Annotated in this window: 52 protein-coding genes and 1 pseudogene (2 of these 53 running past the window's edge); 18 read left to right on the top strand and 35 right to left on the bottom strand. The window is 58.3% G+C overall.

Annotation, left to right across the window (positions count from 1 at the left end; translation table 11 throughout):
* Window positions 1-473, bottom strand: the start of a protein-coding gene (aroC, locus tag F8N82_RS04780) for a chorismate synthase (RefSeq protein ID WP_038994078.1). It extends 619 nt beyond the left edge of the window; the window shows 473 of its 1,092 coding nt (coding positions 1-473); its start codon is at window positions 471-473; the stop codon falls past the left edge of the window.
* 133 nt (window positions 474-606) lie between these two features.
* Here aroC and F8N82_RS04775 point away from each other — a divergent pair, with 133 nt between their 5' ends.
* Both F8N82_RS04775 and F8N82_RS04770 read left to right on the top strand, forming a co-directional pair.
* The gene (locus F8N82_RS04775; protein ID WP_038994077.1) at window positions 607-1,569 is read left to right on the top strand and encodes an alpha/beta hydrolase; all 963 of its coding nucleotides are present in this window, start codon (window positions 607-609) and stop codon (window positions 1,567-1,569) included.
* 106 nt (window positions 1,570-1,675) lie between these two features.
* Window positions 1,676-2,473, top strand: coding sequence for a hypothetical protein (locus F8N82_RS04770; RefSeq protein WP_038994076.1), 798 nt, complete (start codon window positions 1,676-1,678; stop codon window positions 2,471-2,473).
* 110 nt (window positions 2,474-2,583) lie between these two features.
* Here the strand turns inward: F8N82_RS04770 and prmB are convergent, their stop codons facing one another.
* Window positions 2,584-3,492: a 50S ribosomal protein L3 N(5)-glutamine methyltransferase gene (gene prmB, locus F8N82_RS04765; RefSeq protein ID WP_038994075.1), complete on the bottom strand. Its 909-nt coding sequence runs from the start codon at window positions 3,490-3,492 to the stop codon at window positions 2,584-2,586.
* 189 nt (window positions 3,493-3,681) lie between these two features.
* On the opposite strand from prmB, the gene F8N82_RS04760 reads away from it, so the two are divergent.
* From F8N82_RS04760 to F8N82_RS04740, 5 genes are all read left to right on the top strand, one after another.
* Window positions 3,682-4,272: a cysteine hydrolase family protein gene (locus tag F8N82_RS04760; protein WP_038994074.1), complete on the top strand. Its 591-nt coding sequence runs from the start codon at window positions 3,682-3,684 to the stop codon at window positions 4,270-4,272.
* Window positions 4,273-4,348: 76 nt separating this feature from the next.
* Window positions 4,349-4,669, top strand: a complete 321-nt coding sequence (locus F8N82_RS04755; RefSeq protein WP_038994073.1) for a hypothetical protein — start codon at window positions 4,349-4,351, stop codon at window positions 4,667-4,669.
* A gap of 52 nt (window positions 4,670-4,721) precedes the next feature.
* Complete coding sequence (locus F8N82_RS04750) at window positions 4,722-5,279, top strand: Smr/MutS family protein (protein WP_038994072.1); 558 nt, start codon at window positions 4,722-4,724, stop codon at window positions 5,277-5,279.
* A 69-nt stretch (window positions 5,280-5,348) separates the two neighbouring features.
* A complete protein-coding gene (gene folE, locus F8N82_RS04745) occupies window positions 5,349-5,894 on the top strand; it encodes a GTP cyclohydrolase I FolE (RefSeq protein ID WP_038994069.1) in 546 nt (181 codons plus the stop codon).
* 59 nt (window positions 5,895-5,953) lie between these two features.
* Entirely contained in the window at window positions 5,954-6,322 is a 369-nt protein-coding gene (locus F8N82_RS04740) for a glutathione S-transferase N-terminal domain-containing protein (protein ID WP_038994068.1), read from the top strand.
* A 4-nt stretch (window positions 6,323-6,326) separates the two neighbouring features.
* Here F8N82_RS04740 and F8N82_RS04735 read toward each other — a convergent pair whose 3' ends face one another.
* Window positions 6,327-6,929: a glutathione S-transferase family protein gene (locus F8N82_RS04735; protein ID WP_038994067.1), complete on the bottom strand. Its 603-nt coding sequence runs from the start codon at window positions 6,927-6,929 to the stop codon at window positions 6,327-6,329.
* A 147-nt stretch (window positions 6,930-7,076) separates the two neighbouring features.
* Between F8N82_RS04735 and F8N82_RS04730 the strand changes: the two genes are divergently transcribed.
* On the top strand, window positions 7,077-8,270 hold the full coding sequence (locus tag F8N82_RS04730; protein WP_038994065.1) for a benzoate/H(+) symporter BenE family transporter: 1,194 nt from the start codon (window positions 7,077-7,079) through the stop codon (window positions 8,268-8,270).
* A 32-nt stretch (window positions 8,271-8,302) separates the two neighbouring features.
* Here F8N82_RS04730 and F8N82_RS27505 read toward each other — a convergent pair whose 3' ends face one another.
* The 3 genes and pseudogenes from F8N82_RS27505 to F8N82_RS04720 all read right to left on the bottom strand — a co-directional run bounded on the left by F8N82_RS27505 (window position 8,303) and on the right by F8N82_RS04720 (window position 11,756).
* On the bottom strand, window positions 8,303-9,166 hold the full coding sequence (locus tag F8N82_RS27505; RefSeq protein ID WP_371857231.1) for a methyl-accepting chemotaxis protein: 864 nt from the start codon (window positions 9,164-9,166) through the stop codon (window positions 8,303-8,305).
* Window positions 9,164-9,388: pseudogene (locus F8N82_RS27500) on the bottom strand (HAMP domain-containing protein); the annotation flags it as partial. The gene F8N82_RS27505 and the pseudogene F8N82_RS27500, both read right to left, overlap by 3 nt.
* A gap of 970 nt (window positions 9,389-10,358) precedes the next feature.
* On the bottom strand, window positions 10,359-11,756 hold the full coding sequence (locus F8N82_RS04720; RefSeq protein WP_038999220.1) for a PLP-dependent aminotransferase family protein: 1,398 nt from the start codon (window positions 11,754-11,756) through the stop codon (window positions 10,359-10,361).
* 113 nt (window positions 11,757-11,869) lie between these two features.
* On the opposite strand from F8N82_RS04720, the gene F8N82_RS04715 reads away from it, so the two are divergent.
* On the top strand, window positions 11,870-13,039 hold the full coding sequence (locus F8N82_RS04715; RefSeq protein ID WP_038994063.1) for an MFS transporter: 1,170 nt from the start codon (window positions 11,870-11,872) through the stop codon (window positions 13,037-13,039).
* Here the strand turns inward: F8N82_RS04715 and F8N82_RS04710 are convergent.
* A complete protein-coding gene (locus tag F8N82_RS04710; protein WP_038994062.1) occupies window positions 13,032-13,793 on the bottom strand; it encodes an SDR family oxidoreductase in 762 nt (253 codons plus the stop codon). The genes F8N82_RS04715 and F8N82_RS04710 overlap by 8 nt on opposite strands.
* Window positions 13,794-14,023: 230 nt before the next feature.
* Here F8N82_RS04710 and F8N82_RS04705 point away from each other — a divergent pair, with 230 nt between their 5' ends.
* Window positions 14,024-15,028, top strand: a complete 1,005-nt coding sequence (locus F8N82_RS04705) for an NADP-dependent oxidoreductase (protein WP_038994060.1) — start codon at window positions 14,024-14,026, stop codon at window positions 15,026-15,028.
* Here the strand turns inward: F8N82_RS04705 and pyrF are convergent.
* Entirely contained in the window at window positions 15,018-15,719 is a 702-nt protein-coding gene (pyrF, locus tag F8N82_RS04700; protein WP_038994059.1) for an orotidine-5'-phosphate decarboxylase, read from the bottom strand. The two genes, F8N82_RS04705 and pyrF, sit on opposite strands and share 11 nt — an antisense overlap.
* 179 nt (window positions 15,720-15,898) lie before the next feature.
* Here pyrF and F8N82_RS04695 point away from each other — a divergent pair, with 179 nt between their 5' ends.
* On the top strand, window positions 15,899-16,066 hold the full coding sequence (locus F8N82_RS04695) for a DUF2897 family protein (RefSeq protein WP_010224101.1): 168 nt from the start codon (window positions 15,899-15,901) through the stop codon (window positions 16,064-16,066).
* Between the two features lie 207 nt (window positions 16,067-16,273).
* Here F8N82_RS04695 and F8N82_RS04690 read toward each other — a convergent pair whose 3' ends face one another.
* Window positions 16,274-16,594: a ComEA family DNA-binding protein gene (locus F8N82_RS04690; RefSeq protein ID WP_038994058.1), complete on the bottom strand. Its 321-nt coding sequence runs from the start codon at window positions 16,592-16,594 to the stop codon at window positions 16,274-16,276.
* Between the two features lie 414 nt (window positions 16,595-17,008).
* Between F8N82_RS04690 and F8N82_RS04685 the strand changes: the two genes are divergently transcribed.
* Window positions 17,009-17,602, top strand: a complete 594-nt coding sequence (locus tag F8N82_RS04685) for a hypothetical protein (protein ID WP_150776952.1) — start codon at window positions 17,009-17,011, stop codon at window positions 17,600-17,602.
* A gap of 144 nt (window positions 17,603-17,746) precedes the next feature.
* On the top strand, window positions 17,747-19,441 hold the full coding sequence (locus tag F8N82_RS04680; protein WP_150776951.1) for an LTA synthase family protein: 1,695 nt from the start codon (window positions 17,747-17,749) through the stop codon (window positions 19,439-19,441).
* Window positions 19,442-19,493: 52 nt separating this feature from the next.
* Here F8N82_RS04680 and F8N82_RS04675 read toward each other — a convergent pair whose 3' ends face one another.
* The 19 genes from F8N82_RS04675 to mtnA all read right to left on the bottom strand — a co-directional run bounded on the left by F8N82_RS04675 (window position 19,494) and on the right by mtnA (window position 44,983).
* Entirely contained in the window at window positions 19,494-20,759 is a 1,266-nt protein-coding gene (locus F8N82_RS04675) for an O-antigen ligase family protein (protein ID WP_038994056.1), read from the bottom strand.
* 26 nt (window positions 20,760-20,785) lie between these two features.
* Complete coding sequence (locus F8N82_RS04670; RefSeq protein WP_038994055.1) at window positions 20,786-22,165, bottom strand: undecaprenyl-phosphate glucose phosphotransferase; 1,380 nt, start codon at window positions 22,163-22,165, stop codon at window positions 20,786-20,788.
* Between the two features lie 605 nt (window positions 22,166-22,770).
* Window positions 22,771-23,688, bottom strand: a complete 918-nt coding sequence (locus F8N82_RS04665) for a glycosyltransferase family 2 protein (RefSeq protein WP_038999219.1) — start codon at window positions 23,686-23,688, stop codon at window positions 22,771-22,773.
* A gap of 86 nt (window positions 23,689-23,774) precedes the next feature.
* The gene (locus F8N82_RS04660) at window positions 23,775-24,869 is read right to left on the bottom strand and encodes an acyltransferase family protein (RefSeq protein WP_038994054.1); all 1,095 of its coding nucleotides are present in this window, start codon (window positions 24,867-24,869) and stop codon (window positions 23,775-23,777) included.
* A 61-nt stretch (window positions 24,870-24,930) separates the two neighbouring features.
* Entirely contained in the window at window positions 24,931-26,118 is a 1,188-nt protein-coding gene (locus F8N82_RS04655) for an O-antigen ligase family protein (RefSeq protein WP_038994053.1), read from the bottom strand.
* Entirely contained in the window at window positions 26,115-27,269 is a 1,155-nt protein-coding gene (locus tag F8N82_RS04650) for a glycosyltransferase (RefSeq protein WP_150776949.1), read from the bottom strand. Before F8N82_RS04650 ends, F8N82_RS04655 begins: the two co-directional genes overlap by 4 nt.
* 102 nt (window positions 27,270-27,371) lie before the next feature.
* Entirely contained in the window at window positions 27,372-28,601 is a 1,230-nt protein-coding gene (locus F8N82_RS04645; RefSeq protein WP_038994051.1) for an oligosaccharide flippase family protein, read from the bottom strand.
* A 17-nt stretch (window positions 28,602-28,618) separates the two neighbouring features.
* Complete coding sequence (wecB, locus tag F8N82_RS04640) at window positions 28,619-29,692, bottom strand: non-hydrolyzing UDP-N-acetylglucosamine 2-epimerase (protein ID WP_038994050.1); 1,074 nt, start codon at window positions 29,690-29,692, stop codon at window positions 28,619-28,621.
* Window positions 29,693-29,965: 273 nt separating this feature from the next.
* Window positions 29,966-31,324, bottom strand: coding sequence for a Wzz/FepE/Etk N-terminal domain-containing protein (locus F8N82_RS04635; protein ID WP_224793795.1), 1,359 nt, complete (start codon window positions 31,322-31,324; stop codon window positions 29,966-29,968).
* A 184-nt stretch (window positions 31,325-31,508) separates the two neighbouring features.
* On the bottom strand, window positions 31,509-32,567 hold the full coding sequence (locus tag F8N82_RS04630) for a Wzz/FepE/Etk N-terminal domain-containing protein (protein WP_038994048.1): 1,059 nt from the start codon (window positions 32,565-32,567) through the stop codon (window positions 31,509-31,511).
* A gap of 559 nt (window positions 32,568-33,126) precedes the next feature.
* Window positions 33,127-33,375, bottom strand: a complete 249-nt coding sequence (locus F8N82_RS04625; protein ID WP_052251393.1) for a DUF1049 domain-containing protein — start codon at window positions 33,373-33,375, stop codon at window positions 33,127-33,129.
* On the bottom strand, window positions 33,368-33,685 hold the full coding sequence (ihfB, locus tag F8N82_RS04620) for an integration host factor subunit beta (protein WP_038994046.1): 318 nt from the start codon (window positions 33,683-33,685) through the stop codon (window positions 33,368-33,370). Before ihfB ends, F8N82_RS04625 begins: the two co-directional genes overlap by 8 nt.
* A gap of 246 nt (window positions 33,686-33,931) precedes the next feature.
* Window positions 33,932-35,611 carry a 30S ribosomal protein S1 gene (rpsA, locus tag F8N82_RS04615; RefSeq protein WP_038994045.1) on the bottom strand — a complete coding sequence of 560 codons (1,680 nt, stop codon included), beginning with the start codon at window positions 35,609-35,611 and terminating at the stop codon, window positions 33,932-33,934.
* 125 nt (window positions 35,612-35,736) lie between these two features.
* Complete coding sequence (gene cmk, locus F8N82_RS04610) at window positions 35,737-36,423, bottom strand: (d)CMP kinase (RefSeq protein WP_038994044.1); 687 nt, start codon at window positions 36,421-36,423, stop codon at window positions 35,737-35,739.
* Window positions 36,420-38,660, bottom strand: a complete 2,241-nt coding sequence (locus F8N82_RS04605; protein ID WP_038994043.1) for a bifunctional prephenate dehydrogenase/3-phosphoshikimate 1-carboxyvinyltransferase — start codon at window positions 38,658-38,660, stop codon at window positions 36,420-36,422. The genes cmk and F8N82_RS04605 overlap by 4 nt, the downstream gene beginning before the upstream one ends.
* Window positions 38,661-38,704: 44 nt before the next feature.
* Window positions 38,705-39,799 (bottom strand): prephenate dehydratase, encoded by a 1,095-nt coding sequence (gene pheA / locus F8N82_RS04600; RefSeq protein WP_038994041.1) that lies wholly within the window; start codon window positions 39,797-39,799, stop codon window positions 38,705-38,707.
* On the bottom strand, window positions 39,799-40,884 hold the full coding sequence (gene serC, locus F8N82_RS04595; RefSeq protein ID WP_162195908.1) for a 3-phosphoserine/phosphohydroxythreonine transaminase: 1,086 nt from the start codon (window positions 40,882-40,884) through the stop codon (window positions 39,799-39,801). Before serC ends, pheA begins: the two co-directional genes overlap by 1 nt.
* Window positions 40,885-40,985: 101 nt before the next feature.
* Entirely contained in the window at window positions 40,986-43,628 is a 2,643-nt protein-coding gene (gene gyrA / locus F8N82_RS04590; protein ID WP_038994036.1) for a DNA gyrase subunit A, read from the bottom strand.
* 278 nt (window positions 43,629-43,906) lie between these two features.
* A complete protein-coding gene (gene mtnA / locus F8N82_RS04585; RefSeq protein WP_038994035.1) occupies window positions 43,907-44,983 on the bottom strand; it encodes an S-methyl-5-thioribose-1-phosphate isomerase in 1,077 nt (358 codons plus the stop codon).
* A gap of 108 nt (window positions 44,984-45,091) precedes the next feature.
* Between mtnA and F8N82_RS04580 the strand changes: the two genes are divergently transcribed.
* The 4 genes from F8N82_RS04580 to F8N82_RS04565 all read left to right on the top strand — a co-directional run bounded on the left by F8N82_RS04580 (window position 45,092) and on the right by F8N82_RS04565 (window position 48,676).
* On the top strand, window positions 45,092-46,423 hold the full coding sequence (locus F8N82_RS04580) for a TRZ/ATZ family hydrolase (RefSeq protein WP_038994033.1): 1,332 nt from the start codon (window positions 45,092-45,094) through the stop codon (window positions 46,421-46,423).
* A gap of 61 nt (window positions 46,424-46,484) precedes the next feature.
* A complete protein-coding gene (ubiG, locus tag F8N82_RS04575; RefSeq protein ID WP_036996554.1) occupies window positions 46,485-47,183 on the top strand; it encodes a bifunctional 2-polyprenyl-6-hydroxyphenol methylase/3-demethylubiquinol 3-O-methyltransferase UbiG in 699 nt (232 codons plus the stop codon).
* A 2-nt stretch (window positions 47,184-47,185) separates the two neighbouring features.
* Window positions 47,186-47,857, top strand: coding sequence for an N-acetylmuramic acid 6-phosphate phosphatase MupP (gene mupP, locus F8N82_RS04570; protein ID WP_038994032.1), 672 nt, complete (start codon window positions 47,186-47,188; stop codon window positions 47,855-47,857).
* Between the two features lie 78 nt (window positions 47,858-47,935).
* Window positions 47,936-48,676 (top strand): YciK family oxidoreductase, encoded by a 741-nt coding sequence (locus F8N82_RS04565; RefSeq protein WP_038994031.1) that lies wholly within the window; start codon window positions 47,936-47,938, stop codon window positions 48,674-48,676.
* A 2-nt stretch (window positions 48,677-48,678) separates the two neighbouring features.
* Here the strand turns inward: F8N82_RS04565 and F8N82_RS04560 are convergent, their stop codons facing one another.
* The 7 genes from F8N82_RS04560 to F8N82_RS04530 all read right to left on the bottom strand — a co-directional run bounded on the left by F8N82_RS04560 (window position 48,679) and on the right by F8N82_RS04530 (window position 56,417).
* Window positions 48,679-49,440, bottom strand: a complete 762-nt coding sequence (locus tag F8N82_RS04560; RefSeq protein WP_371857230.1) for a TenA family transcriptional regulator — start codon at window positions 49,438-49,440, stop codon at window positions 48,679-48,681.
* Window positions 49,441-49,509: 69 nt separating this feature from the next.
* Window positions 49,510-51,966 (bottom strand): EAL domain-containing protein, encoded by a 2,457-nt coding sequence (locus F8N82_RS04555; RefSeq protein WP_038994028.1) that lies wholly within the window; start codon window positions 51,964-51,966, stop codon window positions 49,510-49,512.
* Window positions 51,967-52,071: 105 nt separating this feature from the next.
* Window positions 52,072-53,904: an ABC transporter ATP-binding protein gene (locus F8N82_RS04550; RefSeq protein WP_038994027.1), complete on the bottom strand. Its 1,833-nt coding sequence runs from the start codon at window positions 53,902-53,904 to the stop codon at window positions 52,072-52,074.
* Window positions 53,897-54,529 carry a DsbA family protein gene (locus F8N82_RS04545; RefSeq protein ID WP_038994026.1) on the bottom strand — a complete coding sequence of 211 codons (633 nt, stop codon included), beginning with the start codon at window positions 54,527-54,529 and terminating at the stop codon, window positions 53,897-53,899. Before F8N82_RS04545 ends, F8N82_RS04550 begins: the two co-directional genes overlap by 8 nt.
* A 3-nt stretch (window positions 54,530-54,532) precedes the next feature.
* Window positions 54,533-55,471, bottom strand: a complete 939-nt coding sequence (locus F8N82_RS04540) for a rhodanese-related sulfurtransferase (protein WP_038994025.1) — start codon at window positions 55,469-55,471, stop codon at window positions 54,533-54,535.
* A 109-nt stretch (window positions 55,472-55,580) separates the two neighbouring features.
* Window positions 55,581-55,880, bottom strand: a complete 300-nt coding sequence (locus F8N82_RS04535; RefSeq protein WP_038994024.1) for a BolA family protein — start codon at window positions 55,878-55,880, stop codon at window positions 55,581-55,583.
* Window positions 55,881-55,895: 15 nt separating this feature from the next.
* A complete protein-coding gene (locus tag F8N82_RS04530; protein ID WP_038994023.1) occupies window positions 55,896-56,417 on the bottom strand; it encodes a DUF2059 domain-containing protein in 522 nt (173 codons plus the stop codon).
* Window positions 56,418-56,573: 156 nt separating this feature from the next.
* Between F8N82_RS04530 and F8N82_RS04525 the strand changes: the two genes are divergently transcribed.
* On the top strand, window positions 56,574-57,671 hold the 5' portion of the coding sequence (locus F8N82_RS04525; protein WP_038994022.1) for a class II fumarate hydratase. 297 nt of this gene lie beyond the right edge of the window; only the first 1,098 of its 1,395 coding nucleotides appear in the window; the start codon lies at window positions 56,574-56,576; its stop codon lies beyond the right edge, outside the window.

Raw genomic sequence — 57,671 nt, 5'->3', positions numbered from 1 at the left:
TGGCTCATGTAGCCGCGGATGCGGATGCCCTGGCTGGCCAGGTACTTCTTGGCGATGGCTCCGGCGGCCACGCGCATGGCGGTTTCGCGCGCCGAGCTGCGGCCACCGCCACGGTAGTCACGCTCACCGTACTTGTGGTGGTAGGTGTAGTCGGCGTGGGCCGGGCGGAACAGGTCCTTGATCGCCGAGTAGTCCTTGGACTTCTGGTCGGTGTTGCGAATCAGCAGCCCGATGGAGCAGCCGGTGGTGCGGCCTTCGAATACACCCGAGAGGATTTCGACTTCGTCGGCTTCCTGGCGCTGGGTAGTGTGGCGGCTGGTGCCCGGCTTGCGCCGGTCCAGGTCGTGCTGCAGGTCAGCCAGGGAAATTTCCAGGCCCGGCGGGCAGCCATCGACAATGGCGACCAACGCCGGGCCATGGCTTTCGCCAGCGGTGGTGACAGTGAACAGCTTGCCGTAGGTATTGCCGGACATGCAGGACGCTCCGCGATTCAGCCAGATTTGAACAAGGCCGCCAGTATACGCAGGCTAACCATTCAGTTCATCCCTGACGGCGAACCTTCTGCGCCCGCCTCGGTCCAAACCGCACTCTCTCGATAGTGGCCTGATGATGTTGCGTATTGTTGCGGTAATTGCCCTGCTGTTCAGTGGCCTGCTCCAGGCTGCTGCCCCGACCGTGTTTCAGCGCCCGCTCAGCCTCGACACCGGCAGCGGCGTGCTGCACGGCAGCCTGCTGTTGCCGCGCACCGAGCAGCCGCCCCCGGTGGTGCTGATCATTGCCGGCTCCGGCCCCACCGACCGCAATGGCAACAACCCCTACGGCGGCAACACCGACAACCTCAAGCAACTGGCCCTGACCCTGGCGAAGAACAATATCGCCAGTGTGCGCTATGACAAGCGCGGCGTTGCTGCAAGCCTTGCGGCCACCCCGGACGAGCGCGACCTGACAGTGGAGCGCTACGTCGCCGATGCAGTGGCCTGGAGCCAGAAGATCAAGGCTGACCCGCGCTTCGGCCGCCTGGTCCTGCTCGGCCACAGTGAAGGTGCGCTGATCGCCAGCCTTGCCGCCGAGCAAAGCGGCGCCAGTGCCATGATCAGCATCGCCGGCAGTGGCTGGACGATCGACAAGGCGTTTCGTGCGCAGATATTCGACCGGGTCCCCGGGCGCTACATGGCCAGTGCCAACGACATCCTCGATCGCCTTAAAAACGGCAAGACTTCCTCCCGCGTACCCCTGCCCCTGCAGGACGTACTGCGCCCGAGCGTGCAGCCCTACCTGATTTCGCTGTTCCGCCAGGATCCGGCCGAGGCCTTTGCCAAGGTCAAGGTACCGGCGCTGATCATCCAGGGTACCCATGACTTTCAGGTCAATGTCGACAACGCCGAGATTCTCAAGGCCGCCAAGCCGGATGCGCAACTGGTGCTGATCAAGGGCATGAACCACATGCTGCGCATCGCACCGGAGGAAATCAGCCAGCAACGCGACAGCTATCTTGACCCGCAACTGCCGCAAGCGGCCGAAGTTGGCCAGCGCGTTGTCGACTTCATTCAGCGGTTGCCCGCCAGCTGAGGCCAAATCGCAGAAATTACACCTCCAGTCCAGGCCAATCCTGCCGATACAGCGGTGCTGGCATCGTCAATGCGACCAGCCCGCTGCGCACATGAGGATTGCCGTGATGACCGAAGCCGCCCCCCAGGACACTGCCGAGACGACTGCCGAACAGGCAGCACCGGAAGTTGCCCCCCTGCCCTGGGCCGATGTTGCCCCCGAACACTTCCAGATGCTGCGCCTGGCGCCGTTGCCGACCGATCGCAACAGCGGTGCGCGGCCGCTGCGTTTTGTCCAGTACGGCTATGCCGAACGTCACAACAAGCAGACCAGCCTGCTGCGCATGGCGATCCAGTTGCCGGCGCAGAAGGTGCGCAAGGAACAGAACCACCTCGATGTGTGGGTCGACCATGAAGAAAAACGGGTCACCTTCACCCCGGACACCGGCTTGCAGATCGAACCGCTGAACCGTGGCCTTGGACGCTTTCTGCTGAACCAGGCAGTGCAATGGGCGCAGCGCAAGTGGCCGCACTACCGGGTCGAAGGTGCGGCCCTGCCCAGCAAGGACGCCCTCAACGAAGATACTCGCCTGCGCCGCGACCATGTGCTGCGCAGCCATGGCCTGGAGGTCGAGTACGCCGACGCCCAGCACCTGAAGGGGCGCTTCGTCGATGTACAGGTCGGTGAGCTCAAGGGCGGCTGGAACAGTGACAAGGTGCAGCGGATCGAGATTCTCGATGCCGCGCAGATGCTGCAACAAGCCGAGCAGAATCTGCAGGAGAAAGAGGCGCAGTTGCGCGAGCGTGACGAGCGGGTCAGCAAGTACCGCCGTGAAGACAGCGGGCTGCGTTTTACCATCACCTGCCTGGTGGCTTTTGCGGTGTTTCAGGCGGGGTTGTTGATCTGGATTGCCACTCACCGCTAACAACATCGCCGGTCAAGCCCACTCCTACTGGATTAGTGGTGCACTCAGGGGTGACACCAATCCTGTGGGAGCGGGCTTGCCAGCGATAGATTCACTGCAGAGCTGCAGCCTTACACCTTCGACGCAAACAACCCTTGATGCTGGCGGCACTGCTCAGCCGTGAGCATGAACACCCCGTGCCCGCCGCGCTCGAACTCCAGCCAGGCGAAATCCACCTCGGGGTATAGCGCCTCGACATGCACCTGGCTGTTACCCACCTCGACAATCAGCAAGCCTTTTTCGGTCAGGTGGTCTGCCGCTTCGGCCAGCATCCGCCGCACCAGGTCCAGGCCATCGTTGCCGCAGGCCAGGCCCAGTTCCGGTTCGTGGTGATACTCCTCGGGCATGTCGGCAAAGTCTTCGGCATCGACGTACGGCGGGTTGGACAGGATCAGGTCGAAACGCTGCCCCGGCAAACCGGCGAAACCATCGCCCTGCACGGTATAGACGCGCTCTTCCAGGCCATGACGCTCGATGTTCTGGTTGGCGACTTCCAGCGCCTCGAAGGACAGGTCGGCCAGGACCACTTCAGCCTCGGGGAACACCTCGGCGCTGACGATGCCGATGCAGCCGGAGCCGGTGCACAGGTCGAGGATGCGCGCAGGCTCGCTGGCCAGCCACGGCTCGAAGCGTTTTTCGATCAGCTCGCCAATCGGTGAGCGCGGGATCAGCACGCGCTCATCGACAATGAACGCCAGGCCGCAGAACCAGGCCTCACCCAGCAGGTAGGCGGTCGGCACGCGGTCTTCGATGCGGCGTTTGAGCATACGCTGCAGGTTGACCAACTCGTCGTCTTCCAGCTGGCAGTCCAGGTAGGCGTCGGCGACTTCCCAGGGCAGGTGCACCGAGCCCAGTACCAGCAGCCGCGCTTCATCCCAGGCGTTGTCGGCGCCATGACCGAAAAACAGGCCATGCTCGTGGAAACGGCTGACGGCCCAACGGATATGATCGCGCAGGGTGCGCAAGCGAGAAGTGATCACAACAGACTCCTTGAAAGACGACCTGCGATTCTAACAGCCCGGCAAAAGAAATGATCGGCAAAAACACCCTGTAAGGATATCGCCAAGGTGGCTGCAGGCCACTAACGACGCCGGTTGTACGCGAAGCGATTCACATAAGTGCTCAGGCAGGGGACAATAGGGTAAAAGCCCTATCCAAAGGAGCCCTTGATGTCTGTTCCAATGACGATGTTCCACCTCAGCGGTCGCGGCTATCCGCCGGCCAAGCTGAACAACGCCAGCCTGGTGATTATCGATGCGCAAAAGGAGTACCTCAGCGGTCCCCTGGCGCTCTCGGGCATGGACGCGGCCGTCGCCAACATCGCTAAAATGCTTGAGGCGGCCCGCAAGGCCGGGCGCCCGATCATCCACGTGCGTCACCTGGGTACCGTCGGCGGCATGTTCGACCCGCAGGGCCCACGCGGTGAATTCATCCCGGGCCTGGAGCCTGTGGGCGATGAAGTGATCATCGAAAAGCGCATGCCCAATGCTTTCAAGAACACCACCCTGCACGAGACCCTGCAGAAGTATGGCCACCTGGACCTGATCGTCTGCGGCTTCATGAGCCACTCCAGCGTCAGCACCACCGTGCGCCGGGCCAAGGACTACGGCTACCGCTGCACCCTGATCGAAGACGCTTGCGCCACCCGCGACCTGCCGTTCAAGGATGGCGTGATTCCAGCAGCGCAGATCCAGCAGAGCGAGATGGCGATCATGGCCGACAACTTTGCCTGCGTGGCGCCCACCACCAGCCTGATCTGAGCGACCGCCCGGCAGCCGGGCGGAACCACCTCAAGGCTTTTCGGTCCAACGCCGGATATCCATAGAGGAAATCGGAATGAAAATATCCGATGGTTTTGATGCCAAACGCTTGCGCCCACGCACGCCCCGTAACTGGGGCATGCGCCTGGCTGCGGCGTTTTCGGCGTTGCTAGCAACCGCCGGCGTGCTCCTGGCCATGGCCGGTGCCGCCAGCCTGCTGGGCCGCCCCGCGGCCCTGGGCGAACTCAATGCCAACCCGGCCGGCGCCAGTGTCTTGCTTGGCCTTGGCCTGCTGTTGCTGTACCTGGGCGTGTGGTTCTGGCGCCGCAGCCGCTTGCGCCTGCGCCGTAGCCGCGAGCTCAACCTGTCACCGCACCTGATGAAAAAACACGATTGACTGCACGCTTTGGGGGAGTCGCGTAAACTACGCCGCCCAGGCGGAGGCTTACATGCAAGACGACGATTTTTCCCTGTTCAAAAGCGAGATGCGCGGCGTCAAGCCGATCACGCATGATCGCGCCGAAGTCGGCAAACCCAAGGCCGACCGCAAGAAGCTGGCGAGCCTGCGCCAGGCTGCAACGGTACGCAGCGACCAGACCGTGGTCGATGGCCTGTCGGACCAGTTTGTCATTGATGTCGGCCCCGAAGACGACCTGCACTGGAGCCGTGACGGCGTCCAGGAAAGCCAGATGCGCAAGCTCAAGCTGGGCCAGATCGGTTTTGAAGGCAGCCTCGACCTGCACGGCATGACCGTCGAAAAGGCCCGGGAAACCCTGTGGGCCTTCCTCGCCGAAGCGACCCGCTTTGAAGTGCGCTGCGTTCGCGTCACCCACGGCAAGGCGGTACGCCTGGATGGCAAGCGGCCAATGATCAAGAGCCACGTCAACACCTGGCTGCGCCAGCACCCGCAAGTGCTCGGTTTTACCTCATGCCAGGCCCGCCATGGCGGTACTGGCGCGGTGTATGTCATGCTCAAGCGAACTATGCTCGAAGGCCGTGACGAGTAACGCCGTACTTGCAGCGCCGCCGCCGCCGCCGTACCCTTCGCGTTTGCGATAAATCCCACAGGTAGATCCATGTCCCTGGAACAGAACTACACCGCGATCCTTGGCCAGCTTGGCGAGGATGTCTCCCGCGAGGGCCTGCTCGACACGCCCAAGCGGGCTGCGAAGGCCATGCAGTACCTTTGCCGCGGTTATGAGCAAACCCTGGAAGAAGTGACCAACGGCGCCCTGTTCAGCTCCGATAACAGCGAAATGGTCCTGGTCAAGGACATCGAGCTGTACTCGCTGTGCGAGCACCACATGCTGCCGTTCATCGGCAAGGCCCACGTTGCCTACATCCCTGACGGCAAGGTCCTGGGGCTGTCGAAGGTGGCGCGGATCGTCGACATGTACGCACGTCGCCTGCAGATCCAGGAAAACCTCAGCCGCCAGATCGCCGAAGCGATCCAGCAGGTCACCGGCGCCCTGGGCGTTGCCGTGGTCATCGAGGCCAAGCACATGTGCATGATGATGCGCGGTGTGGAAAAACAGAACTCGACCATGATCACGTCGGTGATGCTCGGCGAATTCCGTGAAAACGCCGCGACCCGCAGCGAGTTTCTCAGCCTGATCAAGTAATCGGGCCAGACTGCAAGCCGACCTTTCGTGGTCGGCTTTTTTTATCCTGAGGAGTTGCCATGATCGTCAAAGCACTGCGTGTGGGCCTCGGCCAGTTGATTGTGTTCGGTGACTGGATCAGCCGCCCGGCCAAGCTCAAGCGCGACCCGGCCGCCCAGGCCCTGGTCGAGCAGCAAGCCAAGGGCCTGAGCCTGTACCAGTTTCACGCCTGCCCGTTCTGCGTGAAGACCCGCCGCACCCTGCACCGTCTGAACGTGCCGGTGGCGCTGCGCGATGCCAAGAACAATGAACAGGACCGCCAGGCCTTGCTCGCTGAAGGCGGCAAGATCAAAGTGCCGTGCCTGCGTATCGAGGAAGACGGCAAGACCACCTGGATGTATGAATCCAAGGTGATCATCGACTACCTCAACAAGCGTTTTGCCGCCTGATCGCTCAGCCGAGCATGGTCACGTGACAGGGATGGCTGGCCACACGTTCCAGCCATGCCTGGATACCCGGGTAACCGTCGAGGTCGAAGCCACCTTGATTAGCAACATGGGTGTAGGCGTACAACGCCACGTCGGCGATCGAGTAGGTCTCGCCCACCAGGTACGGCGTTAGCTGCAGCTGTTTCTCCATCACCCGCAGGGCCTTGTAGCCGCCCTTGTGCAAGGTCTTGTACTCCTCCAGCCGGTCTTGTGGCAGCCCCAGGTAGAACTGGATGAAGCGCGCCACGGCAATGTACGGCTCATGGCTGTATTGCTCGAAGAACTGCCATTGCAGCACCTGGGTGCGCAAACGCGGCTCGGTGGGCAGGAACTCGCTGCCATCGGCGAGGAAGTTGAGAATCGCGTTGGACTCCCACAGGTAAGTGCCATCCTCGAGCTCCAGCACCGGCACCTTGCCGTTGGGGTTCATGGTCAGGAACGCCGGGGTTTCCGTCTCGCCCTTGAGGATATCAACCGAATGCCACTCATAAGGCAGGTCGAGCAGGTGCAGCATGAGCTTGATCTTGTAGCAGTTGCCCGACTGGTAGTCGCCGTAAACCTTGTACATCGCTCCCCCTCTTCGTAATGCTCAATCGTACCCGCGCACATAGTTGGCGACTGTACGGCTAATTGCAATGCCTGCTGTATGGCAAAGATCAACAGTGTGCGCGGTAGTCTGAAAAAACTGCTTACATCCAGAACAAGGAATGCCCCCATGCCCGACGCCACATCCGCGCAATTGCGCCCTTTGGCCGACTCCTCCCCTTCCGCGGTTGTGGCCGGTTTCATTGCCATGCTCACCGGCTACACCAGCTCCCTGGTGCTGATGTTCCAGGCCGGCCAGGCAGCCGGGTTGACCACCGGGCAGATCTCTTCGTGGATCTGGGCGCTGTCGATCGGCATGGCCGTGTGCAGCATCGGCCTGTCGCTACGCTACCGCACGCCGATTACCGTTGCCTGGTCGACGCCGGGCGCGGCGCTGCTGATCACCAGCCTGGGCGGGGTCAGCTATGGCGAAGCGATCGGTGCCTACATCACCTGCGCGCTGCTGGTGGTGATCTGCGGGATGACCGGCAGCTTCGAACGCCTGGTCAAACGCATTCCGGCATCACTGGCGGCGGCATTGCTGGCCGGAATCCTGTTCAAGATCGGTAGCGAGATCTTCATTGCCGCCCAGCATCGAACCGTCTTGGTGCTGGGCATGTTCTTCAGCTACCTGGTGATCAAGCGCGTATCGCCGCGCTACTCGGTGCTGGCCGCGCTGGTGGTGGGCACTGCCCTGTCAGGCGCCTTGGGGCTGCTGGACTTCAGCGGCTTCAGCCTGGAAGTGGCGACCCCGGTATGGACTACGCCGAGCTTCTCTCTGGCGGCGACCATCAGCATCGGCATCCCCTTGTTCGTGGTGGCCATGACCTCGCAGAACATGCCCGGTGTCGCCGTGCTGCGTGCCGATGGCTACCAGGTACCCGCCTCGCCGCTAATCACCGTTACCGGCCTGGCTTCGCTGCTGCTGGCACCGTTCGGCTCCCATGGCGTCAACCTGGCGGCCATCAGTGCGGCAATCTGCACCGGGCCACATGCCCATGAGGACCCGAAAAAGCGCTACACCGCTGCAGTCTGGTGCGGGATTTTCTACGGCATCGCTGGCGTCTTCGGCGCCACCCTGGCGGCGCTGTTCGCCGCCCTGCCCAAGGAGCTGGTGCTGTCGATTGCCGCCCTGGCGCTGTTCGGCTCGATCATGAACGGCCTGACCGTAGCGATGACCGAGGCCAAGGAGCGCGAAGCGGCGCTGATCACCTTCATGGTCACCGCGTCTGGCTTTACCCTGTGCTCGATCGGCTCGGCGTTCTGGGGGATTGTTGCCGGGGTACTCACCTTGATGATTCTTAACTGGCGTAAATCGGCCTGAGAACCAAGGGGCTGCTTTACAGCCCCAGAGCGTTACAGTCGAAAATGCCCGACCATCCCCTTCAAGTCATTACCCAACTGCGCCAGCTCGATACTTGAGCTGGCGTTGCCCTGCATAGCCAGTGCCGACTGATCGGCGCTGCTGCGGATCTGGGTGACGCTGCGATTGATCTCCTCAGCCACCGAGCTCTGCTGCTGGGCGGCAGCGGCGATCTGCTGATTCATCTGCTGGATCAACGACACCGCCGCAGCAATGCTGCCCAGTGCGCTTTCAGTGTGCAGCGCATCACTGACGGCCAACTTGACCAACTCGGCACTGCCCTGGATCTGCGCTACCGACGCCTGGGCACCGCTGCGCAAGCTGCTGACCAGGCGTTCGATTTCTTCAGTCGATTGCTGGGTGCGCCGTGCCAGCGCCCGTACCTCGTCGGCAACCACGGCAAAACCACGGCCCTGCTCCCCCGCCCGCGCAGCCTCGATGGCGGCGTTGAGCGCCAGCAGGTTGGTCTGCTCGGCAACGCTCTTGATCACCTCCAGCACCTGGCCAATGTTCTGCACCTCGCTGCTGAGGTTGTCGATGCTCTGGCTGGCCGACTCGGCAGAGCTTGCCAGTTGCTCGATACGCTGCATGCTCCGGCGCACCACCTGCTGACCGCTCTCGACCTTGTCATCCGCCGTTTGCGCCGCCTGGGCGGCCTCTTCGGCGTTGCGCGCAACATCATGCACGGTGGCGGTCATCTGCTGCATGGCGGTGGCTACCTGCTCGGTCTCATCCTTCTGGCTGTTGACCTCGCGATTGGTCTGCTCGGTGACTGCCGACAGCGACTGGGCGTTGCTGGCCAGTTGTTCGATACCGTTCTGCAGGCCACTGACGATAGTGCTCAAGCCTGTGCCCATCTGCTGCATGGCCAGCAGCAACTGGCCGACCTCGTCACGCCGATCGACGCTGATTTCACCGCGCAGATCACCAGCGGCAATCCGCTGGGCGCGGCCCATTACCTGGCGCAGCGGCCCGACCACGGCGCGGGTGATCAACCAGGCCGCCAGCACGCCCACCAGCAGCGCCAGCAGTGACGCGGCAAGAATCAGTACGGCATTGTGTTTCAACTCGTCTTGCATGGCCCGGTCTTCAGCAAGATAGGCTTGGTCGACCTGGCCGGTGACCTGTTCGGCACGCGCCTGCAATTGCTCCTTGAGTTGCTGCTCGCGGCCGAGCAGGTCGGTGTACTCGCCGAGCTTTTCACTGAAACTGGCAATATGCGTGCTGACTTCACCCAGCACGGTTTGATAACCGGCATCGGTCACCGCCGCCTTCAATTGCTCGACCAGGGCCGCGGCTTGTTCGGTCTGTTCGATGCGGCCCTGACGTGCATCCTCGGCGCCCTTGCGGTTCTGCTCCAGGCGCACCCGCGCTTCGTCCATGGCCTGCAGCATCAGGCGGGCGACCTGGGCCACCTGCCCGGCTTGCTCGACGAACTCGGCGCCCTGCTGGCCCTGGGTATCCTTGAGCGTGTAGGTGCCGTCGTCAGCCAGCCCGGACTGCAGCACATCGAGGTTGTTGGCAACACTTGAGACCGACCAACTGGCCATGTCCAGCGCCAGCTCCTTGGCCTGAGTCAGCTCGACGAACTGGTCAAAGGCCTGGCGGTAGTCATTCAGCGCCTGCTCGACGCCGCTCAGTTGTGGCAGTGCCCGCGCTTGCTCCTGCAAGGCTTCGACGCGCTGATGCACGGCCTCTACCGCCTTGGGGTCGGAGCGCAGGGCGAATACCTGTTCCTGCAAGCGGGTGTCGAGCAGTGCAGTATTGAGCGCCGCCATCTGCTTCAAACCCTCGAATCGCTGCCCGACGCCAAGCAGCGCGGCAATTGCCGCCGCCGCCACCACGGCAGTCAGCAGCAACACCAGGGCAAACCCCAGCCCGAGCTTGCGGGCCATGCCCAGGTTGGCGAAAAAACCACGCTTGGCCGAACTCATCGCACTTCCCCCTGCTGCCCGCAAATGCATCAAGGGTGAAGAGTGGCAATGGCTTGGCTAGCGGCACAAGATCCCGGTGTCGGAATAATGGCAAAAAGCTACAATTGCGTCGTTTTCAGGACTGCCGAGGTCGCCCGGCGTGCTGGAAGAACGCCTGTGCCCGCTGATCCTGGGCGTAGGCAACATTGATCCGCAGCCAGTCGCAGGGAGCTCCCTGAGGATCGAAGGCACTGCCCGGCGCCAGCAGCACCGAACAGGCCTGCGCCTCGCGGTTGAGCTCGGCAAAACTGCGCCCCGGGCAACGCGCCCAGACGAACATGCCGCCATAGGGTTCGGTGAACACCTCCCAGCCACTGGCCTCCAATTGCCCCAGGGCCTTGGCCATGTGCTGGGCCAGGCGCAAACGCAGGCGCGCCGTGCTTTTGCGGTAGCTGCCGTTGCCGAGCATCTGCGCCACCACCTGTTCGGTAAAGCGTGAAGTGCCCAGGCCGCTGACCATTTTCAGTTCCGCCAGGCGGGCGACCAGCTCCGGCCTTGCCACCAGGTAACCGACCCGCAGCGAACTGCTCAGGGTCTTGGAGAAACTGGCCAGGTAGATCACCCGCTGCTCGGCGTCCAGGGTTGCCAGGCGCGTGACCGCACCGTCCTGGAAGTCCGCGTAGATGTCGTCCTCAATGATCAACAGGTCATGCTCGCGGGCCAGTTCCAGCAGGCGATAGGCGACCTTGGGCGACAGGCTGCTGCCGGTGGGGTTCTGGTACAGGCTGTTGATGTACAGGCAACGCGGCCGATGCTGTTTGAGCAGGTCCTCCAGTACCTGCAGATCAGGACCGTGAGGGGTACGCGGCACTTCGAGCATATCGACCTGATGCTGGCGCAGCAGGCTGTAGAGATTGTAGTAACCCGGACTTTCGACCAGTACCTTGTCGCCGGGCTTGAGCAACGTGCGCACCAGCAGATCGAGCGCATGGCTGGCGCCCTGGGTGGTGAGGACCTGCTCGGGCGCGGCGTCGATGCCGATCTGCCCCAATCCCTTGTGCAACTGGGTGCGCAGGCTGGCCAGGCCCAGCGGTGGGCAATAGTCGATCAGGTCGTCGACCGCGCCGCGGCTGACCTGGCGCAGCGCCCGGGCAATCGCCTCGGTGGCGCGCCAGCTGGAAGGCACCCAGCCACAGCAGAGCTTGAGCAGTTCACCCGGATCATCGGTGAACTGCTGCCAGCGGCTGTCGAACGCCTCGTCGCGGATCGGCTGATCAAGCAGAGGTACCTTGAGCCGCTGTTCGGCGACAAAAAACCCGGCGCCATGGCGCGCCTCCAGCCAGCCCGCCGCCACCAGCCGGTCGTAGGCTTCGATCACACAAGACTGGCTGACGCCCTGCTCTCGGGCCAACTGACGTATCGACGGCAAACGGCTGCCGGGGCGCAGGCGCTGGTCTTCGATCCAGGCCCGCAATTGCTCGGTCAGTTGCTGCACGAGCGGACGGGATGAGTGGCGATCAAGGCTGAGGTGCATGGCAAAGTGTTCGCTGATTTTGTCCGAACAGTTAATCACAAAACCCTCGCCAGTGTGCCTTGTGACCCTCCATTGATCACCGGATAGTCGAGCCCATCGACAAGGAGCCGAGCATGCCTATCCCGCGCCACCCTGCCCTACTGGCCTTTGCCCTGAGCCTGATCACCTTTGCAGTCAACCTGCAGGCACCGCTGTACACCGCTTATGCCGAGCTTTCCGGTTATGGTGCCGGCGCCACGGCAATGGCGTTCTCCGGGTATGTGCTGGGGGTGATACCGATGCTGCTGTTGCTGGGCGGCCTTGCCGACCGGGTCGGGCGTCGGCCGTTGATCCTCGTCGCCTTGGCCTTGTCGATGCTCGCCACCCTGTTGATGCTGTTGGCGCCAGGCCTTCAGACCCTGGGCCTGGCGCGCCTGCTGCTGGGCATCGGCACCGCACTGGCGTCGGCCACCGGCACCGCCTACATGAGCGAATTGATGCACGGCGGCGATAATCGCCATGCGGCGACCTGGGTCACCGCCAGCACTTCGCTGGGCTTTGGCCTGGGCGCGGCGCTGACCAGCCTGTTCCTGCTCAGTGGCCCAAGCCTGACGCCAGGCAGCTTCTACCTGCACCTGGCGCTGGCCTGCCTGGCAATGCTGGCGGTGTGGCAGTTGCCCGACCGGCGCCTGGACACACCCGCCGCCCTGTTGCGCTTGCCCTGTTACCCTGCCGGCAGCCTGCCCTACGGCTTGGCGATCCTGCTGGCCTGGGCCTGTGTCGGCCTGGTGATCGCCTTGCTGCCGTCGATCCTCAAGCAGCATGGCCTGGCCAGTTGGTCGGGGTTCTCGACGTTTTGCGTGATCAGCTGCGGGTTGTTGTTCCAGCCTCTGGCCAAGCGCCTGGCGCCAGTGCGGGCCACGGCCATTGGCCTGCTGATATTGCCCTGCAGCTATGCGCTGCTGGCCTGGGGCGCAGACAGCGGCGCGCTGGCGGCGGTACTGCTAGGCACCATTGCCGCCAGCAGCGCCTGTTATGGCTTTATTTACCTGGGTGGGCTGTCGGCAGTGAACACCCTGGCGGGCGAAGAAAAAACCCGCGCCAGCGCAGGCTTCTTCCTCTTGGCCTACATGGGCTTCAGCCTGCCGGTGATTCTCACCGGGCTGCTGGTCGATCGCCTCGGGCCGGGTAGCGCCCTGCTGGTGTTCGGCCTGGTGCTGCTAGCCAGCTGCCTGCTGGTTGGCCTGGCCCTGGCACGCAGCCACAAGGCACTCACCGTGTCGACACTGGCAACAGTCAAATAGCCGTGGCGCCACCATCGACTGCCAAGGCCTGGCCGGTGGTGAATGCGGCGCCATCGCTGCACAGGTACAGCACGGCACTGGCGATTTCCTCGACCTTGCCGATGCGCCCGACCGGGTGCATGGCTGCAGCGAACTCGGCCTTGCGCGGATCGGCCTCATAGGCGCGGCGGAACATGTCGGTGTCGATTACCGCCGGGCACACCGCGTTGACGCGAATTTTCTTCTTGGCATATTCGATGGCCGCCGACTTGGTCAGGCCGATCACCGCATGCTTGGACGCGCTGTAGATACTCATCTTCGGCGCGGCGCCGAGGCCGGCCACCGACGCCGTGTTGACGATGGCGCCGCCGCCCTGGGCCAGCATCAACGGCAACTGATACTTCATGCACAGCCACACACCCTTGACGTTGACGCCCATGATCGCATCGAACTCCGCCTCGCTGCCTTCGGCCAGGCGGCCCTGCTCGATCTCGATGCCGGCATTGTTGAAGGCGTAGTCCAAGCGCCCGTAAGCCTCCACCGTACGCCCCATCAGCTGGCGCACATCGGCCTCGCGGGTGACGTTGCAACTGACGAACAGGGCCTCGCCGCCGCCTTTGCGGATCAGCTCGACCGTGCCTTCGCCACCGGCGGCATCAAGGTCGGCCACCACCACTTGCAAACCCTCGGCGGCAAACGCCAGCGCCGTCGCCCGGCCAATCCCCGCAGCACCACCGGTGACCAGGGCAACCTGGCCGGAAAAACTCATGCTCATCGCTAGTTCCTGCAACAAAGTGAGGTCAGTGATGCGGAGTCTAGGCAGCGATCAGCGGCCTTGGGCAGCATCATCAGGGCGCCGGTTGAAGCACTATCGGCGTGGGTGATTGTCTTGGCCCGCACCGATCAGCGCAGTGGATTGCAATGCATTCGCCAGGTGGGTAAACCTTGCCGGCGAGCCAATCAGGGTCTATCAACAAGCATTGCCCTTCAAACGAGAGCCTTGCCATGACTGCCCAGACCAACCGCCGCTTCCTCCTCGCCAAACGCCCCACCGGCGCCGTCACCCGCGACGACTTCAGCTACGAACAGGTGCCGGTGGCCGAACCTGCTGAAGGCCAGATCCTGGTGAAGAACCTCTACCTGTCCCTGGACCCGGCCATGCGCGGCTGGATGAACGAAGGCAAGTCGTACATCCCGCCGGTGGCCCTCGGCCAGGTGATGCGCGCCCTGGGCGTGGGCGAGGTAATTGCCTCGAAACACCCAGGCTTTGCCGTTGGCGATCACGTCAACGGTGCCCTGGGCATCCAGGACTATTTCGTCGGCGAGCCCCATGGCTTCTACAAGATCGACCCGAAACTGGCGCCGCTGCCGCGTTACCTGTCCGCCCTGGGCATGACCGGCATGACCGCCTACTTCGCCTTGCTCGATGTGGGCGTCCCGAAAGAAGGAGAAACCGTGGTGATCTCCGGCGCTGCCGGCGCGGTCGGCAGCATTGCCGGACAGATCGCCAAGCTCAAGGGTTGCCGCGTAGTGGGTATCGCCGGCGGCGCCGAGAAGTGCCAGTACCTCAAGGATGAACTGGGCTTTGACGGGGTCATCGACTACAAAACCGAAGACGTCCTGGAAGGCCTCAAGCGCGAGTGTCCGAAAGGCGTCGATGTGTACTTCGACAACGTTGGCGGCGATATTCTCGATGCTGTGCTCAGCCGCCTGAACTTCAAGGCGCGAGTGGTGATCTGCGGCGCCATCAGCCAGTACAACAACAAGCAGGCGGTCAAAGGCCCGGCCAACTACCTGTCACTGCTGGTCAACCGTGCGCGCATGGAAGGTTTCGTGGTGATGGACCATGCCGCCAACTATGGCAAGGCGGCACAGGAGATCGCCGGCTGGCTGGCAACCGGCAAGGTGAAGAGCAAGGAAGACGTGGTCGAAGGGCTGGAAACTTTCCCCGAAACACTGTTGAAGCTGTTCAGCGGGGAAAATTTCGGCAAGCTGGTGCTTAAGCCCTGATCTCGGCGACCACTGCTGCCAGCGCCTGGGCAGGATCGGCGGCCTGGCTGATCGGGCGACCGATCACCAGGTAGTCGGAACCGGCGTCCAGGGCCTGGCGCGGGGTCAGGATACGGCGCTGGTCGTCCTGGGCGCTGCCGGCCGGGCGAATCCCCGGGGTCACCAGCTGCAACGACGGGTGCGCGGCCTTCAGCGCCGGCGCCTCCAGGGCCGAGCACACCAGCCCGTCCATGCCGGCCTTCTCGGCCAGTGCCGCCAGACGCAGTACCTGCTCCTGCGGCTCGATGTCCAGGCCGATACCGGCCAGGTCTTCGCGCTCCATGCTGGTCAGCACGGTCACGCCGATCAGCAGCGGCTGCGGGCCGCTGCGCTGGGCCAGCACCTCACGGCAGGCCGACATCATGCGCAGGCCACCGGAACAGTGCACGTTGACCATCCACACGCCCATCTCCGCGGCAGCCTTGACGGCCATGGCGGTGGTGTTGGGGATATCGTGGAATTTCAGGTCGAGGAACACTTCGAAGCCCTTCTCGACCAGGGTTTCGACAATGCCCGATGCGCTGCTGGTGAACAGCTCCTTGCCGACCTTGACCCGGCACAGGGCGGGATCGAGCTGATCGGCCAGCTTCAGGGCGGCGTCACGGGTAGGGAAATCCAGGGCGACGATGATGGGCGTCTGGCAGGCGGACATGGGCGGGTCTCTTGGCAAGTCTTGAACGGCGCGCATTGTAAACGAAGCGGCGGCCCGTGGGGGGCCGATGATCGCGAAATGGCCGTGCCTCATCCTTGCCCCTATAATTGAACCAATGAATGATGTGTTTGCTCCAAATTAAAGAAGCAGCGTCATTTGCTGTTTAAAAGGAGAATTTCATGCCCTGGTACGCCTGGTTGATTCTGGTGCTCGCGATTGGCTCCATCGTCGGTGGCCTGATGCTGCTGCGCGACACCGCGAAAAAGCTGCCCCTGACCGAGGAGCAGCTTAAACGCGTGCATGAGCGTAATGCCGAGATGGATGCCAAGGATGCGCAGGATCGTTGAGCCGCTATCTTCATTACAACATTCGCATTCTGCAGCGCTTCTTGTGGCTCACCTCAACTTGGCCCACAGTGAAATCGGGGCGCGCGCCCTGCCAAGCCCGTTCAGGGTTGTAATCGCGGGTACAAGCATCGACGTGCGAATCATAACTCTCTCGCTACTTCCAATGAAAAAGCCGGCCACTGACCGGCTTCTCACACCTCCTTAATGCTATTTGACGGTGAGTTTATCCCGATTGCGATCCAGCAAAGCTTTGCCGATACCCTTGACCTCCAGCAACTCATCTACTGTCGAAAAGGGGCCGTGTTCGTTGCGGTAGGCGACGATAGCTTCAGCCTTGCTCCTCCCGATGCCCGTGAGGCTGGATTGCAACGTTGTTACGTCCGCTTTATTCAGATCCAGAAGACTTGCCTGTTGCTCAATGACAGCAGTCGGCAGTGGTTCAGCCATGGGTTGTGTCGCAGCATTCAAAGGCAAAGAGGCACTGGCAAACAGAGAAAGCAAGAGATATGGCAGGACGGTATTGCGCATTGATGAGACTCCTCGGGAAATTGATTAAGGCAGCTTTTCCATGGCTGCCCTCGAAACTTAGAACGCCTGGCTTCAGAGTCAAAGCAAGCAGCCCAGCGGAATAATTACCAAATTAAACGGGGGGCCAGTGTGCGACCCGTAGCCCCTGAAATTCGGTCTGTCGTCCCGGGTGACGGCACAATCCCAAAGCGTTTCCAACTGTAAGCAACCGTACAAGCCGAACGTTGACTCTGCCCCTCAACTACCAAGGCGCCGCGTAGACAGTTCCCTGACATGGCTGCAGCCTTTCGTCGGAAATCTCTCAGGAGTATGAAAAATTCCTACATTTGCCAGGCCGTTTGCTTGGGAGAGAACAGCGTTTTCCCATATCCAAGTGATAGAATCGCTCGCATTCTCAAAAAGGAGAGGACAGCCATGAAGGCTTGGGCCCTAGTTACTATCAGCGGATTTCTGAACATACCGGCAGTTTGGGCAACGCAAGATGCACAACACATGAGTTCGTGGCGTCTCGAACCTGAGAGCTTTATCGGTTTAAATTTGAATGGCGATTTTCTCAAGGAAATCCCCGAGTGCACGCCTAAAGATCTGCGTAAACCAGCCGAAAGCCTGTGCCGGGAGTTGACTGAACTCAATAATACTTACTCACTACAAGGTGAGATCCCTCTTGGAGGAAAAAAAAGTAATACGACAGTCCAGCTAAATAATGGAAAAATCCAACGCTTAATTATTTCAGGTAACGCGAAAAACATACACAACCTTAGCGAAACACTTACAACCATTTACGGTGATCCGACAACCTGGGAATTACGCCGTCTCGAGTCAAAATCCGGCTATTCATTCGCAAGCGAAGTACTGACCTGGAGAGGTCATAATATCTCCATGAAACTTCAACGAAATAACGACAACATCAACACCTACTCAATTATCGTCATCAACAAAAATAACACTCCCGACTCCGTAACAGAGAGTAACGACACCATGCCTGGTGAAAAAACTCCTACATTATGATTCAGCACCCATGCTTTCACCGTGTTGAATGCTCCCAACCCTCATAAGCCATTTCCGAATGGCTTAAATACCAAAAATTCTACTTTACCGTTTTACAACAATCAGTATAATTTGCGGCCTCGTCTCACTGGGAAAAGGCCGACCGTGAAAGCAACTGCAAAAATTATAATAGAAACACTTTGCATCCTTGTACTTTTTGGAACACAAATTCTACTTGCAATTTACTTGCAAAACTTCACACTCTATGCCGATGAAACCTTGAGACTGTTTCCCCTCCTGGTTTCCTTAACCCCTGTCGCGCTTATCTATTTGCTCGCACGCTTCGCCTTCCCCCCCTTGCTGACTACTGCACTGATTTCAACAACCTTGATGGTGCTGTCCCTGGTCAACAACATGAAGTTGGCCCTGACAAACGACCCGCTATCGTGGAGTGATATTTCTTCTACGGCAAATGCATCAGTCATCTGGCATTACCTCAGCCTTCAACACGTAGGTATATTGCTGGCGGCGATAGTACTTTGCATTTTAGCGCTAAGGATTAACCCCTATAACATGCTTTCAAAGCACGGTATAGCGTTAAATCTGACGGCCTGCCTGCTTATCGCCCCGATCGCTCTATGCTCCTACAGCGACCTCATCAGCCAGTCTTTTGCTGTACAGACAGACAAGCTAAGTAAAAAGCTAGGGGTGTACTATATTTCGTGGGATTGGCCAGTAAATATTGAGCGAAATGGCTTGCCATTACACTTGGTTCATACCAGCCGAAGAGCGATCCCCGCCGAGGCCACGGATGCACAAGCCAGTGCATTTACATCATTGCAAGCTCCCGCAATCGCTGATAGTAGCCGCCCGAAAAATATAATTTTTATTTTATGCGAAGCCTGCTGGCATGATGAGCAACACTTCAAGTCAGCATTTACACCGTTGGCTAATGCAGGATTCAAAGAAATACGTTCTGTATCTCCTGTTTACGGTGGCGCCACCGTAAACGCAACATTCGAACTTCTTACTGGATTACCGTCAGCCGGCGCACTAAGTGGCGTTATTTACCAAGAGTACGCGCCGCTTATTTCGAACTCTGCTCATACGCTCCCTCGTTATTTAAGGGCTGCAGGATACAATACGACTGAAGAACACAACCATGGTAAGCAATTTTGGAAAAGAGACATCGTCTCGCCGAAATTTGGTTTCGACAAGTTCGTCGGACTGGAAGATATGGGCCAATCGGTAACTATTAACTGGGCCGATGACGAAATTTTATTTGACCACGCGTTCAATGAACTTCAAAAAAACCGATCCAATTTTATGTTTTTGACCACCGTATCCACACACGGTCCGTACCCATTCATCGATGACTACGGTCAAGGTTACTATTTAAGCAAGTTGTCCCACGCAATTCAGCGGGTTGCCGCATTTGCAGAAAGAGTAAAGGCGTACGATAATAATGCTCTAATTATGGTTGTAGGTGACCACAAACCAGCACTGAACACGTTTTTCTACAAGGAAGGAATATTTTCCAAGGACCAGTTCGAAACGATTGGCGAGACGAACGGTGAATTCACTTTCTCCGCTAACTCGTCCCCGGAAATACGCGGCGACGTACCCGTTTACATAATGGGAAAGGACGAAGCACGCATCAGCCAATTTGTTGAAAAGTCGAAAGGGAAGCCATTTTTCTGCTTATCGCAACTACTGGATAACGACTTCATCAACTCAGGCGTGCCGGCATATAATTTCGCCAAACAGAACTCTATTTGTGCTAACGGAGCGAGGATGGGGTATAAGGCGATCGTTTCACTCTACCCGGACTGGCTCTACTCCCTGTCTATTTTGAAATAACACAACGAAAATTGCTGACTTGAAACCTCCTCATCCTTGAGGAGGTTTACCATCAGTATGTGGGTGTCTGCTGACTGGAGCCACTTTCGCCTTCAGAGCGACTTTGAGCAGCCAGCAAAATGCCAACGGGCAACCAGAACAATGTCCAATAGTCGCCGGGGCGGGTAAATATTCTCTCGACGTCCGTCAGCAAGGCGATTAGTGCAAACACCAAAGCCGGTAGCGCAAGTCGAACCCAGACGTTATTTCGTAAAATCCAGGCTTTACGGAAAACTGAGAACACACCGCCGCCCAGCAACAAGAGCGAAACGATACCGCTGTCATATACTTGCTGCAGATAGAGACTGTGGGCGTGGGGTGAAACAGTTACACCGTTTGACCAGCGGAACTCAAATGGTGTCCCCAGGCCTTGTCCGAATATCCAATGACCTGACATGACGTCAAAATAATACTCCCAAATCGGTCCGCGCCCCGATAGTTGCCTCTGCTCAAGCTCGACAAGCAGTTCTGACGAGAATGACACCACCAGCAGCAGCACCAATACAAAGCCGACGAGTAACAAGAACCACCCCAGCTTAGACTTCTGCAATACAACGACAAGAATACTTGCACCCACCAAAGCAAACCAAGCGCCCCGTGTGTAAGTAAGAAGAACATAAAGCGTCAAAATAATAAAAATGCCAAGCCAAAGGAGAACCTGCCTAAGCTTGGCCCGCTGCTCCAACGCTAGCCCCAGCGCCCAAACGGCCAACGCACCATGAAATATTCCTGCCGCTACTGGCCAACCATAGTTGGCAAAATTCCCAATGCCTAGGCGATCAATCCGATAGGCTCGATAAGCAAGCGGCCGATCAAGAATACCAAACTGATAAATCAGGCTGGCTAATGCCCCCATTGCAACCATGAAAATCCCGGCAAGCAGCGCTCGCCTCAGAAAAACCTGATTTTGAAGCATCAACCAGTAGATCGCCAAAAGATAAAGCGCGATTAACAATCCCCGCTTAGCCAACGAGAAAGCACCAGTCTCCGCCCCCTCCGCCCATATCGTGCTAAGTCCAACCCAAAAAAGAAAGGCCACCCATGGCAAGTACTGCCACGCTGGAAATTTGATGCCCCGCACGCAAAGTCCATGCGCCAAGAAGATCAGTGCAGGCAAAAGTAGCCAGATGTAAACTTGAGCATTTCTAGCGCTACCGGACTCTATCCAGACTTTGCCACTTATTTGGATAAATAACCCAATCGCCAACATCCACACCAGCAGCCGTGGCCACCGGAGTCTCTCGCTGCCTTTATTCCACCAGAGCATCATGCCTTTCATAGCTATCCATTACCGTTAAGCCGGAGTCAAAATGCGTTTTTATTGATGAATCCTTTGAAGATCGTCAGAAAAATAATCTTCAAATCAATCCACAATGACCAGTTATCGATGTACCACAAATCGTACTCGACACGTTTTTGCATTTTTTCCAACGTATCAGTTTCTCCACGGTAGCCACTGACTTGAGCCCAGCCCGTAATCCCGGGCTTGACCTTGTGCCGCTGCATATAAGATTCGACGAGTTCTTTATAATATTCGTTATGTGCCAACGCATGAGGACGGGGCCCGACAATCGACATACGCCCTTGCAGTACGTTGAAAAACTGAGGCAGCTCGTCAAGGCTGGTACGGCGAAGGAACGCCCCAATTTTCGTAACCCGTGCATCATTACGAGAAGCTTGAGTCACGCCGCCCTCGCTGTGGACGACCATTGAGCGAAACTTATAAACTTTAAAACTCTTACCATTGATACCGGTGCGGTACTGCTTGAAAAGAATGGGTCCCGGCGAAGATAACCGGATACTCAAGGCAATCACCATACATACCGGAAGAATCATTAGACTGATTATTCCTCCGATCAGCAAATCCTCAATGCGTTTCACTACACGCGCCGGGCCATCCATTGGGCTGCAGCTTAGATCCAGCGAATACAGCCCGGCGATATGGCTGACTTTATGATTGAGCAAGCGGATATCGCCCCATTCAGGAATAAACCGTACGGCCACTGTGTGATGACGCAACGCATAAAGTATTGAACGAATGACACCGCCTTCACTCAAGGGCAGACAGAGCCAGACCTCATGCACACCCAGTTCATCAACTTTTGAGACTAGCCTTTCCATCCAGCCGTCTTCTTGACTGAATGCCAAACTCTGAGAAATACGAAAACCATCACCTTCCAGAGCCCGACCGTTGTTTAACTGACTCGCGGACTCCCCCCCCGAATCAACCAACAATATGCTTTTAAGGTTTCGTCCAGCACCGCGTACACGGCGTAGTATGAAAAACACCGACAACCGTAAAAGCAAACAAAACGTCCCCCCCAGGAACAGCATCGCAGTGAACCAGATGCGAGAGTAATTACCCGAGACCTTCAGGAAAAAGGTCAGGGACAAAAGGACTCCCGCCGCAGCTAACCAGCAGACAATCAACATGCCCAGTTGGTGCCAGAGCGATTGCCCGCGTTGAGAACCGTACACTCCGCCGGAAGCCAAACAGACGACCACGACAATAGCGGTGAGCATGGTCGCTGTGTTATAGCGACCGGTCATGTCAAAGTGCTCAAAACGATAATAATAAGCACACAACCCTGACATCAGGACAATAATCATGTCCATCAAAGCGACGAAAAACGGTACTGGATAACGCTCAGCAAATGTTGGTTGGTATCGGTGGTTGACTTGCATGTCTTTGAATAGGCCCCAACTTTTAGCAATAATAATTTTTAATCAGTGCGCTAAGCTGTCAGACGATCACCCTCGTTACGTCTGAACACAAGCACCTAAATCATTCTCCTAATAATTAGGTACTAACTTACCGCGCCAAGCCCAGTGCGAAACTTCAAAACCTCCATTCACCGGAGCAGTACCTTAGAGCCAGCCAAGCTCGCTCTCCCAGTCCACCGCTTTCAGCGACGGAATGCCTTCCGCACTGAGTTACGCCGAGCGTTGCACATTCGGCCATTATGACCCAATTCAGGGTCTTCATCCATGCCTGCACTCAGCCAAAAAACCGGGCATGCTCCGACGAGTGGGCAATGCATGCAGCTCAGAGCAGCTGAGGCCACGGAGCGCTAGGCTAGGGTAGATAACAGCTTTTGCATAGGGATCAACAGGCGGGGCTGCGCCTGCGAGTTCTCGAGCGAGGAAAAGGCTAACTGGCGAAACCGATAATTAATATCTTTACCCGCCAGCCAACTTTCAGACCAGAGCTAATCTATACGCCGCAATCGCATCAACGGGTCGACGCAGAGCGCTAAATAAGCCGCCCGTTCAGAGCGGCACCCACCAGCCTAAGCAAAAGGCCCCTGCCAATAGCGCTTGTGCATGCTGAGTTTTCTCTTCAGCTCAATAGGCAGACTCTTTTCCTTTTGCCCTAGTTTATAGGCAGCGAGTTTAAGCGCATTGCGGAGCAATGCCGCAGGCCACATATATATACGTCGAACACCCAGAAACTTTAATTCTGACTTCACGTAACGTAATCCTTCACCACCGGCACCGCCGAAAGTCTCTCGAATCCAGGCCTCACGCGCATGAAAAACCCCTTGATCGAAGTACCGACAGAACTCTTCTTTTAAACTATAGTTATGAGAGTGCCGGCAAACAGCACTACCGCTATAAGCCACCTTCCAACCGGCTTGTAGCATCTTTGCGGCGACATACATATCCTCAGAAAGAATGACATGCTGTGGGAAGCCGCCGACACTCAACAACGCACCTCCTCGGTAGGCCGAAAAAGAATTCGACATGAAGGGGGTTTTGATTCCCAAGACCCCAGCATCAGCCAATGATTTAACCTTCGACTCATCCGGGTAGTTAAAATGCCGAGCATGCTGTGAAAGCAAATCCGCGTTCAAATGAGGTAATTGTTTACCACAGACAGCAGCAATCTGCCCATCGACGAAAGGCGCCACAAGATTTGCAAGTGCCCGTGGATCCTCAAGATAGGCATCTTGAGTGAGAAAAATGTAAACGTCGTAGCTTGGATTGTTCGCCACCATCATCTGTCGGGTGCCACCGTGATTAAACTCAATCCCCGGAATAACAGTCACGTTTTCAAGTTCAGCCTTAGCCAACTCCTGCGTACCATCGCTGGAGCTGGAGTCAACGACGAAAAGATCGAAGCGGCCATGCTGACTACGTATCGACTTCAGCAAACGGGCAAAATCTTCACGACCATTGTAGGTCGGAACAATACACGCCACTCGCAACCCGATCTTTTCATCAAAATATGAAATCACAATTCAGCACCAATATAATAAAATTTCGGTTACATCCAGCAGTTTTTCGTCGCCTATCATGTGGGCCGTGTTTTTCCCTTCAGCGATAGTCGGCTTACAAGCCAATCGACACGCCCCTTGATATTTTTTGCGACCCTTCCCCCGAAAGCAATGGAGCGCTCTTCAACCAAATACCAAGAGAGGTAACCAAGTACGATACATACTACAATCGCTGCCACCTGATTGAAACGAACCCCCAACTCAAGAAAATGATACGCTAGCATTTGCTGGACCGGAAAGCCCCACAGATAAATCCCGTAAGATACATCTATCTTCGGTTTAATCGCCAACAAAAGCTTTGTCCCCGAAAGGTACAGAATTGTCAAAAATATAGCGATGTATAGAAAGTACTTAGAGAATGCTGAAGCCGCGCACGCGTAGAATACTATCCAGCCAAAAAAGACAACGCCGGAATGAAGCTCGAAGGAATCTTTATACAAAGCCAACAATGCCCCGAACGCAAAGCATTGGACAAGTATAGGCTGATGGAAGATAGGGTGCATGGCGTCCGCGCTGATAAAATGCTGACTTATCAACAGAAACACTAACACAAGTGTTGCCAAGAATTTATCTCTAAAAATACCGAGCAAAAACATCAGCAACAGCCCGAGATAAGCGCCTACTTCGTAGTAAAGTGTCCACAGCGAGCCATTAACTGCGGCCTCGTAAGGCAATTCAAAAAACACCCCAGGCAAATAATAGCGTATATCCATAAGAAAGTTAGAGAGAATATAGTCAGTCACTTTAAACTGGCTACTTGAAAAATACTCAACTGGAGAAAAACTGGAGTAAATCGGACCAATCACTAACGCACTGACGATAACAACCAACATGAACGCCGGCCAAATCCGGAAGAAACGCGAACAAACAAAAGCGATAGCGTCCCGCCGGGATAACAGACTGTTGGTCACCACCAACCCGCTGATAAAAAAGAATATTTTTACTGCCAGAGAGCCTGAATAATCATACCCTAATAGTCGTTCGACCCAGTCGGAATACCCGAACTGTGGTGTAATAGAGTACGCATGCCCATAGATAACCATACAGGCCGCAACCATGCGAAAAATATCCAGATTGTTCGCATTTCTTCCCAACAATTCACCTAGACGCACGGAGTCACCACTAAGGAATATTTGAAATCAATAGGCATTTTTATAATTTCCTCGAGCATGATCACTCCTGCCTCATGGCCTCGACTGACGCTCTGAAACTAGCAGGGCGCTGGATATCAAGCGACCTCAAAAAAAGCACGCCCAAAATGAATGGTAAAACCTCAGTCGACTGGTACACCAGCGACTGAAAAATGAAGGCCAAAAGGAAAAATCTGAAAACTCGCTCTTTCGAGAAAAAATACATATACCCAAAAAAACAGAAAAAAATAATAGATCCAACAATGCCAAAATTAATCAGATTTTGCAAAACTGCAGACTCAACAACATAAGAGTCTGCCCCAACCAGGTTAGCGGTTAGGTTAGTAGCGATACCAAAATTATTCCCAAACCACCAATCGCCGCTGGAAAAAACCTCAAGACCATGACGCCATGCTTCAATTCTGTCGTCATTGCCCACGCCCTGCTGATCGAAAGACGATGAGATCCTTTCAATGAACAGTTCAAGGAACCCTGATGCCACCATGGCCACTATGCCAGTCAATAATGAAAAATAGAATACCAAAAGACCTTTCAAACTGAACCTGAAGCCGTTCGTCAGAATGTTGTAAACTATCAAAAATGAGAAGTGTGCGAAAACCAGCATCATCCCCGAGCGCGAGAATGCGAGAAAAACGCTCGAGAACGCAATGAGTGAAACAAAAGTCACTCTTTGATTAATCGCCTGTAAAAAAACGCCCAGCATTACCATGATCAAAGGATAGTGCAGGTAGCTTCCGGTCAATGATGAAGGCCGAGCAAGATCGACTGGTAAACCATAGGCTGGCGTTGCTCCAGGCAAATCAATCACTTTGAATTCTTGCAATGTCGCCATTACAAAAAGAACAAGCACTAACGCAGATACCGCACGCTCAACTTTCCTGAGGTCAACCGACTTTACTTTTATCGAATAAAACATCAGAAAAAAGAACGAGATGGCGATGGGGTAAGCTAAATAAAACCCATAGGCTGAGTCAGCCCCATCTGCCAACGTAAAAAGCAACGACGCTATCGAACTAATGACGAAAGCTATCGATATGATAATTGCTGCTGGTCTCAGAACCAGTACCGGCCGGCAACTTGCATAGAAACAAATAACAAAGAAGAAGAAGCTACCCAATGAAGCCAGGTAAGAAAGCGATTTTGGAAGAAAACATTCCGCCAAGCCCCTCGAGCATATGGAGAGAAGCGCGAAGAACAGGGAATAGTTCATCGCCCCCCCCCCTCCACCGCTATCCCTGGGAACTGTTTAGCGATAGAACGGTAGTAACCAATGCACGTCGACTGCCAATAATTATTAAGCACCGGGCCGGACGTGAACTGCTCAAGGCATAGCAAAAACTCAGATGCTATTTTTCCGTCTTTAATATAACTCCGACCACTCTGATCAATGACTACGCCGGTATGGTTTTCAAAGACAAACTCGGCCTGCGGAATTACCGCATTAGTAATCACCGGCACCTGAAAACAGAGATGCTCATAAAACTTGTTAGGTGCCGCATATTTATGCAAGAAAATATCGGGATCATAGTACATCCATGAAAAATCAACTTGCTCGTATAATCCTTCCAGTTGATCCCCCGTATAACGCCCGACATAGGTAATACTAGAACAACGCAGCGCCTGTTCTTCTATATAACCTTTGAGTGGTCCATCCCCCGCAACCAACAATTTTACCCTGTCGGGATTGGCGCATACCAGCCCTACTATCAAGTTAAGCCCGCGACTTGCATCCAACGTTCCAAAATAGCCAACAGTCAATGTACGTGGCTTCTTTACTTGCTTTAACAGGCCAGTATCACGCCCTTCATTTTTGGTAAAGGAGGGCATATTTTCAATAATAAAGCTTTTCACATTCGCAGTATCAACGCCCAGCAAGTCGTGATAATAGCGCAGTCTGCTCTCATGAGGAAATACAGCCAGGCTAGCCCTATTAATGAAGAAAAACTCTACTTTATCAATTAATTTAGAGCACGGGATCTTCTTAAATCGCGCCTGCGATGCGGGATCTACCACATCGAAAATCAAGGTTGTCCCTTTAAAAAAACTCCCGATCCAGACGGGGACAAATGTATCCAGATCCATGCAGACACATATGTCTTTCCTACCGATCTTGAAGAGCGAAAAAAAGAAAAGATACAGTAGGTACAAAGGATATTTTATTGCCATCCAGCCACCATCTTTGGCCAGTGGGAAATTGATAATTTCTTTATCTCCGGCTGCACTACGCTCTTTTTTCTCCCACGTACAGTAAGTTGCCTTTGAAAAAAAAGCTCCATTTCTCAGGGTGCGCGAATCCGCCACGAGGGGCAGCCCTCTGAAAATATACGCCTTTTTTTCTGAGCCCACAGTTTCAACATTCATAATCCACAACTCACTCTAAAATCCCCACACTGCTTATGCAACAGGTCGCACAAACTACCAAGCCGGCCCCTGAGCGGTGGCGTACTACCCGCACGATCTGACTCAACGTCGTTTAACCATAATAATGTGCATGATGTTCAGCACAAGGAGAATTGACAGAACGACCTCTGAGATCAGAAGTGCTTGAGCAACCACCTTCCCTGCATCCGTGTGTAGTTGAAGATAAATAACCAAAACGAATATGATTGCAGCAACGTTGAAGCTGTATGCATATCGCGCAGCGGCACCTGACGCACTGAGTGTCTGTATGCCCGCAACATTATTGAAGACACTAAAAAACACCCAAGCCAGTAGTAACCCTAAGTAGGCCATTCCCTCCGCAGGGATTTTGAATATCCCAAACCAGATCGAACTGGAAAAATAAAAGACTGCAATAGCCATGGCACACAGGGACAACATTGCCGCCCCGGTAACCCCTACACTTCGCAGGCCCTTTTCAAAAGACTGTGAGAACATTCTGCTATTTAACGGGTAGAACGCCTGGCTAATCGGAATAAATAATCCAACAATAGCCTTTACCACACGTTCGACGGCGGCATAGATACCTACAACAGCCGGATTGGTTGAAAGCCCTAACCAGAACACGCCACCGTTACTTAGCAGCATCGACAGCATTGTTGTGGAAAATATATGCCACCCGGCTGAGTATTGTTTTGCCAGATCCCGCCTGGAAATCGTCAACGCCCAGTTAAGCCGTCTAGATGCAAACCAATAACCAAATATCAACGGTGGAAAAACGGCCACAAAATGCAAGAGGAAAATATCACTCACCTGCGACGTACTGTTTATCACCGAAAACGCGAGGATCAGGAAAACCACTCGCCCCAGTACGTTGAAAAGAGAAATTTCTCGCAGTTGCTGGATACCCTGGAAATACCAGTTCGGAATGAGCGCAGTAAACACGCCTGTTGCAGCAACCACTAGTACCGGTTGAGCGCTTTCCGCCATAAAGAAATAATAGGCTAAGGCCAAAACCAACACGCAGGTGGACAGCAGTAATTTTGCTACTGTCACCTGAGAAAAGATTGCTGAAATTTTTGCAGGGCTACCGTCCGAGGCAGCGATGTCACGAGTACCTGAAAATGAAAAACCGTAATCCACAAAGGTCTGTACGTATAACATGGCAGCATACCAAAACGCATACTGCCCAAACCCCGCGATCCCCAGCTCTTTCATAAAATGAAACATGACAGCCAAAGGAACAACATAGTTAGCGCCCTGCACCAAAATCAAATACAAGGCGTTCACTGCACCACGACGGTACTCCTGCATACGACGCTCCAACCTACTTAAAGAGTCAAAAGCGCTTCGCATATACGAGCACAGGCTGCACCATCCCCATACGGGTTATGGGCACGGCTCATCGATTCGTAGTACGACTGATCGTTCAACAAAAGGCTTAATTCGCGGACGATATTTTCACTGTTTGTCCCTACCAACTTGACAGTTCCAGCAGCCACCGCCTCGGGGCGCTCAGTTGTATCGCGCATGACCAGAACCGGTTTACCCAAGGACGGAGCCTCTTCCTGAATACCTCCCGAGTCAGTCAGAATGATATGGGAACGGCTCATTAGATAGACGAAAGGCAAATAGTCCAAGGGCGCAATAAGATGAATGTTGTCAATCCCGGTCAGCAGCCGATTGACGGGCTCGCGAACATTCGGATTTAGGTGGACAGGATAGACAATATCAACTTCCGGATACCGCTGGGCCACCTCAATGAGTGCCTTGCAGATACGCTCGAATCCGTCACCAAAGCTCTCACGACGATGCCCCGTTACGAGGATCAACTTTCGAGATGGGTCAAGGAACTCCGAAGGCGCCGCTGCTTCGGCACGCAAGTTAGCGTCTTGGCCAAGGCGCTCCACCACATCCAGCAGGGCATCAATGACGGTATTGCCAGTAACAATGACCTTATCTGCTGGAATCGCCTCCCGGAGCAAGTTATCCCGAGAGGTCTCCGTGGGAGCAAAATGCAAGTTGGCAAGGACGCTGGTCAGTTTACGATTAGCCTCTTCAGGCCAAGGAGAGTATATGTTCCCGGTACGCAATCCTGCCTCGACATGCGCAATCGGAATTTGCTGATAATATGCAGCCAAACTTGCGGCCAGTGTGGTCGCGGTGTCGCCATGGACCAACACTACGTCTGGGCGAAACTCTGAAAATACATTTTTCAGGCCTTGCAGTATCGCCGTTGTCACATCGCTCAGGTCCTGGCCCGGCTTCATGATATTCAGGTCATAGTCTGGAGTAATGGCGAACAACCCCATTACCTGATCGAGCATCTCCCGATGCTGGCCGGTAACACAAACCTTTGCGTCAAAACGCTCATCCGCCGCCAGCGCGAGTGCCAGAGGGGCCATTTTTATGGCTTCTGGACGCGTACCAAAAATACAAAGCGTTTTCACTCAAAGTACTCCTTCAATCAGTGTGATGCAGCCATTCTACAGAAAACAGATGGCGTAAATTGCGTTTGTTCAAACAGATGGAATAGGTGCTTTGGGTTGAATCGGTTTCGCTTCTTGCCCTACCCACACCGATGAGCACCAGGCTCTGCCCCCTCCTGGAGCATTCACAACGCTCGCCCAGCCAGAAGGAAGATACCAACTCAACTAACCCGAGTTGGCCGAAGATTCTTACAGCGCATTGCTGGCAGGCCCCTTGATACCTTGGCTTGGCTCATTCACAATCACCTGAGACAACACCTGAGGGGCAGCAGGGAGCTCTCGCATACGTCGCAACACTGCGAAATGGCGGAAAATGGCAACCATCATTCCCAACAATCCGCCGATAAACAGTCCTAACGCAATGAGCAAAGCCTTATTCGGCTTGATTGGGCTGACAGGCTCAATAGCCCTTTGATCAATATTGACTAAACTGAGATGTTGCATATCAGTACCGATATTCATCAACCGGATACGTTCCGCCCGCAGTGATTCGATACCTTTAAGAAACACATCTTCATTTTCTCGCTGCCTCAACACCTGAACCTCTCGGTTAGTAGTCAACAGCAGCAACTCTTTACGAATTTGTGCGACACGTGGGTCAGAGAAGTCATCGGACGTACGCTGACGCAGCACACGCCGTTCCGCTTCAAGCGCATCGGCCCCCATAAAATACAGCGGAAATTGCTGGTTATTAACTTCGGTCCGGATGATGTTACCGTTCGATGGGCTCTCGCTGGCCATTGAAGACGGTGTTGATGGCTTTTTCAACCCCAGAGAACGAGCGATGTTAATCGCTTCATCGAGCTGAGCGACACGGTCATCGCGTTGAATCTTGAGTTGCACGCGAAGCGCTTTAAGCTCATCAACTAATTGTGCCCGCTTGAGATTATCGCTTTCCAGCAAGACAGCAATTTTGCTATCCTTACTTGATTCATACGCAGCACGCGCAGCCGCCAACTTGGCATCTACCTCGGCCAATCGGTTACCTATAATTACCTTAAGGTCGTCGGCAATTTGTTTGCGCTCGTTCTCGATAGCATATTGAACAAATCCATTAAGAATCTCTTCACCCTTGACCCCTTTTGGATAGCGCATTTGCAACCCAATAAAAGAGCTCAACAAATCAGCCTTATTAGGATCGGGTTGAACCAACTTTAGAGAGCTGCGATTAAACTCTGCAAAAACTTGCTCAGGTGTTTGGCCGGGACGACCAAATGCCGTGAACAAATCAGGGTTCGCGCGAAAATAATTAAGACGGGTTTCGTAAGAGTCCAGTGCAGCACCTACCCGTACCAGAGCGCCCCCTGGTGGCAAAGAGTAGACTTCTGAGCGATTCAACGCATCAAGGTCATTGAGTGCAGCCGGGCGCAGGACAGTGCCCACTTCGTATTCTGGCGTAGTAAGAAATGCATAGCCACCAGCAATAACACCCACTAGCAAAGCTGCTGAGGCAATTAGCTTTTTTTGCCGCCAAATGGACTGGATCATTGCGATTAGGTCAGTTTCGTCGTGGGCAACAACATGAGGTACGCGAGAAATGCTGGTCACACCAAAAGCCTGTCGATTGAGTTAGGAGCTCGCCCACGACAGGCCAAGGTACGCCGCCATCGCTACCGACTACGGTCCCCCAACAATCCCTGTCGTCAGACGACGAAACACGGATTGTGACATTTTCCGAATCGATGGACCAGCCTCAAATCATCCTGAACGCCCTATATCCATTGCCACGAGTTCAGTTTTGGCGCTTGTGATGCATGGCTTGGGCGTATAGGTAATGCATGAGAGCTACAATCCCGCCCAAAATCAGACCAAGTACCAATCCAAGTACGACGATCAACAGCTTCTGCGGACGGACAGGCTGATCGGGCAATTCGACAACGCCGTCCTGCCTGTAAACCGCCACCAAGGCAGGGTCGATGCTTAAATCGTTGTAGAACGAAAGCGCTGACTGCTGCACCCTGAGGCTTGCAATGAATGGATCATCCGACTGACGATCCTGCAGGTTTTTGATCTCGGCTTCCAGAGCTTTGCTCCCTCGCATGTAAATCAACGAACCGTCCATCTTCGCAGAAACTTCTGTCGACAGGCTGTCAGAAATTATTGGCGGTTTTTCCAGGCCTATGGATTTCGCAATCAGCAGGGCTTCCTTGAGCTGAACAATTTCGTCTTCGCGCTGCTTACGAGTGCTTTCTCGCGCTGCCGAGATCTGCCGCTGCAAGTTGTTTGCTTTCACCAACGCATCGCTCTTGGCATTTTTCAACACCTCCTGCTTTGCCCGATCTCCGGCTAGTTGGGCGTAACTAGCCACCCAGTCCACGGCCTGTTGCGGGCTAAGCAGATTGGCGGTGATCGAAAAGCGCGTTGGCGCCTCCTTGTTCTCAAGACTTACAGATAGCAGCTTGCCAAATCGGGCGTACAGCTCATCTTGAGAGCCTTTACGCTGCGCTTCTGGCAACGTGGGCAAATACACAGTCTGGAAGAAGCTTCGACGCAAGGATTCAGATTGTAGATGCCTGAGGAAAACCTCGTAGACATCCTTGACGGAAAACAGTTCTAAGCCAACATCATTGCCACGCCCATAGTTGAGATAGGCAATGTCATTCTGAGTAGGGGGCTGGACAAAAACCTTTGCTTGATAAACCGGCGAAGAAACTAGCACGTAAGCGACGGCGGCGAGAAAAACCACTATAGCGGTGCCAAACATCAAAAGCTTGCGCTGCCATAGGCCTTGAATCAAATCAAGAAAATCGATTTCATTACTCTGAACTAAACGCTCTTGATCACGGGTCATTTATTGTCTTTTTCCTTAGATCTGTCTCATCAAGTACTGCCGGCATTCAGTTCTCAGTATACGCAGCAACGAATTACAAACAGAGGCGGGATCGTTTTCGCCCTACCCCTAAACTGTCTTAGCAAACTCCACAGGCACTACAAAAAAGTGACTCCATTCAAGCTTAGCTGAACATTTAAAATAAATGCTGGGAACAGCGCCCAAGCAATAACCCTGGAGAAACTCCCACCTACACGCCAGGAAGCACCTGGTGGCAGCACCCTCGGGAAGGCAACTTGACTACATCGGTGCTCGCACTAACGCCACACACCCGACATCTGCAGAATAGAGGACAATTGCTGCTTGTTCTAGCCCGAGAGGCAGAATAGGAATTTTCTTACCCCGAAAGGATAAATTGGTCAAAATACGTGTATATATGCGCCCCCCCCCACACCAAAAATGAGACCCCTGTCACTTGGCAAAGTTCAATGGGAAAACCCGCTCGAAGCACGGCCTCAACGCCGAGCCAGGCGGCACTCACCTAACGCGAGCGTAGAGTTGCGGCATAGTCTGGACAGGGTCACTTAGTCAAAAACTGTTTCTTACGGCTCCCGCGGGCGCACCAGGCAATCATCAACACCAACAAAGGACCCGCCGACAGACCAGCTACAAGCGCAGCCACCAGTAACGCCGCCACAGGCAACGCCGGAAGAGAATAGCTAATAAAAGATAGCGTTACTTCTTGCTGGTTTTCCAGGATGAACGTCACGGTAACTACAGCGAGCATCGCCAGCAGCACGACGACCAACAGACGGCTCAATTTATGCACGGACCTCTCCTTCATGCTCGCCACTACCCTCTTCCTCATTAACCCGATCCCGCAATTCCTTCCCCGGCTTGAAGTGTGGCACAAACTTGCCATCCAGGCTGACGGACTGCCCGGTTTTCGGGTTGCGACCTACGCGGGGGGCGCGGTAATGCAGGGAGAAGCTGCCGAAGCCGCGGATTTCGATGCGGTCGCCAGTGGCCAGGCACTGGGACATTTGCTCAAGCATGGTCTTGATGGCCAGCTCGACATCCTTGGATGAGAGCAGCCCTTGATGGGTGACAATACGTTCGATCAGCTCCGACTTCGTCATATTTTTCCCTTCTTTATCAAGCAGCTAGATCATTGCTCCGTTGTTTTTAGCATGACCTGAGGGATTTGAACAGGGCGGTTCTTGACTTAATCGGATTTTGAAGGAATACGCCTTGGCGCATTAGATAATGGCGGTTTGCCGCTAATTTCGCCGAAGCTCGCTGGCACAAGGGTTTCAGCGCTTGAGAGGAATCCCAGGCAGAAAAAAGGGTGACCGAAGTCACCCTTTTTTAAACACCAGCAGAACTTAGTTCTGTTTGGCCATTGCCTGACGCAGCAGCGCGGCCATGGTGGTGTCAGCAGCTTCCGAAGGAGCAGCTTCTTTCAGGCTTTGGATAGCCTCTTTCTCTTCAGCGTCGTCTTTCGACTTGATCGACAGCTGGATGACGCGCGATTTGCGGTCAACGCTGATGATCTTCGCTTCGATCTCTTCGCCTTCCTTCAGGACGTTACGCGCGTCTTCAACGCGGTCACGGCTGATTTCGGAAGCTTTCAGAGTGGCTTCGATATCGTCGGCCAGGGTGATGATGGCGCCTTTGGCGTCAACTTCTTTTACAACACCCTTAACGATTGCACCCTTGTCGTTCGACTGAACGTACTCGGAGAACGGATCGCTTTCCAGCTGCTTGATACCCAGGGAGATGCGCTCGCGCTCTGGGTCAACAGACAGGATGACGGTGTCCAGCTCGTCGCCCTTCTTGAAGCGACGTACGGCTTCTTCGCCGACTTCGTTCCAGGAGATGTCCGACAGGTGAACCAGGCCGTCGATGCCGCCGTCCAGACCAATGAAGATACCGAAATCGGTGATCGACTTGATGGTGCCGGAGATCTTGTCACCCTTGTTGAACTGGCCAGAGAAGTCTTCCCATGGGTTGGACTTGCACTGCTTGATGCCCAGGGAGATACGACGACGCTCTTCGTCGATGTCCAGAACCATGACTTCCACTTCGTCGCCGACTTGTACGACTTTCGAAGGATGGATGTTCTTGTTGGTCCAGTCCATTTCGGAAACGTGTACCAGGCCTTCCACGCCTTCTTCCAGCTCTGCGAAGCAGCCGTAGTCGGTCAGGTTGGTAACACGCGCCATGACGCGGGTGCTTTCTGGGTAACGAGCCTTGATAGCAACCCATGGGTCTTCACCCAGTTGCTTCAGACCCAGGGATACACGGTTACGCTCGCGATCGTACTTCAGAACCTTGACATCGATCTCGTCGCCAACGTTGACGATTTCCGATGGGTGCTTGATACGCTTCCAAGCCATGTCAGTGATGTGCAGCAGGCCATCAACGCCGCCCAGGTCAACGAATGCGCCGTAGTCGGTGAGGTTCTTGACGATACCTTTGACTTGCTGGCCTTCCTGCAGGGATTCCAGCAGAGCTTCGCGCTCGGCGCTGTTCTCGGCTTCCAGGACGCTGCGACGGGAAACGACAACGTTGTTGCGCTTCTGGTCCAGTTTGATGACCTTGAATTCCAGCTCTTTGCCTTCCAGGTGGGTGGTGTCGCGCACTGGGCGGACATCAACCAGGGAACCAGGCAGGAACGCACGGATACCGTTAACGTCGACAGTGAAGCCGCCTTTAACCTTACCGTTGATAACGCCCTTGACCACTTCTTCGGCGGCGAAAGCTGCTTCCAGAACAATCCAGCACTCGGCGCGCTTGGCTTTTTCACGGGACAGTTTGGTTTCGCCAAAGCCGTCTTCGACCGCGTCCAGCGCAACGTGAACTTCGTCACCGACCTTGATGGTCAGCTCGCCAGCTTCGTTGTAGAACTGCTCGAGCGGGATGACGCCCTCGGACTTCAGGCCAGCGTGTACGGTAACCCAGTCGCCGTCGATGTCGACAACGATACCGGTGATGATCGCACCCGGCTGAAGATTGAGGGTTTTCAGGCTTTCTTCAAAGAGTTCTGCAAAGCTTTCGCTCATTTTAATTCCTGTAGATTAGGGCGGGACATACGCCCATCAGCCACATTCCAGACAATGTGGGTTTCGTTCATATAAAGGAAAGCCGACAGGACGTTGACTGGTGCCCCTGCCTGCTCTCCTGGTCATCAGGCGATATCGCGCAGGGCGATCTCGCTCTTGATGCGTTGCAACACCTGCTCGATGGACAACTCCGTGGAATCCAGCTGGATCGCATCGGCCGCCGGTTTTAGCGGGGCCACTGCGCGCTGGGTGTCGCGCTCATCACGCGCACGAATCTCATCTAGCAGACTCGACAGACTAACATCTTCGCCCTTGCCCTTCAACTGCAAGTAACGGCGACGAGCACGCTCCTCGGCGCTGGCGGTCAGAAAAACCTTCAACGGCGCATCCGGAAACACCACGGTGCCCATGTCGCGACCATCGGCAATCAGCCCCGGCGCTTCCTGGAACGCCCGCTGGCGCTGCAGCAGGGCCTCGCGCACCGCTGGCAGCGAGGCGACCATGGAGGCGCCGGCACCTACGGTTTCGGTACGGATGACATTGCTGACATCCTCACCCTCAAGAATGATCTGCTGCAGCTTGCCCGGCTCGGCGGCAATGAACTGCACGTCCAGATGGGCGGCCAAGGCCTTGAGCAGCTCTTCGTTGGTCAGGTCGACACCGTGGTTGCTGGCATTGAATGCCAGCAACCGGTACAGCGCGCCGGAATCCAGCAGGCGCCAGCCCAGCTCGCGGGCCAGCAGGCCGGCAACGGTGCCCTTGCCCGAACCGCTTGGCCCGTCGATGGTGATGACCGGGGTGCTGGAATTCACGACTTGCCCTCTTCTGCCACGCGGATACCGACTTCGGCGCACAACGCGAGGAAGTTCGGGAACGAGGTCGCGACGTTGGCGCAGTCATGGATACGGATCGGCGCCGTCGCACGCAACGAGGCAATACTGAAGGCCATGGAGATGCGGTGGTCGCCATGTCCGTGCACCTCACCGCCACCAATCGCGCCGCCGTCGATAATGATGCCGTCCGGGGTCGGCTCGCACTTCACGCCCAGGGCCAGCAGGCCGTCGGCCATGACCTGGATACGGTCGGATTCCTTGACCCGCAGCTCTTCGGCACCGCGCAACACGGTACGCCCTTCGGCGCAGGCGGCAGCGACGAACAGCACCGGGAACTCGTCGATAGCCAGCGGCACCAGGTGCTCGGGGATCTCGATACCTTTGAGTTTAGCTCCGCGCACGCGCAGGTCAGCCACCGGCTCGCCGCCGACTTCACGCTGGTTTTCCAGGGTGATGTCGCCGCCCATCAGGCGCAGGATGTCGATGACGCCGGTACGGGTCGGATTGATGCCGACGTGCTCGAGCAGCAGCTCGGAGCCTTCGGCGATCGACGCCGCGACCAGGAAGAACGCCGCCGAGGAAATATCCGCCGGCACTTCGATATGAGTGGCCGTCAGCTTGCCGCCGGACTCCAGCGAAGCCGTAGGGCCGTTGACCTCAACGCTGTAGCCGAAACCGCGGAGCATGCGCTCGGTGTGGTCACGGGTCGGCGCAGGCTCGGTGACAGTGGTCTTGCCTTCGGCGTACAAGCCGGCCAGCAGCAGGCAGGATTTGACCTGGGCGCTGGCCATCGGCAGCGTGTAGGTCAGGGCCTTGAGCGTGTGGCCACCACGGATGGTCATCGGCGGACGACCTTCGGCGGCGGTTTCGATCACTGCGCCCATTTCCCGCAACGGGTTGGCGACGCGGTTCATCGGCCGCTTGGACAGCGAGGCATCACCGGTCAGCACGGTGTCGAACGTCTGCGCAGCCAGCAGGCCGGAAAGCAGACGCATCGAGGTGCCCGAGTTGCCCAGGTAGATCGGGCCCGGTGGCGGCTTCAGGCCATTGAGGCCAACGCCGTGGATGGTCACCCGGCCATGGTGCGGGCCTTCGATGACCACACCCATGTCGCGGAAGGCTTGCAGGGTCGCCAGGGCATCTTCGCCCTCAAGGAAACCTTCCACTTCAGTGGTGCCTTCGGCCAGGGAGCCGAGCATGATCGAGCGATGGGAAATCGATTTGTCACCTGGTACACGAATACGGCCAGACACACGGCCACCAGGATTTGCCAGGAAAATCAGGTCGTTGGAGTTCATAGCGTCCACATAGGCCCGGCGGGCCAGGATTTTACTGAAATGCTCGCGGGCAACCCGGGCGCGCGTGAAGACGCCCAGCAGTTGATGCCCATCCCCTGCATCGACCGCGTCGCGCAAGGCGTCGAGATCGCTGCGAAATGTATCCAGTGTGCGCAGGACAGCTTCGCGGTTGGCGAGAAAGATGTCGTGCCACATAACCGGGTCGCTTCCGGCGATTCTCGTGAAATCGCGGAAACCTCCGGCAGCGTAACGGAAGATATCGAGGTTTTCATTGCGCTTGGCCAGGGAATCGACCAAGCCGAAGGCCAGCAGGTGTGGCAGATGACTGGTGGCGGCCAGGACTTCGTCGTGGCGCTCGACCTGCATGTGCTCGACATCGGCCTCCAGCGCGCGCCAGAGCCGGTCGACCAGTGCCAGGGCGGCTGGATCGGTTTCGGCCAGCGGCGTGAGAATGACCTTATGGCGACGGAACAGCGAAGCATTGGAAGCCTCCACCCCGCTCTGCTCGGAACCGGCAATCGGATGCCCAGGCACAAAACGCGGCAAACGCCCAGCAAGGGCCTGGCGCGCGGCGCGCACGACATTGCCCTTGGCGCTGCCGACGTCGGTCAGCACCGCTTGGCCGAGATCCAGCTGAGCCAAGCGGGCGAGGAGCTTTTCCATGGCCAGGATCGGCACGGCCAGCTGGATGACGTCAGCGCCGATGCAGGCGGCGGCGAGGTCTTCTTCGCAGCGATCGACCACGCCCAGCTCCACCGCCAGCTTGCGCGACTGCGGATCCAGATCGACACCGACCACTTCGCGGCACAGGCCGCTCTCACGCAAGCCTTTGGCGAAGGACCCGCCAATCAGGCCCAACCCGACCACCACCAGCCGACCGATGATCGGCTCCGGTTTGTTTACCACGACTTCAACCACGGAGCTGGACCCTGTTCAAAACTGCATGTACGCCACTCATAGCCTCAAAGTACCGCTTTGGGGTAGGAACCCAGTACCTTCAGGGCCACGGCTTCCTGACTGATCTGCTCCAGTACGGCCTTGATCAGCGGATCACGGTGGTGGCCGACGAAATCGATGAAGAACACGTAGGTCCATTTACCGCTGCGCGAAGGACGAGTCTCGATACGGGTCAGGTCGATACCGTTCTCGTGGAACGGCACCAGCAGCTCGTGCAAGGCGCCCGGCTTGTTGCTCATGGAGACGATGATCGAGGTCTTGTCGTCGCCGGTCGGCGGCACTTCCTGGCTACCGATCATCAGGAAGCGCGTGGAGTTGTCCGGACGGTCTTCGATCTTCTCGGCCAGGCGGGTCAGGCCGTACAGGCCAGCCGCCATGTCGCCGGCGATGGCCGCCGAGTTCCACTCACCCTTGACCCGCTTGGCCGCTTCGGCGTTGCTCGACACCGCCACGCGCTCGACATTCGGATAATGGGCGTCCAGCCACTTGCGGCACTGGGCCAGCGACTGGGCATGGGAGTAGATACGGCTGATGCTGTCGGTCTTGGTGTTCTCGCCCACCAGCAGGTGGTGGTGAATGCGCAGCTCGACTTCGCCGCAGATCACCATGTCGTGCTCAAGGAAGCTGTCGAGGGTGTGGTTGACCGCACCTTCGGTGGAGTTCTCCACCGGCACCACGCCAAAGTTGACGGCACCGGCCGCCACTTCGCGGAACACTTCGTCGATGGCCGCCATCGGCTTGCTGATCACCGCATGACCGAAATGCTTCATCGCCGCAGCCTGGGTAAAGGTACCCTCGGGGCCGAGGTAGGCCACTTTGAGCGGCTGCTCCAGGGCCAGGCACGAAGACATGATTTCGCGGAACAAGCGCGCCATCTCTTCGTTGCCCAGCGGCCCCTGGTTGCGCTGCATGACGCGCTTGAGCACCTGCGCCTCGCGCTCAGGGCGGTAGAACACCGGGGTCTCGCCCTCGGCCAGGGTCGCGGTTTTGACCCGCGCCACTTCCTGCGCGCAGCGGGCACGATCACTGATCAGCTCGAGAATCTTCTCGTCGAGACTGTCGATGCGCACCCGCAGCGCCTTGAGTTCCTGCTCCGACATCATCCGTGCTCCTTCTCGAATTCAGCCATGTAATCAACCAGCGCTTCAACGGCATCCAGGCCAAGCGCGTTATAGATCGAGGCACGCATACCGCCAACCGAACGGTGCCCCTTGAGATTCAACAAGCCACGGGCGTCGGCTCCGGCGAGGAAGGCCTTGTCCAGGCGCTCGTCGGCCAGGCGGAACGGCACGTTCATCCACGAACGGGCGTTGACGCTGATCGGGTTGGTATAGAATTCGCTGTTGTCGATGAAGCCATACAGGCGGTCTTTCTTGGCCCGATTGCGCTGCTCCATGGCTTCGACGCCGCCCTGCTCTTTGAGCCACTCGAAGACCAGGCCCGACAGGTACCAGGAATAGGTCGCCGGCGTGTTGTACATCGAGCCGTTGTCGGCCGCAACCTTGTAGTCGAGCATGGTCGGGCAGCTGCTGCGGGCACGGCCGAGCAGATCTTCACGAACGATCACCACCACCAGGCCGCTCGGGCCGATGTTCTTCTGGGCGCCGGCATAGATCAGGCCAAAATCGGAGACATTGACCGGGCGCGAAAGAATGTCCGAGGACATGTCGACCACCAGCGGCACGTCACCAGTCTGCGGCACCCAGTCGAACTCCAGACCACCGATGGTCTCGTTCGAGGCGTAGTGCACGTAGGCGGCGTTCTTGCTCAGGTTCCATTCGTTCTGACCCGGGATCGCCAGGTAGTCGTAGGCCTTGGCGCTGGCAGCAACGTTGATGTGGCCGTAGCGACGGGCTTCTTCGATGGCTTTTTTCGACCAGATACCGGTTTCGATATAGTCGGCGGTGCCGTTTTCGGGCAGCAGGTTGAGCGGAATCTCGGCGAACTGCTGGCTCGCACCGCCCTGCAGGAACAGCACCTTGTAATTGGAAGGAATGGACATCAGGTCGCGCAGATCCTGCTCGGCCTTCTCGGCAATGGCCACGTAGTCATCACTACGGTGACTCATCTCCATCACCGACAGGCCTTTGCCACGCCAGTTCAGCATTTCAGCCTGGGCGCGCTGCAGTACAGCGTCAGGGAGCGCAGCAGGGCCTGCGCAGAAGTTAAAGGCTCGTTTGCTCACATCCACTCTCGCTCTGCTCTTGATGTCCGCAGGAGCCAGTCGGGCAGCGAGCCGTGCCCGACTGCCGCGACCTCCCCCACCAGGATTGCGCTACTAATAGATTATTCCGGCTGTGCCTCTTCGTCGGCAGCGGCGTCGGCCTGTGGCGCCGCATCGGCATCCACCTCGGCGCCATCCACGTCGGCGTCGAAGTCCTCGTCACCTTCCTCTTCGGACGGCTCCTGGACCCGCTCCAGACCCACCAGGGTCTCGTCGCTGGCCAGCTTGATGAGGGTCACACCCTGGGTGTTACGGCCCAGGCTGGAGACTTCGCCGACACGGGTACGGACCAGGGTGCCTTGGTCGGAAATCAGCATGATTTCCTCACCGTCCTGCACCTGCACCGCCCCGACCAGGCGACCGTTACGCTCGTTGCTGACCATGGCGATAACGCCCTGACCGCCACGCTTGTACTCGGGGAATTCGCCGATTTCGGTACGCTTGCCATAGCCACGTTCGGAAGCGGTGAGGATCTGGCTGCCCTCTTCCGGGATGATCATGGAGATCAGCTTCTGCCCTTCGGCCAGGCGCATGCCGCGTACACCGCGGGCAGTACGGCCCATGGCACGAACGTCGGATTCCTTGAAGCGGGTCACCTTGCCGGCGTCGGAGAACAGCATGACCTCACGTTCGCCATCGGTGATGGCTGCAGAAATCAGCACGTCGCCTTCGTCCAGCTCCAGGGCGATCAGGCCGACACTGCGCTGGCGGCTGAAGGACTCCAGCGGGGTCTTCTTCACGGTGCCGTTGGCGGTCGCCATGAAGATGAAGTGACCTTCGGTGTATTCCTCGACCGGCAACATGGTCGAAATGTACTCGCCCTCGTCCAGCGGCAACAGGTTGACCAATGGTCGACCACGCGCGGCACGGGAGGCTTCGGGGATTTCATAGGTCTTGAGCCAGTACACCTTGCCCTTGCTGGAGAACAGCAGCAGGGTGGTGTGGCTGTTGGCGACCAGCAGGTGCGAGATGTAGTCCTCGTCCTTGACGCCGGTAGCCGACTTGCCCTTACCACCGCGGCGCTGGGCCTGGTAGGCGGCCAGCGGCTGGGTCTTGGCGTAGCCGCCATGGGAGATGGTCACGACCCGCTCTTCTTCCGGGATCATGTCGCCCAGGGTCAGGTCCAGACGCGCATCGAGGATTTCGGTGCGGCGTACATCACCGTATTCGGCGCGGATCAGCTCCAGCTCTTCGCGGATCACTTCCATCAGGCGCTCGGCGCTGTTGAGGATGCGGATCAGCTCGCCGATCTGGTTGAGGATCTCCTGGTACTCGGCCAGCAGCTTCTCGTGCTCAAGGCCGGTCAGGCGGTGCAGACGCAGGTCCAGAATGGCCTGGGCCTGTTCCGGCGACAGGAAGTACTTGCCATCGCGCAGACCGAACTGCGGATCGAGGTTTTCCGGACGGCAGGAGTCGGCGCCAGCGCGCTCGACCATCACCTGCACGGCACTGGACTCCCACGGGGTGCTGATCAGCGCTTCCTTGGCCTCGGACGGCGTCGGCGAAGCCTTGATCAGGGCAATGACCGGATCGATGTTGGACAGGGCAACCGCCTGGCCCTCAAGGATGTGCCCGCGCTCACGCGCCTTGCGCAGTTCGAACACGGTACGACGGGTGACCACTTCGCGGCGGTGGCGAACGAAGGCCTCGAGCAGCTCCTTGAGGTTCAGCACCCGTGGACGGCCGTCGATCAGCGCGACCACGTTGATACCGAAGACACTCTGCAGCTGGGTCTGGGCGTAGAGGTTATTGAGGATCACCTCAGGCACTTCGCCACGACGCAGCTCGATGACGATACGCATACCGTCCTTGTCGGACTCGTCGCGCAGCTCGGTAATACCTTCGAGCTTCTTCTCCTTGACCAGCTCGGCGATCTTCTCGATCAGACGCGCCTTGTTCAGCTGGTACGGCAGCTCGGTAACGACGATCTGCTGGCGGCCACCGACCTTGTCGATGTCTTCGACCATCGAGCGGGCGCGCATGTAGATACGGCCACGGCCGGTGCGGTAGGCCTCGATGATGCCCTGGCGGCCATTGATGATCGCCGCAGTCGGGAAGTCGGGGCCGGGGATGAACTGCATCAGTTCATCGATGGTGATGTCGGCGTTGTCGATCAGCGCCAGGCAACCGTCGATGACTTCACCGAGGTTGTGCGGCGGAATGTTGGTCGCCATTCCCACGGCGATACCGCTGGAACCGTTGACCAGCAGGTTGGGGATCTTGGTCGGCATGACCGCCGGGATCTGCTCGGTACCGTCGTAGTTGGGTACCCAGTCGACCGTCTCTTTGTGCAGGTCGGCCAGCAGCTCGTGGGCCAGCTTGGTCATGCGCACTTCGGTGTATCGCATGGCAGCGGCGTTGTCGCCGTCGACCGAACCGAAGTTACCCTGGCCGTCGACCAGCAGGTAACGCAGCGAGAACGGCTGAGCCATACGTACGATGGTGTCGTAAACGGCGGTATCACCATGCGGGTGGTACTTACCGATCACGTCACCGACCACACGGGCGGATTTCTTGTACGGTTTGTTCCAGTCGTTACCCAGTTCGCTCATCGCATACAGAACGCGGCGATGCACGGGCTTCAAGCCATCACGCGCATCGGGCAGTGCACGCCCGACAATGACGCTCATCGCGTAGTCGAGGTAGGACTGTCTCAGCTCGTCTTCGATATTGACCGGGAGGATTTCTTTGGCCAGTTCGCCCATGAGAAGCCTGATTCCTTTTTCTGGTGAAACCTCGTCACATCCATATGGGACGAACGAAGCTCGCCGCTGCAAAGTGACTCCTTGCAACGACTTACGACAAATCAACGAGTTATGCCATGGATCTGCGCAGTAAAGGCAGCCCCGTGGGGCGGCCTTGGAAACCGTCGGATGTTACCACAATCGCCCAGAGGGTGGGAGTAGCCTGCGGCACTACTACCCTACTGCTCGTCGATAACGCCCGTTAGCCGCTACAGCAGGCCGCAGACGAGGGCAAAGACTCAATGCAAACGCTTGCGACACATCAGTTGCGCCATCTTCACTGTGTCCGGGCGCTCGACGATGCCTTTCTCGGTGATGATCACGTCGATCAGGTCGGCCGGGGTCACGTCGAACACCGGGTTGAACGCCTCGAAATCGGCGCCCAGCGATTCACCGCCGAGCTCCAGCAACTCGCTGGCACTGCGCTCTTCAAGAAGGATGTCGTCGCCGCTTTCAAGATTCATGTCAATGCTCGAACTCGGCGCCACGACCATGAAACGCACGCCATGGTGCATGGCGTTGACCGCCAGCTGGTAGGTGCCGATCTTGCTCGCCACATCGCCATTGGCGGTAATGCGGTCGGCGCCGACGATCACCCAGGTGATGCCCTTGGTTTTCATCAGATGGGCGGCCGCCGAATCGGCCGTGATGGTTGCCGGGATGCCCTCGCCGGCCAGCTCCCAGGCGCTCAGCCGCGAGCCCTGCAGCCACGGGCGGGTTTCATCGACATAGACGCGTTCGATCATGCCCTCCAGGTAAGCGGCGCGCACCACCCCCAGAGCGGTACCGAAGCCGCCGGTGGCCAGGGCGCCGGTGTTGCCGTGGGTCAGAACGGCCTGCTCGTTGCCCTGGTGCTTGCGGATCAGCTCGACGCCCAGTTGCGCCATGGTCAGGTTGGCTTCGCGGTCGCTCTCATGGATGGCTACGGCCTCGGCCTCCATGATGGCCTGCACGTCATCGCCTTCCTTGAGCCGCAGCAAGCGCTCGCGCATGCGGTTCAGGGCCCAGAACAGGTTGGCGGCGGTCGGCCGGGCATGCACCAGCAGCTCGAAGTCCTCTTCCAGGGCCATTTCCCAGTCACCGCCGGCGACCAGGCGCTGAGCAACAGCCATGGCCAGGCCATAGGCGGCGCTGATGCCAATGGCCGGGGCACCGCGCACCGCCATCGTGCGAATGGCCTCGGCCACTGCGACGGCATCGCTGCAGGCCAGCCAGACCTGCGCCGACGGCAGCGCGCGCTGATCGAGCAGATAAAGGGTGCCATCCCGCCAATCGATGGCTTTCACCTTCTCTGCAGCCATTAGTCGATCGCGCATGCCTCACCCCATCATTCGGACATCAAAAGCGGACGATTATAGCGAGCCCCAGGCGCGGACGCTCGGGTATACTTCGCCCTCACCTTCAGTCGCCCAGGGAAACCTGTCATGCCCAAACCCGCTACGCCGCTCGACCTGCTGCTCCTGCCTACCTGGCTGGTGCCGGTCGAACCTGCCGGAGTGGTTTTGAAGGATCATGGCCTGGGCATCCGTGACGGGCAGATCGTGTTCATCGGCCCGCGCAGCCAGGCCCAGGCGTTTATCGCCGCTGAAACCCGCGAACTGCCGGGCTGCCTGCTCAGCCCGGGGCTGATCAACGCCCACGGCCATGCGGCGATGACCCTGTTCCGCGGCCTGGCGGACGACCTGCCGCTGATGACCTGGCTCGAAGAGCACATCTGGCCGGCCGAAGGGCGCTGGGTCGATGAAGACTTCGTCCGTGACGGCACCGACCTGGCCATTGCCGAGCAGATCAAGGGCGGCATCACCTGCTTCAGCGATATGTACTTCTACCCCAAGGTCGCCAGCGAGCGCGTGCACCACAGCGGCATCCGTGCACAGATCGCCGTGCCACTGCTGGATTTCCCGATTCCCGGCGCGCGCAGCACCGAAGAAGCCCTGCAGCTGGGCATCGAACTGTTCGGCGACCTGCGCCACCACCCGCGCATCACCGTCGCCCTGGGCCCGCATGCGCCGTACACGGTGAGCGACGACAACCTGGAAAAGATCCGCGTCATCGCCGAAGAGCTGGACGCGCCGATCCACATGCACATCCATGAAACCGCCTTCGAGGTCGAGCAATCGCTGCAGACCCGCGGCGAGCGCCCCCTGGCCCGGCTAGCCCGCCTCGGCCTGCTCGGCCCGCGCCTGCAGGCGGTTCACATGACCCAGGTCAGCGACGAGGATCTGGCCCTGCTGGTAGAAAGCAACACCAGTGTGGTGCACTGCCCGGAGTCCAACCTCAAGCTGGCCAGTGGCTTCTGCCCGGTCGAGCGTTTGTGGCAGGCCGGCGTCAACGTTGCCGTCGGTACCGACGGTGCGGCCAGCAACAATGACCTCGACCTGCTCGGCGAAACCCGTACCGCGGCCCTGCTGGCCAAGGCCGTGGCCGGCTTGGCCAGCGCCCTGGATGCCCATCGGGCACTGCGTATGGCGACCCTCAACGGCGCCCGCGCCCTGGGCCTGGAGGCGATTACCGGCTCGCTGGAGCTGGGCAAGGCCGCCGACCTGGTCGCTTTCGACCTTTCGGGGTTGGCCCAGCAGCCGGTGTATGACCCGGTTTCGCAACTGATCTATGCCAGCGGCCGGGACTGCGTGAAGCACGTCTGGGTTGCCGGCAAGCCACTGCTTGACGACCGGCGCCTGACCCGCCTGGACGAACAGGCCCTGCACGCCACCGCCTGCGCCTGGGGCCAGCGGATCGGCGAGCGCAACGAATAAGCGCCCGGCAGCCAGTGCTGGCGGGCAAGAGCAAATTATCCAAGATTCAGAGGACTGTTCCATGAGCAACGTCGACCACGCCGAAATCGCCAAGTTCGAAGCCCTGGCTCACCGCTGGTGGGACCGCGAGAGCGAGTTCAAGCCGCTGCACGACATCAACCCGCTGCGGGTCAACTGGATCGATGAGCGGGTCAAGCTGGCCGGCAAGAAGGTCCTCGACGTCGGCTGCGGCGGCGGCATCCTCAGTGAAGCCATGGCCCTGCGCGGTGCCACCGTGACCGGTATCGACATGGGCGAAGCGCCGCTGGCCGTGGCCCAGTTGCACCAGCTCGAATCCGGGGTCAACGTCGAATACCGGCAGATCACCGCCGAGGCCCTGGCCGAAGAGATGCCTGAGCAGTTCGACGTAGTCACCTGCCTTGAGATGCTCGAGCACGTGCCAGACCCATCTTCGGTCATTCGCGCCTGCTTCCGAATGGTCAAGCCCGGCGGCCAGGTGTTCTTCTCGACCATCAACCGCAACCCCAAGGCCTACCTGTTCGCCATCATCGGCGCCGAATACATCATGAAGCTGCTGCCGCGCGGCACCCACGACTTCAAGAAATTCATCCGCCCGTCCGAGCTTGGCGCCTGGAGCCGCGATGCCGGCCTGACCGTCAAGGACATCATCGGCCTGACCTACAACCCGCTGACCAAGCACTACAAGCTGGCCAACGACGTTGACGTCAACTACATGATCCAGACCCTGCGCGAGGAATAAGCATGCGTTTGCGAGCGGTACTTTTCGACATGGACGGCACCCTGCTCGACACGGCGCCGGACTTCATCGCCATCTGCCAGGCGATGCTCGCCGAGCGCGGCCTGCCCGCGATCGAGGAGCATAAAATCCGCGACGTGGTCTCTGGCGGTGCCAAGGCCATGGTCTCGGTGACCTTCAACCTCGACCCTGAAGCCGAAGGCTTCGAGGCCCTGCGCCTGGAATTCCTCGAGCGCTACCAGGTAGGTTGCGCGGTGCACAGCAAGCTCTACGACGGCATGGCCGAACTGCTGGCCGACATCGAGAAAGGCAACCTGATCTGGGGCGTGGTCACCAACAAGCCGGTGCGCTTCGCCGAGCCGATCATGCAGCAACTGGGCTTGAGCGAACGTTCGGCGCTGTTGATCTGCCCGGACCACGTGAAAAACAGCAAGCCAGACCCCGAGCCGCTGATTCTCGCCTGCAAGACCCTCAACCTCGACCCGTCCAGCGTGCTGTTCGTCGGCGACGACCTGCGCGACATCGAGTCAGGCCGCGATGCCGGCACCCGCACTGCGGCGGTGCGCTACGGCTATATTCATCCAGATGACAACCCCAACAACTGGGGCGCGGATGTGGTGGTCGATCATCCGCTGGAGCTGCGCAAGGTGCTCGATAACGCGCTTTGCGGCTGCTGATTTCAGACAAGCATCGCGGGGCAAGCCCGCTCCCACAGCCCCGCGATGAAGTCACACCCATTTCCAGGAGGTAACCCCATGTTCGATTACTCTGCCCGCCCCGACCTGCTCAAAGGCCGGACCATCCTGGTCACCGGCGCCGGTCGCGGTATCGGTGCGGCCGCGGCCAAGAGCTATGCCGCCCATGGCGCCACCGTCTTGCTGCTGGGCAAGACCGAAGCCAACCTGAGCCAGGTCTACGACGAGATCGAAGCGGCCGGCCAGCCGAAACCTGCGGTCATTCCGTTCAACCTGGAAACCGCCCTGCCGCACCAGTACGACGAGCTGGCGGCAATGATCGAAGCCGAGTTCGGGCATATCGACGGCCTGCTGCACAACGCCTCGATCATCGGCCCGCGCACGCCGCTGGAGCAGCTCTCGGGCGACAACTTCATGCGCGTGATGCAGGTCAACGTCAATGCCATGTTCATGCTCACCAGCACCCTGCTGCCGCTACTCAAGCTGTCGGCCGATGGTTCGGTGATCTTCACCTCCAGCAGCGTCGGGCGCAAAGGCCGGGCCTACTGGGGTGCCTATGGGGTGTCGAAGTTCGCCACCGAAGGCCTGATGCAGACCCTCGCCGACGAGCTTGAAGGTGTGGCGCCGGTGCGTGCCAACAGTGTCAACCCGGGCGCTACCCGTACCAGCATGCGTGCCCAGGCCTACCCTGCGGAAACTCCGGAAAACAATCCGTTGCCAGAGCAGATCATGCCGGTCTACCTGTACCTGATGGGTCCAGACAGCACCGGCATCAACGGCCAGGCGTTCAACGCTCAGTAAGCTCAGCCCTCGGCCAGCTCCGCCCGGGCCCGGGCGGGCTGCTGGCGCGGTTCCGGCTCTTGCTGCATGCAGCGTTCAAGGAACAGGAACATATAGTCGTAGCTCTTGCAGACGGCCCGGCGCAGTTCGGTTTGCAGCGCCACCGACGGGTTGTTGCCGGCCAGGGTGCAGACGATCTCCAGAGCCTCCCAAGGGTGTGCGTCGTCGTACTGAGCGTGCATCTTCAGCCACTTCATGGCGCGCTTGCGGCCTTCTTCCGGGAAGCCCTGGGCGTAGACGCCGGTAGAGCAAACCACCGCCGACCACTCACCGGTTGCGCCTTCGATGGCGTAGTTGGTGGCGGCAATGGCAACCACCAGCGAATCGGTCGCACAGGTATGCCAGCACCAGTCGCTGAGGGCATTGAGTTCAGTAGGGACTTCCTGCGCCTGCAAGTCTTCGAGGCTGACGCCATGGGCCTGGGCCCAGAACAGCCAGTAATCGGCATGGTTGAGTTCGACGCGGATGTTGCGCATCAGCCAGCGCCGCGCCATGTCTTCGCCGGGGTGACGGGCGTATTGGGTCTTGGTGAGGTTCTTGGCCATGTACAGGGAGAACTGCTCGACCACCGGCCAGCCACCAATCAGGTACTGGCGCATGGTCCGGCCACTGAGGCGGCCATCGCGCATGCGCTGATAAAGCTCGTGCTCCACCACCCGCCGCTTGCTCTCGCTGCAGTCCTTGATCAACTGCTGGGCCCATAGCGGGTAACTGCTGGCGTCCATCAATGGACCAGTACGTATAAACGCGTCAATCACTGTCAGCTCCTTGTTCCTTGTGATTATCGGTGGATCTCAGCGAAAGGTCCCCGGCGCCTTGAACAACAGGGGCCTTGCAGCAATCCGTTTGCGCTGCAAGCTGTCACAGGTGAACACCTGTGGCCGCTCGATCAGGTATCCCTGGGCGTAGTCGACGCCAATTTCCTGCAGGGCCTGCTCGATCAACGGGGTTTCGACAAACTCGGCAATGGTGCGCTTGCCCATCACGTGACCGATGTGATTGATCACCTCGACCATGGCCCGGTTGATCGGGTCATCAAGCATGTCCTTGACGAAACTTCCGTCGATTTTCAGGAAGTCTACAGGCAAATGCTTCAAATAAGCGAACGACGACATACCGGCGCAGAAGTCATCCAGCGAGAACCGGCAACCTAGAGCCTTGAGCTCATTGATAAAGCGGATGGCGCTGCCGAGGTTGGCGATCGCACTGGTTTCGGTGATTTCGAAACAAATCATGTGCGGCGGGATGGCGAACTCGCTGAACAGCCGCTGCAGGTACTCAAGGAACTTGTCGTCACCGATGCTGCTGCCCGACAGGTTGATCGCGCACATGGCCAGCGGGCCTTCGCGCTGCTCGTCCAGGCACTGGCGGATAACCTTGAACACACTGCGCACCACCCAGCGGTCCAGCGCCGTCATCAGACCATAGCGCTCGGCCGCGGGGATGAAGCTGTCAGGGAGGATGATGCGGCCGCTCTCGTCGTGCAGGCGCAGGAGGATTTCGATATGCCCGGCGCCCTCATGGAGGCCAAGGGGCGCAATTTCCTGGGCATAGAGGCAGAAGCGGTTTTCTTCCAGGGCTACGTGCAGGCGCTGGATCCAGGCCATCTCGCCAAAACGCATGGACAGCTCGCTGTCATCGGCGTGATACACCTGCACGCGATTGCGGCCCTTCTCCTTGGCCATGTAGCAAGCCATGTCGGCGGCCCGCAGCGAGGCTTCCAGGGTGGTCGGACCCTGGGCGATATGCACCAGGCCCAGGCTCACGGTGGTCATGAACGGCCGCCCCTTCCACACAAAGTGCAGGCTCTGCACGGCCTGGCGCAGGCTTTCGGCAATGCGTTCGGCCTGCTCCTGGGGGCAGTTCTCCAGGAGGATGCCGAACTCGTCACCGCCCAGCCGCGCCAGAGTGTCACCTTCGCGCAGGCCGGCCTGGAGGACCGCACAGATATGGCGCAGCAGTTCATCGCCGGCGGCATGGCCGCAGGTATCGTTGACCAGCTTGAACTGGTCCAGGTCAAGGAACATCAAGGAATGGCGCGCCGGCTTGCGCGCCATAGCGTTGAGCGCCAGCTCCAGACGGTATTCGAACTCGCGGCGGTTGGCCAGCCCGGTCAGGGCGTCGTGGGTCGCCTGCCAGGACAGGTTGGCGATGTACTGGCGCTCCTGGGTCATGTCGTGCAGCACCAGGACGATGCCACTGACCTTGCCTTCCGCCATGATCGGCGCACCCACCAGAGTGACCGATACGGTGCTGCCGTCCAGGCGCTGGATCAGCTTGGTGTGTTCGCTGCCACCCTTGAGGCCGCCCTCAAGCACACGCTCGACCAGGGTCAGGCTGTCTTTTTCGGCATTCTCGTCGAGCAGGCTGAACAGTGCCGCCAGGGGCAGGCCCTGGGCCTGGGCGGCATGCCAGTGGGTCAACTGTTCGGCAGCCGGGTTCATGTAGGCGATGCAGCCTTCAACGTCAGTGGTAATGACGCCGTCGCCAATCGATTCGAGGGTGATCTGCGCCCGCTCCTTCTCTACCTCAAGGGCATTGGCAAAGGCCTGGCGCTGGGCCAGCAACTTGCTCGAGCGCATCCAGGCCAGGGCAATCAGGAACAGCGCGGTAGCCAGGTTAGTGACCAGCAATACCCGCAACAACATCCGTGAGCCTTCGCCCAGGGCGTCGCTGAATGCCCGTGCGGCCGGGGTCACGGCATCGTTGATCGCAGCGATCTGCGCCTTCCAGCCCGCGACGCTGCGGGCGTCGGCCTGGCCTGCACGAAAGCCACTGTGCATCTGCTCGGCCACTTCATCGAGCTGGCGCAGGAATCCGTCACCGACCGCCCACAGCTCGATGGCTTTTTGCATGTAGCTGACCTGATGAAAGTTCAGGTACAGCCAGATCACACTGGCAACGTCGTCGGGATGGTTGCCGCCCTGAAGGATGCCACGACGTGCGGCGTCGATGTCCGGGGTCGGCAAGTCGAGGGCGACGCGCAGGTCATGGCCGCCCTGGGGCACGGCAATGGCTTTGCGATACTTCTGAAAGACCGCCTCGTCGCGGCTGTCAGCGTACTGATTGAGGTAATAGATGGCGTCTTTCTGGCCCTTGGACCACAGGCTTTCCCCTGCCACATAACCACGCACTGCCGACAGCGCATACAGGCTGATGCTCCCGAGCAAGGCTTGAAACAGCACCACAGCAACAAATGGCCAGATAATGCCCAACAACTTTGGCGCTTCGAGAGTCCGTTTTCGCTTCATGAGGTCCCTTGCAACAGAGCCGGATGAATCCCACCTACCAAAGCACAGCCTAGGCTATTTGCCATTAATACTGGAGAGCTTTTCTCACTTGCTAACTAATTTGCCCTAACTCTGTTGCAAATGGCCGTACAGCTTGGCGTACAAGCCACCTTCGGCGATCAGTTGCTGGTGATCGCCGTCCTCGGCGACATGGCCGCCGTCGAACACCAGCACGCGGTCGGCCTGCTTCACCGCCGACAGGCGGTGGGCAATGATCAGGGTGGTGCGGGCGCTTAGAAAACGGGTCAGGGCCTGGTGCAGGTTGTATTCGGTGGCCGCATCCAGCGCCGAAGTCGCCTCGTCGAGGATTACCACCTTGGGTTCGGCCAGCACCATCCGGGCAATCGCCAGACGCTGGCGCTGACCTCCGGACAAACGCACCCCGGAACGGCCCACCACGCTGTCCAGACCTTGCGGCAAAGCGGCGATGGTGGCGTCGAGCTGGGCGATGTTCAGCGCCTGCCAACAAGCGTCATCGCTACAGTCGCGGCCCATGGTCAGGTTGGCGCGTACCGTGTCGTTGAACAGCGACGGGTGCTGCAGCACGACCGCGACATGCTCGCGCAGGGTTTCCAGGCCGATTTCCTGCAGGGTCGAGCCACCAAAGCGGATGGTCCCGGCCTGGGCGCTGTACAGGCCCAGCAGCAGTTGCACCAGGGTGCTCTTGCCGCCGCCGCTGGCGCCGACAATGGCGACCTTCTCGCCCGGGGCGATCGACAGGTTGAGCTGATCGAGCACCGGCTCGTCGTTGTAGGCAAAGCGCAAACCCTGCACTTCGATACCGACGGTTTCGCGGCCCTTGAACGGGTCGATGCCACCGGCATACTGCGGCTCGTCGGCACGCGCCAACAGCTCGTTGAGGCGGCTCAGGGCGCCGCCGGCGGCGTAGTAGGCGTATTGCAGGTTGAGCAGTTGCTCGACCGGGCCGATCATGAACCACAGGTAGCTGAACACCGCCAGCATCTGCCCGATCGAAAGATCAGAAAACAGCACGGTGAGCATCGCCGCGGCACGGAAAATATCGATGCCGAACTGGAACAACAAACCGCTGGCACGCCCGCTGGCATCGCTTTTCCATTGCGAGGCGACAGCGTAGTTACGGACTTCCTGGGCGCGCAGGCCCAGACGGCCGAGGAAATAGCCCTGGCGGTTGCTGGCGCGGATTTCCTGGATCGCATCAAGGGTTTCGGTCAGCGCCTGGGTAAAGCGCGAAGTACTGTCGTTCTCCAGTTTCTTCAGGTGCTTGACCCGCTTGCCCAACTGCACCGTGGCGAAGATCACCAGGGGGTTGAACAGCAAAATCAGCAGCGCCAGCTTCCAATGCATCCACATGAGGATGGCGGCGGTGCCGGTCAGGGTCAGCATGGCCACCAGAAAGCGGCTGAGGGTTTCGCCGACAAACTTGTCGAGGGTGTCCAGGTCGGTGACCAGGTGAGTGGTCACGGTACCGCTGCCGAGACTTTCGTATTCGCTGAGGGAGATGCGCTTGAGGCGCTCGATCAGGCGAATGCGCAAGCGATAGACAATGTCCTTGGCCAGCCCGGCGAACAGTTTGGCCTGCACCACGTTGAAGGCCAGGGCGGCGCAGCGCAGGGTCAGGGTAAGCAGCAGCATCAGGCCGATATAGCCAGCAGCAACCTGCCAGTTGCCGGGCAGGAACTGGTTCATCCATTTGAGCGCGGCATCGCCATGGCCGAGCAGTACTTCATCGACCAGCAACGGCAGCAGCAAGGGGATCGGCACACTGCATAGCGCCGCCAGCACGGCCACGCCATTGGCGATCCACAGGGCTTTTTTATGGCGCAGGGCCAGGCGGCGGATTTCTGCCCAGCTCAAGCGATCAGCATGCACAGGGCCTGGCCCTGGTACCGGGTCGGGTGAACCCGGCAGGTCAAGCACAGGCGGCCTGCTTCAGCCAGCGGCCGAGCAATGGTTCGAGGGACTCCAGAGCCTGGTAGCCGTTGGTCAGCAAGGCCAGCTGGCCATTGCGCTCGGCCAGCAGGGTCGGGAAGCCGGCGATGCCCAGGTCCTGGACCCAGGTGAAGTCCGCCGCCGTGGCCGCGCGTTGTTCGGCGCTGGTGAAGGCGTCGGCAAAGGCGCCGCGGTCATAACCGGCCTGCTCGGCCAGCTCCACTAGCAGCGGCGCGCGAGTGACGTCTTCGCCACGCTGGTAGAAGGCTTGCTGGATCAGCTTGAGCATAGTGCCGACGTATTGCGGGTCGAGGCTGCGCGCGGTGACCAGGGCCCGGCAGGCAGGCTCGGTGTCGTAGACAAAACCGTCAGGCAGCGCGCCTTCGAACTGAAAATCCTGGCCGGTGGCGTCGTGCACCGCCTGCCAGTGATCGAGGATGTAGCCGCGGGTCGAGGCATCCAGTGCCCGGCTGCCCGAACGCAGGCCGCCAAGCACCACCTGGGTCGGCACGCCCGCCGCCTGTGCCTGGGCGATCAGGGCCTCGGCGACAGGAGCAAAGCCCCAGCACCAGGAGCACATCGGGTCCATCACATAAAGCAGGCGTGCGGACATCAATCAGGCCTCGGCAGCTTTGCGGTAGTTGTGACCGATCGGGTGAGGCTGATTGCGCGCCTTGGCCAGCTCGATCTGCTTCTGCCGATCAATGGCACTGCGTCGGGTCTTTTCGCTCAGGCTGTCCCAGCAATGCGGGCAGCTGATGCCTGGCGAATAGTGCTCGGACGCACGCTCTTCCACGCTGATCGGGGTGCGGCAGGCATGGCACTGGTCGTAATCGCCTTCGGTCAGGTCGTGACGCACGGTGACCCGGTTGTCGAACACGAAGCAGTCGCCCTGCCAGCGGCTTTCATCCTGTGGCACCTCTTCGAGGTATTTGAGGATCCCGCCCTTAAGATGATAGACCTCTTCGAACCCCTCGCCGAGCATATAGCTGGAGGCTTTCTCGCAGCGAATGCCACCGGTGCAGAACATCGCCACTTTCTTGTGCTTGGCCGGATCGAAGTTGGCCTTGATGTACTCGGGGAACTCGCGGAAGGTGGTGGTCTTGGGATCGATCGCGCCTTCGAAGGTACCGATCGCCACTTCGTAGTCGTTGCGGGTGTCGATCAGCAGCACTTCAGGGTCGCTGATCAGCGCGTTCCAGTCCTGGGGCTCGACGTAGGTGCCGACCTTGTAGTTCGGGTCCACGCCCGGCACGCCGAGGGTGACGATCTCTTTCTTGAGCTTGACCTTGGTGCGGTAGAACGGCTGTTCGTCGCAGTAGGATTCCTTGTGGTCGATATCCACCAGGCGCGCATCGCTGCGCAACCAGGCCAGCAGGCCGTCGATGCCTTCACGGGTACCGGAGACGGTGCCGTTGATACCTTCCTCGGCCAGCAACAAGGTGCCCTTGACGCCGTTGGCCATCATGCTTTCGAGCAGCGGCTCGCGCAGCTCGAGGTAATCTTTCAGGGTGACGAATTTGTACAGCGCCGCGACGACGATAGCTTGGGACATGCAGTAACTTCTCCAGGTGGTCACCCTCGCAAAGGGCGGACCGGATGCCAAATAAAAACGCGCCGACGAGCGGCGCGTTGATCATTCTAGCAAAAACCTGACGAGGAAATCAGTGCTTGCTGCCACCGGCACAGGTCGGCGACGCCGGGGCGACCCCGATTTTCTGCCATTCCTGCGGCGTGTAGGTGTGCAGCGCCAGGGCATGAAACTCGCTCATCAGGTCACCCAGGGTGGCGTAGACCTTCTGGTGGCGCTTGACGCTGTTCAGCCCTTCGAACTGCTCGCTCACCAGCACCGCCTTGTAGTGGGTCTGCTGCCCACGGCTGTGCATGTGGCTTTCATCGAGCACCTGCAGGTGCGCAGGTTCGAGCGTTTGCAGGCTCTGCTCGATCTTTTGCTGCATGGTCATGTCAGGCTCCGCTGGTTACTTCTTGGCTGGTGCGGCCTTGCCGGCGTTCGGGTCGAGTTCTTTGGTCATGTCAGCCAGCAGCTTGTTGACCACAGGGACCGCGCTTTCCAGTTTCTGCTGGGTCAGCTGGGCCGATTGCTGGGTCACTTGCGGCATCTTTTCCAGGACTTTCTTGCCCAGTGGCGACTGGTAGAAGGCTACCAGGTCCTTGAGTTCGCTTTCAGTGAAGGTGCTGGTGTAGAGCTTGACCATGTCCGGCTTGAGCTTGTTCCAGCCGATGGCCTGGTCCAGGGCGGCGTTGGCCTTGGCCTGGTAGCTGTCGAGCACGGATTTCTTCGAGGCTGGGGCCTTGGTCTGTTCGAAACGCTGGGCAAACATCTGTTGCACCTGCATGTAGACCGGAGTACCGAGCTTGTCGGCATGCGCCATCATCAGGAATTTTTCAGCACTGGCGTTGTGGCTGGCGGTATCTGCAAGCACCTGGCCGCTGGCGCAGACCAGCGCTACAGCGGTGCAGAGGGCGCGAAGACGGGTCATCGGAATTCCTTCAATAGACAGAGGAGGTAGTACCCCAGAGTAGAGCATTCTGCGCCGACAGTGGCACAGTGCTCAAGTGGGTCGACGCGCGATGGAACCGCTACGCCAAATAAGGACCTAAACTGCGAATTCAGACCACAAGGGAGTGAGCGCAGCATGAGCCGTATCGAAACTGACAGCCTGGGGCAGGTCGAAGTTCCTGACCTGGCCTACTGGGGTGCCCAGACGCAACGCTCGCTGATCAACTTTGCCATCGGCAAGGAGCGCATGCCGCTGGCGGTTTTGCATGCCCTGGCACTGATCAAGAAAGCCGCAGCACGGGTCAACAACCGCAACGGAGACCTTCCGGCGGACATCGCCCGGCTGATCGAACAGGCCGCCGACGAAGTGCTCGAGGGGCAACTGGATGACCAGTTTCCACTCGTCGTCTGGCAGACCGGCAGTGGCACCCAAAGCAACATGAACGTCAACGAAGTGATCGCCGGGCGCGCCAACGAACTGGCTGGCAACGGCCGTGGTGGCAAATCCCCAGTCCACCCCAACGATCACGTCAACCGCTCGCAGAGCTCCAACGACTGCTTCCCCACCGCCATGCACATTGCCGCCGCCCAGGCGGTGCAGCACAAGTTGCTGCCGGCGATCGCCGAACTGTCGTCGGGGCTGGCGGAGCTTGCGGTACGCCATCAGCACCTGGTGAAAACCGGCCGTACCCACATGATGGATGCCACGCCGATCACCTTCGGCCAGGAGCTCTCGGCCTATGTCGCCCAACTCGACTACGCCCAGCGCGCAATTCGCTCGGCCTTACCGGCGGTGTGCGAACTGGCCCAGGGGGGCACCGCCGTGGGCACGGGGCTGAACGCCCCGCACGGTTTTGCCGAAGCCATTGCCGCCGAGCTTGCAGCCCTCTCCGGCCTGCCATTTGTCACCGCGCCGAACAAGTTCGCCGCCCTGGCCGGGCATGAACCGCTGACGACCCTCGCCGGTGGCCTGAAAACCCTGGCCGTAGCCCTGATGAAGCTGGCCAACGACCTGCGTCTGCTCGGCTCCGGGCCGCGCGGCGGGATTGCCGAAGTACGCCTGCCGGCCAACGAGCCGGGCAGCTCGATCATGCCTGGCAAGGTCAACCCGACCCAGTGCGAGGCCCTGTCGATGCTGGCCTGCCAGGTGCTGGGCAACGACACCGCGATCGGCTTTGCCGCAAGCCAGGGGCACTTGCAACTGAACGTGTTCAAGCCGGTGATCATCCATAAC

Source organism: Pseudomonas fluorescens, from assembly GCF_902497775.2.
GTDB classification, from domain to species: Bacteria; Pseudomonadota; Gammaproteobacteria; order Pseudomonadales; family Pseudomonadaceae; genus Aquipseudomonas; species Aquipseudomonas putida_F.
The sequence above is the reverse complement of the archived record's forward strand: the minus strand, read 5'-3'. Positions and strand labels throughout refer to the sequence as shown.

What these genes read in the sequence shown, in the direction of transcription:
- F8N82_RS04775 (WP_038994077.1), top strand. Translation starts at nt 607, where the DNA reads ATGATGTTGCGTATTGTTGCGGTAATTGCCCTGCTGTTCAGTGGCCTG.
- F8N82_RS04770 (WP_038994076.1), top strand. Translation starts at nt 1,676, where the DNA reads ATGACCGAAGCCGCCCCCCAGGACACTGCCGAGACGACTGCCGAACAG.
- F8N82_RS04760 (WP_038994074.1), top strand. Translation starts at nt 3,682, where the DNA reads ATGTCTGTTCCAATGACGATGTTCCACCTCAGCGGTCGCGGCTATCCG.
- F8N82_RS04755 (WP_038994073.1), top strand. Translation starts at nt 4,349, where the DNA reads ATGAAAATATCCGATGGTTTTGATGCCAAACGCTTGCGCCCACGCACG.
- F8N82_RS04750 (WP_038994072.1), top strand. Translation starts at nt 4,722, where the DNA reads ATGCAAGACGACGATTTTTCCCTGTTCAAAAGCGAGATGCGCGGCGTC.
- folE (WP_038994069.1), top strand. Translation starts at nt 5,349, where the DNA reads ATGTCCCTGGAACAGAACTACACCGCGATCCTTGGCCAGCTTGGCGAG.
- F8N82_RS04740 (WP_038994068.1), top strand. Translation starts at nt 5,954, where the DNA reads ATGATCGTCAAAGCACTGCGTGTGGGCCTCGGCCAGTTGATTGTGTTC.
- F8N82_RS04735 (WP_038994067.1), bottom strand. Translation starts at nt 6,929, where the DNA reads ATGTACAAGGTTTACGGCGACTACCAGTCGGGCAACTGCTACAAGATC.
- F8N82_RS04730 (WP_038994065.1), top strand. Translation starts at nt 7,077, where the DNA reads ATGCCCGACGCCACATCCGCGCAATTGCGCCCTTTGGCCGACTCCTCC.
- F8N82_RS27505 (WP_371857231.1), bottom strand. Translation starts at nt 9,166, where the DNA reads ATGGGCACAGGCTTGAGCACTATCGTCAGTGGCCTGCAGAACGGTATC.
- F8N82_RS04720 (WP_038999220.1), bottom strand. Translation starts at nt 11,756, where the DNA reads ATGCACCTCAGCCTTGATCGCCACTCATCCCGTCCGCTCGTGCAGCAA.
- F8N82_RS04715 (WP_038994063.1), top strand. Translation starts at nt 11,870, where the DNA reads ATGCCTATCCCGCGCCACCCTGCCCTACTGGCCTTTGCCCTGAGCCTG.
- F8N82_RS04710 (WP_038994062.1), bottom strand. Translation starts at nt 13,793, where the DNA reads ATGAGCATGAGTTTTTCCGGCCAGGTTGCCCTGGTCACCGGTGGTGCT.
- F8N82_RS04705 (WP_038994060.1), top strand. Translation starts at nt 14,024, where the DNA reads ATGACTGCCCAGACCAACCGCCGCTTCCTCCTCGCCAAACGCCCCACC.
- pyrF (WP_038994059.1), bottom strand. Translation starts at nt 15,719, where the DNA reads ATGTCCGCCTGCCAGACGCCCATCATCGTCGCCCTGGATTTCCCTACC.
- F8N82_RS04695 (WP_010224101.1), top strand. Translation starts at nt 15,899, where the DNA reads ATGCCCTGGTACGCCTGGTTGATTCTGGTGCTCGCGATTGGCTCCATC.
- F8N82_RS04690 (WP_038994058.1), bottom strand. Translation starts at nt 16,594, where the DNA reads ATGCGCAATACCGTCCTGCCATATCTCTTGCTTTCTCTGTTTGCCAGT.
- F8N82_RS04685 (WP_150776952.1), top strand. Translation starts at nt 17,009, where the DNA reads ATGAAGGCTTGGGCCCTAGTTACTATCAGCGGATTTCTGAACATACCG.
- F8N82_RS04675 (WP_038994056.1), bottom strand. Translation starts at nt 20,759, where the DNA reads ATGAAAGGCATGATGCTCTGGTGGAATAAAGGCAGCGAGAGACTCCGG.
- F8N82_RS04670 (WP_038994055.1), bottom strand. Translation starts at nt 22,165, where the DNA reads ATGCAAGTCAACCACCGATACCAACCAACATTTGCTGAGCGTTATCCA.
- F8N82_RS04655 (WP_038994053.1), bottom strand. Translation starts at nt 26,118, where the DNA reads ATGAACTATTCCCTGTTCTTCGCGCTTCTCTCCATATGCTCGAGGGGC.
- F8N82_RS04650 (WP_150776949.1), bottom strand. Translation starts at nt 27,269, where the DNA reads ATGAATGTTGAAACTGTGGGCTCAGAAAAAAAGGCGTATATTTTCAGA.
- F8N82_RS04645 (WP_038994051.1), bottom strand. Translation starts at nt 28,601, where the DNA reads ATGCAGGAGTACCGTCGTGGTGCAGTGAACGCCTTGTATTTGATTTTG.
- wecB (WP_038994050.1), bottom strand. Translation starts at nt 29,692, where the DNA reads ATGGCCCCTCTGGCACTCGCGCTGGCGGCGGATGAGCGTTTTGACGCA.
- F8N82_RS04630 (WP_038994048.1), bottom strand. Translation starts at nt 32,567, where the DNA reads ATGACCCGTGATCAAGAGCGTTTAGTTCAGAGTAATGAAATCGATTTT.
- ihfB (WP_038994046.1), bottom strand. Translation starts at nt 33,685, where the DNA reads ATGACGAAGTCGGAGCTGATCGAACGTATTGTCACCCATCAAGGGCTG.
- rpsA (WP_038994045.1), bottom strand. Translation starts at nt 35,611, where the DNA reads ATGAGCGAAAGCTTTGCAGAACTCTTTGAAGAAAGCCTGAAAACCCTC.
- pheA (WP_038994041.1), bottom strand. Translation starts at nt 39,799, where the DNA reads ATGTCGGAGCAGGAACTCAAGGCGCTGCGGGTGCGCATCGACAGTCTC.
- gyrA (WP_038994036.1), bottom strand. Translation starts at nt 43,628, where the DNA reads ATGGGCGAACTGGCCAAAGAAATCCTCCCGGTCAATATCGAAGACGAG.
- mtnA (WP_038994035.1), bottom strand. Translation starts at nt 44,983, where the DNA reads ATGCGCGATCGACTAATGGCTGCAGAGAAGGTGAAAGCCATCGATTGG.
- F8N82_RS04580 (WP_038994033.1), top strand. Translation starts at nt 45,092, where the DNA reads ATGCCCAAACCCGCTACGCCGCTCGACCTGCTGCTCCTGCCTACCTGG.
- ubiG (WP_036996554.1), top strand. Translation starts at nt 46,485, where the DNA reads ATGAGCAACGTCGACCACGCCGAAATCGCCAAGTTCGAAGCCCTGGCT.
- mupP (WP_038994032.1), top strand. Translation starts at nt 47,186, where the DNA reads ATGCGTTTGCGAGCGGTACTTTTCGACATGGACGGCACCCTGCTCGAC.
- F8N82_RS04565 (WP_038994031.1), top strand. Translation starts at nt 47,936, where the DNA reads ATGTTCGATTACTCTGCCCGCCCCGACCTGCTCAAAGGCCGGACCATC.
- F8N82_RS04560 (WP_371857230.1), bottom strand. Translation starts at nt 49,440, where the DNA reads ATGGACGCCAGCAGTTACCCGCTATGGGCCCAGCAGTTGATCAAGGAC.
- F8N82_RS04555 (WP_038994028.1), bottom strand. Translation starts at nt 51,966, where the DNA reads ATGAAGCGAAAACGGACTCTCGAAGCGCCAAAGTTGTTGGGCATTATC.
- F8N82_RS04545 (WP_038994026.1), bottom strand. Translation starts at nt 54,529, where the DNA reads ATGTCCGCACGCCTGCTTTATGTGATGGACCCGATGTGCTCCTGGTGC.
- F8N82_RS04540 (WP_038994025.1), bottom strand. Translation starts at nt 55,471, where the DNA reads ATGTCCCAAGCTATCGTCGTCGCGGCGCTGTACAAATTCGTCACCCTG.
- F8N82_RS04535 (WP_038994024.1), bottom strand. Translation starts at nt 55,880, where the DNA reads ATGACCATGCAGCAAAAGATCGAGCAGAGCCTGCAAACGCTCGAACCT.
- F8N82_RS04530 (WP_038994023.1), bottom strand. Translation starts at nt 56,417, where the DNA reads ATGACCCGTCTTCGCGCCCTCTGCACCGCTGTAGCGCTGGTCTGCGCC.